The 57,671-nt window shown below is 40.1% G+C and carries 48 protein-coding genes and 5 pseudogenes (1 of these 53 running past the window's edge); 42 read left to right on the top strand and 11 right to left on the bottom strand.

Annotated elements, in window-relative coordinates; translation table 11 throughout:
* Positions 1 to 968 carry the final stretch of an FUSC family protein gene (locus G6W41_RS05230; protein ID WP_194170845.1) on the top strand. It extends 982 nt beyond the left edge of the window, so only the last 968 of its 1,950 coding nucleotides appear in the window; its start codon lies beyond the left edge, outside the window; the stop codon is at positions 966 to 968.
* On the opposite strand, the gene G6W41_RS05225 is transcribed toward G6W41_RS05230, so the two are convergent.
* Positions 947 to 1,453, bottom strand: coding sequence for a hypothetical protein (locus G6W41_RS05225; protein WP_087581839.1), 507 nt, complete (start codon positions 1,451 to 1,453; stop codon positions 947 to 949). The genes G6W41_RS05230 and G6W41_RS05225 overlap by 22 nt on opposite strands.
* Positions 1,454 to 1,556: 103 nt before the next feature.
* Here G6W41_RS05225 and G6W41_RS05220 point away from each other — a divergent pair, with 103 nt between their 5' ends.
* From G6W41_RS05220 to G6W41_RS05195, 6 genes are read left to right on the top strand one after another with little or no spacing between them, the layout of a single operon-like run.
* Positions 1,557 to 2,423 (top strand): D-amino acid aminotransferase, encoded by an 867-nt coding sequence (locus G6W41_RS05220; protein ID WP_194170844.1) that lies wholly within the window; start codon positions 1,557 to 1,559, stop codon positions 2,421 to 2,423.
* On the top strand, positions 2,420 to 2,863 hold the full coding sequence (locus tag G6W41_RS05215; protein ID WP_194170843.1) for a DUF523 domain-containing protein: 444 nt from the start codon (positions 2,420 to 2,422) through the stop codon (positions 2,861 to 2,863). The genes G6W41_RS05220 and G6W41_RS05215 overlap by 4 nt, the downstream gene beginning before the upstream one ends.
* The gene (locus G6W41_RS05210; RefSeq protein WP_103603381.1) at positions 2,856 to 3,350 is read left to right on the top strand and encodes a chemotaxis protein; all 495 of its coding nucleotides are present in this window, start codon (positions 2,856 to 2,858) and stop codon (positions 3,348 to 3,350) included. The genes G6W41_RS05215 and G6W41_RS05210 overlap by 8 nt, the downstream gene beginning before the upstream one ends.
* Positions 3,347 to 5,362 (top strand): SH3 domain-containing protein, encoded by a 2,016-nt coding sequence (locus tag G6W41_RS05205; RefSeq protein ID WP_194170842.1) that lies wholly within the window; start codon positions 3,347 to 3,349, stop codon positions 5,360 to 5,362. The genes G6W41_RS05210 and G6W41_RS05205 overlap by 4 nt, the downstream gene beginning before the upstream one ends.
* Positions 5,363 to 6,682, top strand: coding sequence for an ATP-dependent DNA helicase (locus G6W41_RS05200; RefSeq protein WP_194170841.1), 1,320 nt, complete (start codon positions 5,363 to 5,365; stop codon positions 6,680 to 6,682).
* Positions 6,679 to 7,218 (top strand): hypothetical protein, encoded by a 540-nt coding sequence (locus G6W41_RS05195; RefSeq protein ID WP_009293697.1) that lies wholly within the window; start codon positions 6,679 to 6,681, stop codon positions 7,216 to 7,218. Before G6W41_RS05200 ends, G6W41_RS05195 begins: the two co-directional genes overlap by 4 nt.
* Before the next feature lie 27 nt (positions 7,219 to 7,245).
* Here G6W41_RS05195 and lolA read toward each other — a convergent pair whose 3' ends face one another.
* A complete protein-coding gene (lolA, locus tag G6W41_RS05190) occupies positions 7,246 to 7,758 on the bottom strand; it encodes a LolA-like outer membrane lipoprotein chaperone (protein WP_002940204.1) in 513 nt (170 codons plus the stop codon).
* A gap of 97 nt (positions 7,759 to 7,855) precedes the next feature.
* Here lolA and secA point away from each other — a divergent pair.
* The 3 genes and pseudogenes from secA to G6W41_RS05180 all read left to right on the top strand — a co-directional run.
* A pseudogene (gene secA / locus G6W41_RS05185) lies at positions 7,856 to 10,252 on the top strand (preprotein translocase subunit SecA); the annotation flags it as partial.
* Positions 10,253 to 10,360: 108 nt separating this feature from the next.
* A pseudogene (locus tag G6W41_RS10470) lies at positions 10,361 to 10,462 on the top strand (SEC-C metal-binding domain-containing protein); the annotation flags it as partial.
* 51 nt (positions 10,463 to 10,513) lie between these two features.
* Entirely contained in the window at positions 10,514 to 11,713 is a 1,200-nt protein-coding gene (locus tag G6W41_RS05180) for an ABC transporter permease (protein WP_194170839.1), read from the top strand.
* Between the two features lie 275 nt (positions 11,714 to 11,988).
* Here G6W41_RS05180 and G6W41_RS05175 read toward each other — a convergent pair whose 3' ends face one another.
* Genes G6W41_RS05175 through G6W41_RS05165 form a run of 3 tightly spaced genes read right to left on the bottom strand, consistent with a single transcriptional unit; the run spans position 11,989 to position 14,892 of the window.
* A complete protein-coding gene (locus G6W41_RS05175) occupies positions 11,989 to 13,614 on the bottom strand; it encodes a cation:proton antiporter (protein WP_194170838.1) in 1,626 nt (541 codons plus the stop codon).
* 3 nt (positions 13,615 to 13,617) lie between these two features.
* On the bottom strand, positions 13,618 to 13,992 hold the full coding sequence (locus tag G6W41_RS05170; protein ID WP_194170837.1) for a heat shock protein transcriptional repressor HspR: 375 nt from the start codon (positions 13,990 to 13,992) through the stop codon (positions 13,618 to 13,620).
* 3 nt (positions 13,993 to 13,995) lie between these two features.
* Entirely contained in the window at positions 13,996 to 14,892 is an 897-nt protein-coding gene (locus G6W41_RS05165) for a DnaJ family protein (RefSeq protein ID WP_009293707.1), read from the bottom strand.
* 155 nt (positions 14,893 to 15,047) lie between these two features.
* Between G6W41_RS05165 and G6W41_RS05160 the strand changes: the two genes are divergently transcribed.
* The 5 genes from G6W41_RS05160 to G6W41_RS05140 all read left to right on the top strand — a co-directional run bounded on the left by G6W41_RS05160 (position 15,048) and on the right by G6W41_RS05140 (position 20,398).
* Entirely contained in the window at positions 15,048 to 16,451 is a 1,404-nt protein-coding gene (locus tag G6W41_RS05160; RefSeq protein ID WP_194170836.1) for a Do family serine endopeptidase, read from the top strand.
* A 97-nt stretch (positions 16,452 to 16,548) separates the two neighbouring features.
* A complete protein-coding gene (locus G6W41_RS05155; protein ID WP_002940190.1) occupies positions 16,549 to 17,226 on the top strand; it encodes a response regulator transcription factor in 678 nt (225 codons plus the stop codon).
* On the top strand, positions 17,226 to 18,467 hold the full coding sequence (locus G6W41_RS05150) for an ArsS family sensor histidine kinase (protein WP_103620974.1): 1,242 nt from the start codon (positions 17,226 to 17,228) through the stop codon (positions 18,465 to 18,467). Before G6W41_RS05155 ends, G6W41_RS05150 begins: the two co-directional genes overlap by 1 nt.
* A 30-nt stretch (positions 18,468 to 18,497) precedes the next feature.
* Positions 18,498 to 18,935 carry a pyridoxal-5'-phosphate-dependent protein gene (locus tag G6W41_RS05145; RefSeq protein ID WP_002940300.1) on the top strand — a complete coding sequence of 146 codons (438 nt, stop codon included), beginning with the start codon at positions 18,498 to 18,500 and terminating at the stop codon, positions 18,933 to 18,935.
* A 20-nt stretch (positions 18,936 to 18,955) separates the two neighbouring features.
* Complete coding sequence (locus tag G6W41_RS05140; RefSeq protein WP_194170835.1) at positions 18,956 to 20,398, top strand: potassium/proton antiporter; 1,443 nt, start codon at positions 18,956 to 18,958, stop codon at positions 20,396 to 20,398.
* A gap of 174 nt (positions 20,399 to 20,572) precedes the next feature.
* Here the strand turns inward: G6W41_RS05140 and G6W41_RS05135 are convergent, their stop codons facing one another.
* Entirely contained in the window at positions 20,573 to 21,031 is a 459-nt protein-coding gene (locus G6W41_RS05135) for a methylated-DNA--[protein]-cysteine S-methyltransferase (RefSeq protein WP_194170834.1), read from the bottom strand.
* A gap of 121 nt (positions 21,032 to 21,152) precedes the next feature.
* On the opposite strand from G6W41_RS05135, the gene G6W41_RS05130 reads away from it, so the two are divergent.
* The 14 genes and pseudogenes from G6W41_RS05130 to G6W41_RS10460 all read left to right on the top strand — a co-directional run bounded on the left by G6W41_RS05130 (position 21,153) and on the right by G6W41_RS10460 (position 38,440).
* Positions 21,153 to 23,738, top strand: a complete 2,586-nt coding sequence (locus G6W41_RS05130) for a bifunctional aconitate hydratase 2/2-methylisocitrate dehydratase (RefSeq protein WP_194170833.1) — start codon at positions 21,153 to 21,155, stop codon at positions 23,736 to 23,738.
* Positions 23,739 to 23,774: 36 nt separating this feature from the next.
* Positions 23,775 to 24,986, top strand: coding sequence for an ankyrin repeat domain-containing protein (locus G6W41_RS05125; protein ID WP_194170832.1), 1,212 nt, complete (start codon positions 23,775 to 23,777; stop codon positions 24,984 to 24,986).
* Positions 24,987 to 24,994: 8 nt separating this feature from the next.
* Positions 24,995 to 25,741, top strand: coding sequence for an SDR family NAD(P)-dependent oxidoreductase (locus tag G6W41_RS05120; RefSeq protein WP_103601109.1), 747 nt, complete (start codon positions 24,995 to 24,997; stop codon positions 25,739 to 25,741).
* Between the two features lie 9 nt (positions 25,742 to 25,750).
* Positions 25,751 to 27,454: a Na+/H+ antiporter NhaC family protein gene (locus G6W41_RS05115; protein ID WP_194170831.1), complete on the top strand. Its 1,704-nt coding sequence runs from the start codon at positions 25,751 to 25,753 to the stop codon at positions 27,452 to 27,454.
* Positions 27,455 to 27,456: 2 nt separating this feature from the next.
* Positions 27,457 to 28,560: a tRNA (uridine(54)-C5)-methyltransferase TrmA gene (trmA, locus tag G6W41_RS05110; RefSeq protein ID WP_194170830.1), complete on the top strand. Its 1,104-nt coding sequence runs from the start codon at positions 27,457 to 27,459 to the stop codon at positions 28,558 to 28,560.
* 24 nt (positions 28,561 to 28,584) lie between these two features.
* Positions 28,585 to 29,796, top strand: a complete 1,212-nt coding sequence (ilvA, locus tag G6W41_RS05105) for a threonine ammonia-lyase (protein WP_107965799.1) — start codon at positions 28,585 to 28,587, stop codon at positions 29,794 to 29,796.
* A 92-nt stretch (positions 29,797 to 29,888) separates the two neighbouring features.
* On the top strand, positions 29,889 to 30,722 hold the full coding sequence (locus G6W41_RS05100) for an MBL fold metallo-hydrolase (protein WP_194170829.1): 834 nt from the start codon (positions 29,889 to 29,891) through the stop codon (positions 30,720 to 30,722).
* A gap of 56 nt (positions 30,723 to 30,778) precedes the next feature.
* On the top strand, positions 30,779 to 31,474 hold the full coding sequence (locus G6W41_RS05095) for a DUF4230 domain-containing protein (RefSeq protein WP_107965801.1): 696 nt from the start codon (positions 30,779 to 30,781) through the stop codon (positions 31,472 to 31,474).
* Positions 31,475 to 31,497: 23 nt separating this feature from the next.
* Positions 31,498 to 32,421, top strand: a complete 924-nt coding sequence (locus G6W41_RS05090; protein ID WP_194170828.1) for a Dyp-type peroxidase — start codon at positions 31,498 to 31,500, stop codon at positions 32,419 to 32,421.
* A gap of 51 nt (positions 32,422 to 32,472) precedes the next feature.
* On the top strand, positions 32,473 to 32,895 hold the full coding sequence (locus G6W41_RS05085) for an EamA family transporter (RefSeq protein ID WP_194170827.1): 423 nt from the start codon (positions 32,473 to 32,475) through the stop codon (positions 32,893 to 32,895).
* Between the two features lie 98 nt (positions 32,896 to 32,993).
* Positions 32,994 to 33,569, top strand: a complete 576-nt coding sequence (locus G6W41_RS05080) for a cytochrome C (protein ID WP_194170826.1) — start codon at positions 32,994 to 32,996, stop codon at positions 33,567 to 33,569.
* Positions 33,570 to 33,579: 10 nt separating this feature from the next.
* Positions 33,580 to 36,147 carry a molybdopterin-dependent oxidoreductase gene (locus tag G6W41_RS05075; protein WP_194170825.1) on the top strand — a complete coding sequence of 856 codons (2,568 nt, stop codon included), beginning with the start codon at positions 33,580 to 33,582 and terminating at the stop codon, positions 36,145 to 36,147.
* A gap of 322 nt (positions 36,148 to 36,469) precedes the next feature.
* Positions 36,470 to 37,270 (top strand): annotated as a pseudogene (locus tag G6W41_RS10465) (nitrate- and nitrite sensing domain-containing protein); the annotation flags it as partial.
* A gap of 9 nt (positions 37,271 to 37,279) precedes the next feature.
* Positions 37,280 to 38,440, top strand: coding sequence for a methyl-accepting chemotaxis protein (locus G6W41_RS10460; RefSeq protein WP_430733017.1), 1,161 nt, complete (start codon positions 37,280 to 37,282; stop codon positions 38,438 to 38,440).
* Between the two features lie 344 nt (positions 38,441 to 38,784).
* Here the strand turns inward: G6W41_RS10460 and G6W41_RS05065 are convergent, their stop codons facing one another.
* Positions 38,785 to 40,056 (bottom strand): O-acetylhomoserine aminocarboxypropyltransferase/cysteine synthase family protein, encoded by a 1,272-nt coding sequence (locus tag G6W41_RS05065; RefSeq protein WP_194170823.1) that lies wholly within the window; start codon positions 40,054 to 40,056, stop codon positions 38,785 to 38,787.
* A gap of 107 nt (positions 40,057 to 40,163) precedes the next feature.
* Here G6W41_RS05065 and G6W41_RS05060 point away from each other — a divergent pair, with 107 nt between their 5' ends.
* The 11 genes from G6W41_RS05060 (at position 40,164) to G6W41_RS05010 (ending at position 49,423) form a co-directional block, all read left to right on the top strand.
* Entirely contained in the window at positions 40,164 to 40,496 is a 333-nt protein-coding gene (locus tag G6W41_RS05060; RefSeq protein WP_194170822.1) for a hypothetical protein, read from the top strand.
* A complete protein-coding gene (locus G6W41_RS05055) occupies positions 40,493 to 41,116 on the top strand; it encodes an HAD family hydrolase (RefSeq protein WP_194170821.1) in 624 nt (207 codons plus the stop codon). Before G6W41_RS05060 ends, G6W41_RS05055 begins: the two co-directional genes overlap by 4 nt.
* Positions 41,117 to 41,164: 48 nt before the next feature.
* Positions 41,165 to 41,419, top strand: coding sequence for a DUF2018 family protein (locus tag G6W41_RS05050; protein ID WP_194170820.1), 255 nt, complete (start codon positions 41,165 to 41,167; stop codon positions 41,417 to 41,419).
* Positions 41,412 to 41,843, top strand: coding sequence for a hypothetical protein (locus G6W41_RS05045; protein WP_194170819.1), 432 nt, complete (start codon positions 41,412 to 41,414; stop codon positions 41,841 to 41,843). The genes G6W41_RS05050 and G6W41_RS05045 overlap by 8 nt, the downstream gene beginning before the upstream one ends.
* A gap of 10 nt (positions 41,844 to 41,853) precedes the next feature.
* Positions 41,854 to 42,747 (top strand): polyprenyl synthetase family protein, encoded by an 894-nt coding sequence (locus G6W41_RS05040; RefSeq protein ID WP_194170818.1) that lies wholly within the window; start codon positions 41,854 to 41,856, stop codon positions 42,745 to 42,747.
* A complete protein-coding gene (gene hemA, locus G6W41_RS05035) occupies positions 42,747 to 44,030 on the top strand; it encodes a glutamyl-tRNA reductase (RefSeq protein WP_103631231.1) in 1,284 nt (427 codons plus the stop codon). Before G6W41_RS05040 ends, hemA begins: the two co-directional genes overlap by 1 nt.
* A complete protein-coding gene (locus G6W41_RS05030) occupies positions 44,020 to 45,720 on the top strand; it encodes a proline--tRNA ligase (protein ID WP_194170817.1) in 1,701 nt (566 codons plus the stop codon). The genes hemA and G6W41_RS05030 overlap by 11 nt, the downstream gene beginning before the upstream one ends.
* A complete protein-coding gene (locus G6W41_RS05025; RefSeq protein WP_194170816.1) occupies positions 45,717 to 46,148 on the top strand; it encodes an FxsA family protein in 432 nt (143 codons plus the stop codon). The genes G6W41_RS05030 and G6W41_RS05025 overlap by 4 nt, the downstream gene beginning before the upstream one ends.
* 8 nt (positions 46,149 to 46,156) lie before the next feature.
* Positions 46,157 to 47,086 (top strand): hydroxymethylbilane synthase, encoded by a 930-nt coding sequence (gene hemC / locus G6W41_RS05020; RefSeq protein ID WP_194170815.1) that lies wholly within the window; start codon positions 46,157 to 46,159, stop codon positions 47,084 to 47,086.
* Positions 47,087 to 47,154: 68 nt separating this feature from the next.
* Positions 47,155 to 47,439: an Imm10 family immunity protein gene (locus tag G6W41_RS05015; protein WP_242039914.1), complete on the top strand. Its 285-nt coding sequence runs from the start codon at positions 47,155 to 47,157 to the stop codon at positions 47,437 to 47,439.
* Between the two features lie 175 nt (positions 47,440 to 47,614).
* Positions 47,615 to 49,423 (top strand): menaquinone biosynthesis decarboxylase, encoded by a 1,809-nt coding sequence (locus G6W41_RS05010; RefSeq protein ID WP_194170814.1) that lies wholly within the window; start codon positions 47,615 to 47,617, stop codon positions 49,421 to 49,423.
* A gap of 1,641 nt (positions 49,424 to 51,064) precedes the next feature.
* Here G6W41_RS05010 and G6W41_RS05005 read toward each other — a convergent pair.
* The gene (locus G6W41_RS05005) at positions 51,065 to 52,084 is read right to left on the bottom strand and encodes a hypothetical protein (protein WP_194170813.1); all 1,020 of its coding nucleotides are present in this window, start codon (positions 52,082 to 52,084) and stop codon (positions 51,065 to 51,067) included.
* Between the two features lie 63 nt (positions 52,085 to 52,147).
* Here G6W41_RS05005 and G6W41_RS05000 point away from each other — a divergent pair, with 63 nt between their 5' ends.
* Together G6W41_RS05000 and truD are read left to right on the top strand one after the other, a co-directional pair.
* Positions 52,148 to 52,969, top strand: a complete 822-nt coding sequence (locus G6W41_RS05000; RefSeq protein WP_194170812.1) for a thiamine-phosphate kinase — start codon at positions 52,148 to 52,150, stop codon at positions 52,967 to 52,969.
* On the top strand, positions 52,947 to 54,071 hold the full coding sequence (gene truD / locus G6W41_RS04995; RefSeq protein ID WP_194170811.1) for a tRNA pseudouridine(13) synthase TruD: 1,125 nt from the start codon (positions 52,947 to 52,949) through the stop codon (positions 54,069 to 54,071). The genes G6W41_RS05000 and truD overlap by 23 nt, the downstream gene beginning before the upstream one ends.
* Before the next feature lie 233 nt (positions 54,072 to 54,304).
* Here the strand turns inward: truD and G6W41_RS04990 are convergent, their stop codons facing one another.
* From G6W41_RS04990 to G6W41_RS10450, 3 genes and pseudogenes are all read right to left on the bottom strand, one after another.
* The gene (locus G6W41_RS04990) at positions 54,305 to 54,925 is read right to left on the bottom strand and encodes a Type 1 glutamine amidotransferase-like domain-containing protein (protein WP_103608609.1); all 621 of its coding nucleotides are present in this window, start codon (positions 54,923 to 54,925) and stop codon (positions 54,305 to 54,307) included.
* A 449-nt stretch (positions 54,926 to 55,374) separates the two neighbouring features.
* Positions 55,375 to 56,430: pseudogene (locus G6W41_RS10455) on the bottom strand (methyl-accepting chemotaxis protein); the annotation flags it as partial.
* A gap of 24 nt (positions 56,431 to 56,454) precedes the next feature.
* Positions 56,455 to 57,282, bottom strand: a pseudogene (locus G6W41_RS10450) (Cache 3/Cache 2 fusion domain-containing protein); the annotation flags it as partial.
* Positions 57,283 to 57,671: the final 389 nt, after the last annotated feature.

Below are 57,671 nucleotides of genomic sequence, written 5' to 3'. Positions count from 1 at the left end.
TTAACAACACAAAAAAGATCACGCTAAAAGAGGCGTTTAAAAAGCTAAATTTAAAAAATGAAGTATTAAAAGAGTCTTTAAGGCTTGCCATTTGCATGTCGCTAGCCGTTTTTATAGCGCAGGCCACGCATATCAATCACGGAATTTGGATAGCCATAGCAGTGATGAGCCTAAACAAAAGCGACGAAGACGCTTTGAAAAATGCAGGCAGAGATAGCCTTCTTGGCGGAGTTATCGGCTTTTTTATCGCGCTTGCTTTTGTGAAATTTATGGGTGAATCATACGCATTTTACGTGGTTGTCTTTATCGGTATGTTTTTGGTTTATTATCTAAAATCTTACAAACAAATCGTCTTTGCAACGGCTTTTATGTTTGAATTTACAGCTATTTTTTCGCTTATAAAAAGAGATTTTTTAGCCCTTATGGTCGATAGACTGCTTGACGTGGCGGCTGGCTTTTTGATAGTTTTTGCTACCTATCTGCTAACTAAGAAAAATGACTATACAGCGATAAAAAATAGCTTAAGCAGTGCCTTGATAGGTTTTAGAAATTTAGTGCAAATTTCTCTAAATGAGTCAAATAAAGATGCTTTTAGCACGGATGAAAAAAGGGTTTTAGGCTCGCTAAATGAGCTAAACTACGCTATAAAAGTTAGTAAAAATTTAGACGATGATAATATGAAAAATGCAAAATTTATAGCTAGCAAGCTTGATGATATAAATAGCGATCTAGTTAAGCTTAGAAATTATCTGAATTTAGATGAGTTAAAAGAGAAAAACGCCTTGCAAAATGATATAAAAATCATCTCAGATAGGTTTTTGATGTTAGATAAAAAGATCAAAAAACTTCCATATTATTTCATAAACGAGATAGAAGCGAAGCTGCTTTGCAAAGACGAAAACGTTAAAAAGCTAATTTTACGAGTTGCTTTAAAACAAAATGAAATTTACTCAGCGCTCTCTTTTTGAGAGATTAGCTTTTCATATATATATTGTTCTAAATCTTTTTTTGAAACGTCATTTTTAAGAGCGGTGTTGTAAATTTCTTCAACCTTGCTTGAGTATTTTTCATATCCAAAATATGGAAAATGCACGCTCCAAGCCTTTTTTATGAGCTCCAAACTTATCTCTCTTCTTGCCCAAACCTTAAACATGTCAAAGCCGATAAAAACAGCTGAAGTGACGATGGTAGTTGCGATTATCGAGATGTGCGCGTCGGCCTTTGCTAAAAAGTGGTGCGTGATGATGAGAAGCGGAAACAAGACTACAAAGCAGATAAGTGCATAAATTTGATAGAGCTTCACGTGGTTAAATCTAAAATTTAACTTTGCGCCATCAACTAGCATACCTTCGTTAAAAAGGGCATTTGCTTCAAGTAAATCTCTAAATAAAACTGGCTGTTTTGAGACGAAAAAAATATTTTTAATGATAGTGTTTCTTAGATTTTCTTTCATTTTTTATAGACTTTTTACCTTAAAAATTTCGTCTCATTATATCTAAGAATCTATAAATTCAAACAAAATTAGATACAATTTGCACAAACTTAAGGAGCTAAAAATGGCAGATAAAGCTTTAGAAACGGTCTTTTTAAATGGCGAGTTTTTGCCAAAAGATGAGGCAAAAGTTAGCGCATTTGATAGAGGATTTATATTTGGCGATGGGATTTATGAAGTGGTGCCTGTGATAAATTCAAAAATGGTTGATAAAGAGGGCTTTTGGGCGAGATTTGAGAGAAGCTTAAATGAGATAGATATAAGCCTGCCTTACGAAAAAGATAAATTTGAAGCGATCTTAAATGAGATGATCGCCAAAAACGCCTTAAAAGAGGGCGGAATTTACATGCAAGTAACAAGAGGTGTGGCGTTTAGAAATTTCTATTTTATGGAAAATTTAACCCCAAGCGTCTTTATCTTTTGCTACGAGAGTGAAATTTTAAACAACCCAGCTGCAAAAACTGGCATAAAAGTGGTAAGCGTCGAGGACATCAGGTGGAAAAGACGCGATATCAAATCAATCTCGCTTCTAGCTCAGTGTTACGCCAAAAACGAGGCTCACAAAAAGGGCGCGGACGAGGGCTTTATGGTCGAAAATGGCTTTGTCACTGAGGGCTGTAGCTCGAGCGCTTTTATCATCAAAGATAAAACCCTCATCACCAAGCCACTTTCAAATGAAATTTTACCAGGGATCCGCCGTATGAGACTTTTAAGGATCGCTAAAGATATCGGCCTAAAGATAGAGGAGTGTAAATTTAGCATGGACGAGGTTTACGCGGCTGATGAAGTCTTTATCTCGGCTGCTACGCTCATACTTTTGCCAGTCATCTATGCTGACGGCAAGGCGATAAACGGCGCAAAAGTGGGCAAAATCTCAAGCAAACTTCGTGAAATTTATGCTAGCGAGCTTTTAAAAGAAGCCGGACTTTGAGAGAAAAGGTCTTAATAAGCGCTTGTCTGGCTGGCATAAACTGCAAATTTAACGGCAAAAATAACCTTTTGGATAGTGGCGTTTTAGATGAAATTTCAAAAAAATATCATCTGCTTTTTGTCTGTCCAGAGGTTTTTGGCGGACTTAGCACGCCAAGAGAGCCAGCTGAGATAAAAGGTGGCTTAGTCGTCACAAAAACCGCTAAAGATGTGAGCGAAAATTTTAAATCTGGGGCTGAAATTTGTCTAAAGATAGCTAAGCTAAATGGCTGCAAAAAGGCGATCCTAAAAGCTAGAAGTCCAAGCTGCGGAAGTGGGCAAATTTATGATGGAAGCTTTAGTAAAAAGCTAATCTTTGGCGACGGCGTAGCGGCAAAACTGCTAAAAGAAAATGGTATTTTAGTTTTTAGCGAAGATGAGATAGGGCGGCTTGATGTTTGAGAGGCTAAAAGATAACGTCATGCTCGAGGTGATCTTTAAATACATCATCTTGCTGCTACTTTTTGCCTGTGTGGTGGGACTTTTTGCAAGCGGTGTGCTCTTTTTAAAGGGAGAGATGAGCGAAAATTCGCTAAATTTGCACATTTTCTTTGGCTTTAGCTTGGTTGTCCTTACCATAATCCACAGCTACGTCAAGAAGAAAAAGCTAAAAAAGCTAAGCCTTGAGTTTAAAAATATCTTAAAGCATAAGCCAGTTCAGATGGACTGCAACACGACAAGGTTTTTAAACGCACTAAATGATGTCAAAGTGGGCGAGCTTTCAAAGAAATTTGGCTCAGATATTGCAGAAATTTTAAGATCAAACGATATAAAGGTCAAGGATCAAAACGAGACGATGAAGCAAATTTGCAAAAACAACGATGAAAAGATGTTTTATATCTTTGTTTTGATCGTCGAAGCTATATTTAAGGATAAGGAAGAAATTTGAAAAAAGGTATATTTTTAGCACTTAGTGTTGCTTTGTTTTTGGGTTGTTCGCAGACAACAAAACCAGAGCCAAACAAGCAGCAAAATGCCCTGCCAGACGAAAATGTCTATAAGCCAAATGAGCGCATCAGCCTGCTTGAATTTGAAGTAAAACAAGACGCCTCGTCGCTACCTCAAAATATGCAAAGTGCGAGCTTTGCTCAAGATGAAATTTTAAAAAGAAGATTTAAAGTTTTTACTTTAAGAGGCGTGAAATTTAACCCAAACGACGCTTTTTGGGCGTTTAATGTATATAAACCAAGCGAGAAGAGAAAGTATTTTGGCTCAAATTTTAGGCAGATACCTCAAAGCTGGTTTGACGCACAAAAGGACAATGCAAATTTCGCTGGCTTTTTGCAAATTTCAGCTTACGCTCTAACTTCAGCAAACACAGCTGTAAGAAATTTTCCAACCGACGAGCCGATATTTTTAAACCCGCAAACTCCAGGCGAGGGCTATCCGTTTGACTATCTGCAAGAATCCACCCTAAGCATCGCTCATCCGCTTTTTGTATCGCACCTCTCAAAAGATAGGGCGTGGGCGTTTGTGAGTGATGATGCGGTTTGGGGCTGGGTGAAGGTTGAAGATATCAAATTTATAAGCGATGAAGAGGCGCTTGCCTATCAAAAGTCAAGCTTTGTCACGATAAAAACCGACAAGATGCCAGTTTATGACAAGGGCGGAAACTTTTTATTTTACTCGCGTGTCGGCGCAATACTGCCAGTTTTGGCACAAGATGACAAAAACTACTACGGCAAAATTTATGTAAGAAATATGCTTAGGGAGTTTGTTCTCCCAAAGTCTTTTAGCGCCCTTTTTCCACTTAAATTTAACGACTCAAATTTAAAAACACTTCTTAGCTCGCTTCTTACTCAGCCTTATGGCTGGGGCGGGGTGGATAAGCTAAGAGACTGCTCGCTTTTTACAAAAGACCTGCTAGCAAGCTTTGGCGTGTGGTTACCTAGGAACTCAAGGGCGCAGGCAAATATGGGAGAAAAGATCAATCTAAAAGGCCTTAGTAACGCCGCAAAGAGCAAAGAGATAAAAGAAAAAGGCGTGCCATATCTCACGCTCGTGCATCTACCAGGTCACATCATGCTCTATGCTGGATACAAGGGCGATGATATCTACGTCGTGCATGATGCTTGGGGGCTAAAGACTGCAAATAATGGCCGCGCGCTAATCGGAGCGACTGCGATAACTACGCTAAACATAGGGCAAAACAGAAGCGACATACAAAGTGCAAATTTGCTTATCTCAAAGGTTGATTCTATAAATGTGATGAGGCCTGAGCAAGGGATGCTGGATAAGGCTAGAAAGATCTCGGCTTTGCAGCGAGCTTACGGCGTGAAGATCGAAGAAAATTTGGTTAAATTTAGTGATGGCACGAGTTTGGTCTATGATGATTTTAAACAAAAAGATGAAGAGTGCAGCACTGGCGCTGACATAGAGGATATGAACGCGCTTGATTACGCTGCGTTTTCGCCACTTAGCGCGGCACTAAGCGATGCTGGTAGATGCAGAAACTACGAGCTTTTAGGCAAAATTTATGGCTCAAGTGAGAGCGCGGTAAAGGCAAATTTGGTTGATGTTATCTGGTTAAAGGATTTTTTAAATTTGCCTTTGAAATTTAACTCTAAAAATGGTGCTGTAGCTGCCTTGCAGGATGTGAGCAACGAGCTAAATGAAATGGCAAAGAGCGATCCAAATTTACTTGAGTACCTAAAAGATCCAGGCGGGACATTTAAGTGGCGCATCATCGCTGGCACAAACCGCCTAAGCGCGCACAGCTACGGCATCGCGATCGATATAAATGTAAAAAAGAGCCACTACTGGCAGTGGAGTAAGGGCTATGAGAATTTGATCCCTGAAAAAATCGTGCGAGTATTTGAAAAGCATAAATTTATCTGGGGCGGACGCTGGAAGCACTTTGATACGATGCATTTTGAGTATCGCCCAGAGATGTTTGAGTAGATGAAAGATCAAATTTTAGAAATTTTATCTCGATCAAACGTCTTTTTAACAGGCGGCGGCGGTGTTGGCAAGAGCTATCTGACCGCCTCCATCATCAGACACTACAAAGAAAATTTTAAAAATGTCGTCATCCTTGGCTCAACTGGCATAAGCGCTGTTAGCCTTGGAGGCGTGAGCTTGCATAGCTTTTTTAAATTTGGCTACTGCAAGGACTACGAGGAGCTAAGACGGCTTGACTACCGCCAAAAAGATAAGCTAAGCAAACTCCGAAATATGCTAGATGCCTGCGATCTGCTTGTAATTGATGAAATTTCGATGGTTAGCTCAAACGTGATGGAGATGATAAGATACCGCTTGCTCACCTCTAAATTTAAGGGCAGGGTGCTCATAGTGGGTGACTTTTATCAGCTGCCACCCGTGCAAAAAGAGCAAAATGAGAGTAAACTTTTTAACTTTTTATACGCCTTTAACTCCAGTGCGTGGGAGGATATGAAATTTACAAATGTCGAGCTTTTGCTCTCAAAACGCACAAATGATCTTAAATTTTATGAAATTCTCTCTCGTCTTAGAGTTGGCGAGCTAGATGATGAGATGATGGCCTACATCGAGAGCTTGCGAGTGGATGCTATCGAACCAGATAGCGAAACTAGCGTGCTTTTTGGCAGAAACGCTGAGGCTGAGATGCTAAATCAAAAAAGACTTCTTGCACTTAGTGCGCCACTTGAAATTTCAAACTCAGACGTGCTTGTGGTGGATGAAAATTTAGATAAAAAAGAGTTTGAAAAGTGGGCAAATACGCTAAATATCTCACGAAATTTGGAGATGAAGATAGGTGCAAAAATCATCTTTACTTCAAATAAATGGGGCGAGTACTACAACGGCGAGCAGGGCAAGATCATGCAAATTTTAAAAGAAAATGGCGCCATATCAAGTGTGATCGTGCAAAAAGATAGCGGCGAGATCTGCGAGATAGAAAAGTGCGCTTATAACTTTTGCGCGCTAAATTTAAACGAAGACGAGATCGAGGAGAACGTGCAGGCATCGCTTTATCAGTTTCCATTTAAACTTGCCTATGCGCTAACTATCCACAAGTCTCAAGGCATGAGCATAAATTCGCTCATTTGCAACATCAACCACATCTTTGCCAAAGGACAGCTCTACGTCGCACTTTCTCGCGCGGTAAATCCTAAAAATTTAAAACTTTTTTATGATAAGAAAAGTGATTTTAGGCAGCATTTAAGAAAAGTGGTTAAAATTGACGACGAAGTTAAGAAATTTTACCAAGAAAACGTATTTTTGCATATTAAGGAGAGTTTATGAAAAAGTTATTTCTAAGCCTTGTTTTTGGCGTTTTTGCATTTGCAGACGTGCTAAAAGTGAGTGACTTTCAGACAGATATCTACTCAAAAGCTGGACAAAATTTAACAAAAAAGATAAGCATGAACCTTGAAGTTGTCGGACGTGACGTGGAGGAGAACGAAGCATACGTGCTTGATGCGCTAAACGTCGTTGTTGGCAGCTTTTACGTGGAGGATATCCTAACCTCAATGGGAAAAGAGAAATTTAAAGAGCTCTTTATGAAATACGCAGCCAAAAAGCACTCGCTTGACATCGATGACGTGCTTATTTTAAATATTAAAGTGATAAATAATCTAGAGCTAAGCGAGATCATAAAGGCGATAAAAAGTCAAAATTTATGCTCTGATCCAAGCGTAAATGAAGATGTGATGACAAAGCCAGAAAAGAAGAAAAAAGGCAACGAGATCATCGTCGCACCTGATCCAAATGACGTGGTGCAAAAGCCGATCGATCTAAATAATGTGCAAGAATTTGGAAAAGACTTCGGAGAGAAGTGAGTAAATTTGGCTAAAAGCTAGCCAAATTTATTGATTTACGATGTCGTAACCTTGTGGGATGACTGGAGTTAGCGTCTCTTTTGGGATGAGCGCGTCTTTTACAGGGTTGCTTAAGGTTATCTTTATCTTATTTGAGAGCTTGTCTTTATAGTCAATCGTCGTTGGAAGCGTGTTTTTGATCGTTATAAAATACTCAACTCCGTCATATATCGCCTTATAAAGTGTCGGCTGAATTTGCTCTGCGTGAGCTAAGACCTGCGTCAAATTTGGCGTGTCATCTAGTCTTGAGATGATGGCTTGCTCAAGCTCATCTTCGATCACGACCACCTTGTCTTTGTCAAAGTAAATCCTCTTTGGTGTTGGACTTTCATATATCCAAAGTGCGGTGTTGTCGCTTTTAGCGTAAAATCTACCCTTATAATTTACACTCTTACCCTCGCTAAAAACAGTTTGAGTAAAGTCACTTTGCAGGCTTTTAAAATTTAAGCCAGCGCCAAATGAGCAAACTGCAACGAGAGAAGCTATCAAAAATTTTCTCATTTTTTATCCTTTTTTGGCGTATTCTAGCCCAGTTTAATTAAATAAATAGTTAAACTATGCTAAGATCCAAAGTTTAAAAATTTAGGAAGGTAAAGTAATGATTTCATCGGTATTTAGAAAGATTTTTGGCACGAAAAACGATAGAGAAGTCAAAAAATATATAAAACGTGTGGCGCAGATAAATGCGCTAGAGCCTACTTATGAGAAGATGAGCGACGATGAGCTTAAGATCAAATTTAACGAGCTAAAAGCCCAAGTCATCGAAGAGAAAGTCACTTTAGATCAAATTTTAAATGATGTCTTTGCGATCGTTAGAGAGGCCAGTAAAAGGGTGCTTAAGATGCGCCATTTTGACGTGCAGCTAATCGGCGGTATGGTGCTAAACGAGGGCAGGATCGCTGAGATGAAGACAGGCGAGGGTAAGACCTTGGTTGCGACTTTGCCAGTTATATTAAACGCGATGAGCGGCAAGGGCGTGCATGTAGTAACAGTAAATGACTACCTTGCAAAGCGTGACGCGACGCAAATGGGCGAGCTTTATAACTTTTTAGGCTTAAGCGTCGATGTGATACTAAGTGGCGGATATGACGATGAGGTAAGACAAGCTGCGTATAATGCCAACATAACATACGGCACAAACTCAGAATTTGGCTTTGACTACCTTCGTGATAATATGAAATTTGAAGCTGGTCAAAAGGTGCAAAGAGGCCATAACTTCGTTATCGTCGATGAGGTCGATAGTATCTTGATAGATGAGGCTAGAACGCCACTTATAATCTCTGGTCCAACAAACCGCACGCTCGATGGCTACATAAGAGCTGATCAAGTCGCAAAACAGCTTACCAGAGGCACTCCGGCCGATCCAAACGTGCCAGGCTCAAAGCCAACGGGGGATTTTATAGTAGATGAAAAAAATAGAACGATAATGATCACAGAGGCTGGCATAAGCAAGGCTGAAAAGCTCTTTGGAGTTGAAAATTTATATAACCTTGAAAACGCTGTGCTAAGCCACCACCTAGATCAAGCTCTAAAGGCACACAATCTCTTTGAAAAAGACGTTCATTATGTCGTAAAAGATGGCGAGGTTGTCATCGTTGATGAATTTACAGGACGTCTAAGCGAGGGCAGACGCTTTAGCGAGGGGCTTCACCAAGCGCTTGAGGCAAAAGAGGGTGTGAAAATTCAAGAAGAGAGTCAAACGCTAGCCGATACAACATATCAAAACTACTTTAGAATGTATAAAAAGCTTGCAGGTATGACTGGTACAGCTCAGACTGAGGCTACTGAGTTTTCTCAAATTTATAATCTTGAAGTTATCTCAATCCCGACAAACGTGCCAGTTAAGAGGATCGATCAAAACGATCTTATCTATAAAACTCAAAACGAGAAATTTAAAGCGGTCATCGACGAAGTTAAAAAAGCTCACGAAAAGGGTCAGCCAGTGCTTGTAGGAACTGCAAGTATCGAGCGCAGTGAGGTGCTTCATGAGATGCTTAAAAAAGCTGGCATCCCACACTCTGTGCTAAATGCTAAAAACCACGAAAAAGAGGCCGAGATCATCGCTCAAGCTGGCGTAAAAGGCGCTGTAACTATCGCTACAAACATGGCTGGACGTGGTGTTGATATCAGGATAAACGACGAGGTGAGAGACCTTGGTGGCCTATACATCATCGGCACCGAAAGGCACGAAAGCAGAAGGATAGATAATCAGCTCCGTGGCCGTGCTGGACGTCAGGGCGACCCTGGTATGAGTAGATTTTATCTAAGCTTAGAGGACAATCTTTTAAGGATTTTTGGTAGCGACCGCATAAAAGCTATCATGGATAGGCTTGGTATCGACGAGGGCGAGAGTATCGAGAGCCGCATGGTGACAAGGGCTGTTGAAAACGCTCAAAAGAAAGTCGAGAGCTTGCACTTTGAGGCTAGAAAGCACTTGCTTGAGTATGACGACGTGGCAAATGAGCAAAGAAAGACTATCTATAAATACCGCGACGAACTACTTGATAAAAACTATGATATGAGCGAAAAAATAGCTCAAAATAGAGTTGAATACGCTACAAATTTACTTGATACGGCTGAAATTTTCCATGGCGGCTTAAAAGATGATTATGACATTAAAAATTTATGCTCTATCATCCTTGCAGATTGTGGCGAAGAGATCGACGAGAGCGAGCTAAAAGGGCTAGAGTATAATGAACTAGTAGAAAAAATAGCGCAAATTTTAGAGGTTAGATATAACGAAAAGATGAGCGTGCTAAATGAAGAGCAAAGAAAAGATATAGAGAAAATTTTATACCTTCAAGTGCTTGATAATGCGTGGAGAGAGCATCTTTATCAGATGGATATCCTAAAAACTGGCATCGGTCTAAGAGGGTATAATCAAAAAGATCCGCTAGTTGAGTATAAAAAAGAGAGCTACAACCTCTTTATGGAGCTAGTTGGCAGACTAAAAACTGAGAGCGTTAAAACGCTTCAAATCGTTAGATTTAAGAGCCGTGAGGAGCAAGAAGAGCAAGCTAGGATGATGCTTGAAGCTAGTCAAAATGCTGAAAATGAGACTCTAAACTACAACAATCAAGGCGAAGATGAAAATTTCACACCAGAAAAAAAGATACCAAGAAACGCTCCATGCCCTTGCGGAAGCGGTAAAAAATATAAAGATTGCCACGGCAAAAGTGGCCCTAAAAAAGGCATATTTGCTTAAAATTTCTACTTTTAAGGCGCCAAAGCGCCTTAATCTTTTAAAGGCTATTTGATGACAAGCTTACCAAAGTATCTACTTTTTAAATATTTAAGATTTGATAAAACTCAGCCATTTATCGCTCTAAGCGCCTTGCTCGCCTTTCTTGGTGTGAGCATCGGACTTATGGTTTTAATAGTTGCTATGGCTATTATGAATGGATTTGACAAAGAATTTGAGCGCAAGCTTTTTACGATGAACTACCCTATAACCGTTCAAAGCGCCTTTAAGGGATCGATCGATGATGGCTTTGTAGATGAGTTAAAAGCTAAATTTAGCGACCTTAAATTTAGTCCATATATCAGCACGCAGGTCATCTACCGCTCGGCAAACGCGCTTGAAGGCGGGCTAATTTATGGCGTAAATTTTAAAGATGAAAAGCAGATAAACTCAGTCGTAAACGAAGCTTTAAAAGACAAAGAGTTAGAGGGTTTTGAGATACTTGTGGGAAGCGGCATAACGAGTGAGTTTAGGCTAAGAGATGATGAAAAACTAACTCTTATCTTTACAAAGGCTGATCCGGCTGGCTTTTCACTAACGCCAAAGATGAAGCGCTTTGACATCGGTGGCTCATTTACATCTGGGCTAATCGCCTACGATAAGGCGTTTTCATATACTTCAGTTGATGCTTTGAGAAAAATTTTGGACTATCCAAAGGGCGTTTATGATGGAATTCACATCTTTTCAAGTAAGCCATTTGATGATATAAAAAGAGTGCGCGAGGGGCTTCCAGCAGGCACGGTTGCCATTGGCTGGTGGGAGCAAAATGGCAACTTTTTCTCAGCGCTCGCACTTGAGAAAAGAGCACTTTTCATCGTTTTGATGCTCATTATCCTTGTGGCGTCGCTAAATATCATAAGCTCGCTACTAATGACAGTGATGAACCGCAGGCAAGAAATCGCCTTGCTTCTAGCACTTGGAGCTAGCAAAGGCGAGATAAAAAGAAGCTTCTTTTATCAAGGGCTAGTTATCGGCGGAGGTGGCATTATATTTGGCTTGGTGCTTGGCTTTTTGGGGCTATTTCTACTTGGAAATTTCAACATCATAGACCTGCCAGCTGATGTCTATGGCTCAAGCAAACTACCACTTGAACTCTCACCCCTTGATCTTGTGCTTATCGTAGTTGGAGCTGTATTTATCGTGGCTATCTCGTCTTACTATCCAGCCAAAAAAGCCACAGAGGTAAATGTCCTTCAAACTTTAAGAAATGAGTAAAGCCTGGCAAAGCTAGGCTTTAATTTTAGTTTTTAAAAGCATATTATTGCCAAATATGCTTTTATTTTAATTTGCAATAAATTCTATTTTTTATCTTTTAATAGCTCATCAATTTTTAATTCTTTGCCATTTATATCTAAATGATACTGCGGCTAGACAAATTTTTAGCTTCTTATTGTCTCTATTGTTTATTATGAAATCAAAAAAGTTGCTAATAGTTTTATCAATTTATTTAAACGAACTTAAAAAATCGTGTTTTAAGAAGCTAAAATTTACTACGCTCTTACGTCGTGGTCGATCTTGCACTGAAGGGCTTCATGAACAAGGGTTTTTGCCATGACGCGCTCCTCGCTTATAAGGTGGAAATTCTCGCCTAGCTCGCCAAAGATATCTTTGTTGCCCTCGCCATTTGCTTTGATGATCGTTTGGATATTTGCTCCGTAGTCTTTGATCTTTTGCGCGATCAGCTCAACTCTTTGCTCGTTGCTAACTGTTATGATAACGGCTGCTGCGTCGTCTAAGCAAGCGTTTTCAAGAGTGTTGCTTTGAAGCACGTTTCCTAAAAATACATTTTCCCCGCGGCTTCTGCCAAGCTCAACTAGGCTGATGTCATTATCAAGCACGATGTATAAAAGTTTTGTCTCTTTTAGTCTTAAAACCACCTCTTGACCAAGCCTATCATAGCCAAAGACCACGATGTGATTTTTTAGTTTTTGTGGCTTTAAGGTCTCGTTTGACTCAACTACCACCTCACGCTCTACAAGATCAGCTAAGACATCAAGCTTTTTAAGTATAAAAGGTGTTGCAAACATCGATATAACAGAGGCTGCGATGAAAATTTGAGCTGTTTGGACATCAAGTAAATTTCTAGTAGTCATCAGCCCAAAGACAGCCAGTGCAAATTCACCGATCTGGCAGACACTAAGTGCAGTCTTAGCAGCGACCCTGCGTTTTAAGTAGATATTTAAAACGGCAAAAACGACGATGGCTTTTACGACCATTATGCTAAAGACTAGACCTAGAACTAGCCAGATGTTTGAGAGCACGACTACAAAATTTATCTGCATGCCAACGGTTATGAAAAATAGTCCAAGAAGCAGATCTCTAAAAGGTATGAGATCGACCTCGATCTGGTGCTTATACTGCGTCTCTGCCACCATCATACCAGCTAAGAATGCACCAAGAGAGTATGAAAAGCCAAAGAAGTGAGCTAGCGTGCTGGCGCCAACTACTAAAAAGAGGATAGTTGCGATAAAGACCTCTTGAGAGTTTGTCTGAACGACTTTATAAAATATCCAGTTGATGACGTATTTGCCGAGCAAAAATAGCACAACGATAAGGATAACCGCACTCGTAAATGTTTTTAGCAAAAGCTCATTTATAGAGGCATCTTGCGAGCTAAACATATCTATCATAAGCAAGATCGGGATGACGGCGATATCTTGAAATAGCAAAATTCCAAGTGCCTTTCTACCATAAATTTTACTCACATCGCCGTTGTCATTTAGCGTTTTTAGCACGATCGCAGTTGATGATAGAGCAAAGGCAAGACCTGCGATAAGCGCTGTCTCGTCCTTTAGATGAAGCGCGTAGTAGAGCATCACGCCCATCACAAAGCCGCTTAAACAAACTTGCAGACCGCCATTTAGAAAGACCTCTTTTTTCATGCTCATCAGGTGCTTAAAGCTAAACTCAAGTCCGATCGTAAACATCAAAAATGCGATACCAAATTCCGCGATATGAGAAATTTCATCGTTGCTTTTTAGGTTGAAAAATTCTGATATAAGCGTACCGGTTACGATGTAGCCGATGATGGTTGGTATCTGAAATTTCTTAAAAATGACATTTAACGCGACTGAGATCGCAGCGACAAGCAAGAAGCCTTCTAAAATTTGTTCCATATATTATTTTTTGCCTTCGTAAAATACAAGATCAAAGCTACTTTTTCTCTTCACAAGCGATTTTTTAGTGCTAGTTTGACTGGTAGCTTCGTGTAATTTTTTATTTAACTCATCAATGGTTGCTTCTAAATCGTCAATTTTCTCTTTTAACTGAAGTATCACATCAACACCTGCTAAATTTACGCCAAGTTCGCGGGTCAAATTTAGTATCGTTTTGACGCGATCAACGTCTTTTTGCGAGTAGAGCCTCATCTTGCCATCTGTTCTTGAGGGTTCAACTAGTCCCTCTCTTTCGTATTGTCTTAAAGTTTGTGGATGTATGCTTAAAACCTTTGCTACAACGCTTATTAAAAAAAGTGGTTCTTCGTAATTTTGCATTTTTTACTCCGGTAATTTTTCTTTTAACTCTTTTACTAAGCCCTCGTCAAGCTCACTGATATTTGGAAGTTTTACCCTAGCTTTTAAGTAAAGATCGCCATAAATTCCACTCTTTCTGTTTTGCACGCCGTATCCTTTCAAGCGGATCTTTGTGCCTGTTTTTGAGTTCTCAGCGATTTTGATGGTCACATCTTTTTTATATGTATGTACATTTATCTTGCCGCCAAAGAGCATAGTTTTTAGTGGAATTTCTACATCTTTATATAGATCATCTCCGACTCTTTCATACTCGTCACTTGGCTCAACACTAATGGCAAGTATAAGATCGCCAGTTTGACCGCCAGCACTCTTGCCTTTGCCTTTTATGCGAAGTTTTTCGCCGCCTTCTATACCGCTTGGGATCTTTATCTTGATGCTTTCGCCATTAAAATTTATCTTATGTTCGCCGCCAGTTACAGCTACGTCAAATGGTATAGAAATTTTGGCATTTACATCTAGATCAGCTCCGCCAAAGCCAAATCCACCTCCGCCAAAGCCTTCAAATCCTTCAAAACCTCCGCCAAATCCACCGCTAAATTTAGCGCCGCCTCCGCCAAATCCACCTGAGAAGATATTTTTCAAGATATCGTTTAGATCGCCCATATCGGCTGAACCTCTGGCAAAGTCGTGGAAATTTTGACCGCCAAACATATTATCGCCGTATTGATCATACTGGGCACGTTTTTTCTCGTCACTTAAAATTTCATAAGCAGCGTTTATCTCTTTAAATTTATCCTCTGCTCCTGGGTCTTTGTTGATGTCTGGGTGGTACTTTCTAGCAAGTTTTCTATAAGCTTTTTTTATCTCGTCGCTTGATGCGCCTTTTGAAACTCCTAAAGTTTCATATAAGCTTTCGCTCATATATTCTCCTTATGTTTTTTGACACGGATTATATCACAAAACTTTAGTCTATGCAAGTCAAGTTTATTTTTATTTACAAAGGAGAAAAAAGCGTTAAGATTTTATTTTTAAGCTCTATTTATAATTTCAAGACATTTTCAATTTAAAGGAAAAAAATGAAAAAATTTATGCTAATTTCATTAGCAGCAGCTTCTTTGCTAATGGGAGCTGATATTAAATTTAACGAAGCAAACCAAGATGTAACTAGAGTTTCGCCCTTAAGCGATAAAAATAGTGTGCTATCATACTACGATTCTATCGCTCAGGCAAAACTTTCAGTTGTAAATATCTCGACTACAAAAACAGTAAATAACGCAGGTATCGAGCAGATGTTTAATGACCCGTTTTTTAATGAATTTTTTGGATTTAACTTTGCAAAACCAAAAGAGAAAGAAAAGACAACTTCTCTTGGCTCTGGCGTCATCATCTCAAATGACGGCTACATCGTTACAAACAACCACGTCATCGAAGATAGCGACCAGATCGTTGTGACCTTGGCAAATGGTGGCAAGGAGTATAAAGCTAAGCTAATAGGCAGCGATCCAAAAACCGATCTAGCCGTTATAAAGATAGAGGCAAATGGGCTAAATGCGATAACATTTGCTGACTCGTCAAAGCTACTTGACGCGGACGTAGTCTTTGCCATAGGCAATCCTTTTGGTGTAGGCGAGAGCATCACTCAAGGCATTGTTTCAGGGCTAAATAAAGACAACATAGGACTTAATCAATATGAAAATTTCATCCAAACAGACGCCTCTATAAACCCTGGCAACTCAGGTGGTGCTTTGGTTGATAGTAGGGGCTATTTAGTCGGTATAAACTCAGCCATACTTTCAAAAAGTGGTGGCAACAACGGCATAGGCTTTGCGATCCCATCAAATATGGTAAAAGATATCGCTAAAAAGCTGATAACTGACGGCAAGATCGAGCGTGGATTTATCGGCGTTACGATAGCAAATTTAACCGATGAGCAAAAAGAGCTTTACACAAATAAAGAGGGCGCACTAATAAGCGGCGTAGAGCAGGGCATGCCAGCAGATGAAGCAGGGCTAAAAAGAGGCGACTTGGTCATTTCAGCAAACGGCAAAGCTATCAAAAATGCAAATGATCTTAAAAATTTCATCGGCTCACTAACTCCAAATAGCAGCGTTGATATAACTTACGAGCGATCAAATAAAATCATGAATACAAAAATCAAGCTTGTAAATATGGATCACAACGCAAAAACAGCCTCAAAAAGCGTCATCATAGAAGGTCTTAGCGTTAGTAATCTAAGCGATGAGATAAGATTTAAGTATAAGATCAGCCCAGATACTCAAGGCGTGCTTGTAACTGATGTAAAATCTGGCTCAAAAGCTGAAGACTTTGGCTTTGAAAGAGGTGACGTGATCGTTCAAGTTGGCGAAGAGAGCATAAAAGATATTCAAACATTTGCAAGCACTGTTAAGAATGCAAAAGGCAAAAAGACGCTAGTGTGGATAAACCGCGGTGGCATCATGCAAGGCCTTGTTATAAAATAACCACTTAAGAGCTGAGATTTCAGCTCTTAACTCTTTTAAATTTTTAAAACCTTTATCTGCTATAATCCTTAAAAATAAATTTACAACAGGAAAGATCATGACTAGAATTTTAATGATAGAAGATGATATGGAGCTTGCTGAAATTTTAACTGAATACCTAGAAAACTACGACATAAAAGTAACGACGGCCGAGGAGCCATATATCGGACTATCTACTTTAAATACAAGCGAATTTGACCTAGTTATCCTTGATCTTACGCTCCCTGGCATGGACGGACTAGAGGTTTGCAAAGAGATAAGAAAAAAGCACAATATCCCTATAATCATCTCAAGCGCAAGGCACGATATAACAGACAAAGTAAATGCCCTAGATAACGGCGCGGATGACTATCTACCAAAGCCTTATGACCCACAAGAGCTTCTTGCTCGCATAAAAAGCCATCTAAGAAGGCAGAGCATAGCTCCTGCAAATGAGGCAAGAAATTTAAACAAAGACTTAGTTTTAAAGGAATTTGAGAGGGAAATTTTATTTAAAGGAAGCGTGCTAAATTTAACCGCAGCGGAGTATGACATCTTAAAATATCTGCTTCAAAAAGAGGGTGGGGCGGTCACTAGAGAGGAGCTCATCTACAACTGCGAGAGCATAAATGAAGATAGCTCAAACAAAAGTATCGACGTCATCATCGGCAGAATTCGCCAAAAACTAAATGAAAATCCAAAAGAGCCAAAATACATTCACGCGATCCGCGGCATCGGCTACAAGTTGGTCCTTTGATGCCAAGATCTTCTATATTTATCACGATAACGTTTATCTTTGGGCTTGCACTCGTTTCGATATTTTTGGCCTTTTTGTGGCTCATGGGTTTTGATAAACAAAACTACACAAGAGAGCTAAATAACAAATACTCAAACGTCGCTAGGACAAATTTGCTCTACATGGGTGGCATCATAAATAAAGCTCAGTACGACCGCCAGCTCTCAAACATCGACATGCCAGAGATCACTGCTAAAAATGAAAAAGAAGAAATTTTAAAAAATGCAGCCGTTTTAGAAGAAATTTCAAGTGATCTAGGATCAAGTGCGATCTTGCTTTATGATAAGCACCATTACCTAAAGATCGAGCATTTAGACGAGCTAAAGCTTTTGATGGATAAAGAATTTCAGCCTTATAGATATGAGGTGATAAAGGCTGTGTTTTTGGTGGTTGCGGTCATTTTGCTTGCTGCTTATATCTTTGTCATCTATAAGATAAAGCCGCTTAGAAAGCTAAAGCGTCAGATCGTGAAATTTGCAAATGGCGAGCTTGATGGCGTACAAAATGTCGGTAATGGCAAGGATGAAATTTCTGAAGTTTCAGAGGCATTTTATGAGGCTGTTTGTCAGATCAAAGCGCTAAATGACTCAAGGCATCTTTTCTTAAGAAATATCATGCACGAGCTAAAAACGCCTATCACAAAGGGGCTGATCGCCGCTCAAATGATAGAAAAAAGCAAAAATCAAGAGAGACTCATCTCTGTCTTTCACAAGCTTGAAAATTTGATAAACGAGCTTGCAGCGATCGAGCAGATCACTTCAAAGATAGGACTTACCAATAAAACGCCTTGTCTTATGAGAGATCTCATCGATGAAGCTATCGATATAGCGATGGTTGAGAAGGAGCATGTTGGTATCAGCGAGCTTGATGAGGTTAGGGTGATGGTTGATTTTAAGCTATTTTCGGTCGCTATAAAAAATATGATAGATAATGGCATAAAGTACTCAACCGATAAGCATGTAAATATTATGGTTAGCAAGGATCATATGAAATTTATAACTCAAGGTGAGAAGCTAAAAAATGACCTTGACTTTTACATCCAGCCATTTATCAAGGGCGAGGATGCGCAAAAGAGCTTTGGTCTAGGTTTATATATAGTTAGCAACATCCTTGAGGCTCATGGACTAAAATTTGGCTATGAATACAAAAATGGAATGAATGTCTTTATTTTTGAAAATTTACAAGATATAATAGCGACGTAAAATCAAAACCGCAAAAAAAGGAGTGTAAAAATGGCGGCAAAAATCTTCTCGGCAGTTGATATTTTATCAATAATCGATCTTGAGATAGCTTTTATAAAGCGATACAAAAACGTAAAGGACTATGCGAAAAATTTATCTTTGATATATTTTTCTTTGCCAAATAGTAAAGAATATGGCGAAATTTTTGAAAAAATCCTAAGACAAACTGACGTTGTCATAAGAGAAAATGAACACTACGTAGTCGTGCTTCACGGCACAAACGAAAGAGGCGCTAGCGAGCTACTAACTGGCATACAAGAGTTTTTAAACGCTGAGCCGATCGATCTAGTAGTCACCTATCCAAAAGATGGAAAAGATGCAAAAGAGCTTGCTATAAAACTTCAAGATGAGATAAAAGACAACTACGGTGTCTTGCTCGAGATGCTTGTAAATCAAGATAAATTTGAAGTTTTTGAAAGTATAATTTAATATAATTTTGTGGAGTTTGTTTGGAGAATTTACTACTATTTTTTGCAGTTTTGCTTATAACTAGCATTCTTTTAAGTAAGATCTCTGATAAATTTGGAATTCCATCTTTAATAATATTTTTAGGTGTTGGTATGCTGGCTGGCTCAGACGGCTTGCTGGGTGTAAATTTTGATGATCAAGTAATCGCTCAAAATGTCGGTATGCTGGCACTCATATTTATACTTTATGCTGGTGGGCTAGATACTGATTTTGCAGCGATTAAGCCTATTTTTGGCAGAGGTTTAGCGCTTGCTACACTTGGTGTTTTCTTAACCGCGCTAGCTATCGCTCCAGTAGCAAAATATCTGCTTGATTTTACCTGGGCGGAAGCCTTTTTGCTAGGCTCCATTATCTCTTCGACAGACGCAGCAGCGGTATTTGCCATACTAAGAGCCAAGAAAATTTCACTTAGAAATAGCATTGCACCATTGCTTGAACTTGAATCTGGCTCAAACGATCCAATGGCGATATTTCTAACTATGACGATCGTTCAAATGATCTCACTAAATACCACGCCGACAGTATCTGAGTGGGCTATTACGCTAGTTAAGCAGTTTGGCATAGGTATTGCTATGGGCTATTTATTTGGCGTTGCTTTGCCAGCCATCTTTAATAGACTTCGCCTAAAAAGCTGGGGCCTTTATCCGGTTTTTTCTATCGCTTGGATATTACTTTTATATACGCTTTGCTTTAAAATCGGTGGCAATGGCTATTTGGCTGTTTATATTGCTGGAATTTTTATAAATAAAAAAGAGTTTTCTCACAAGAAAAATTTAGTCGGTTTTCACGATGGTATCGCTTGGACTATGCAAATAGTTGTCTTTTTGACGCTTGGTCTTTTGGTAAATCCTTCCGAGCTTCCAGCAACAGCACTAATGGCGCTTGTTTTGACCTTGTGGCTTATGTTTTTTGCAAGACCACTTGGTGTTTTTGCATCGCTTGCATTTTCAAAATTTAAGATAAATGAGCAAATTTTTATCTCTTGGGTTGGACTAAGAGGTGTTGTGCCAGTTGTGCTAGCTACCTATGTTTATGTCGATGGCGTACGTGGTGCGGATATGATTTTTAACATTATATTTTTTATGGTTTTGATTTCGATTTTGATACAGGGCATGTCGCTTGGCTTTGCAGCTGATAAATTTAAGGTCAAAGAGAGCGAGCAAGAGGATGTTAAGGCAGTGGAAAACTCTCCGATCTTAAGCTACACGCTTCACCAGCACACCATCCACCATGGCTCAAAACTAATTGGCAAAGATTTGGCTCAGCTTGAGCTTCCAACTGAGTTTTTAATAATCCTAATAAAGCGTAAAAACGAGTATCAAAAGCCAACTGGCTCAACAATCTTTGAAGAAAATGACCTATTACTGATACAATGCGAAAATCAAGTGCTTTATCAAGATACGATTAAGTATTTGACTTATTAAAATTTTGATAAAACTTGCCACATTTCATTTCTCTTTGTAAATTTTAAAACTTTACTCACTCGCCTTAGCAGGCTACTAAATTTAGGCTACACTTCGTTTAGCACTAAATTTAGAGCCGTGATATGCTCGCTCATAAATTTTAAAATTTAATGAAAACTTTTGTTAAATTTCTAACTATTTATGCTTTGCTTCGTGCTCTAGTAGCCAAATTTTAGTTGGCATACCTTCGCCGCCTGAGTAGCCACCAAGGCCGCTGTGAGAGAGCACTCTGTGGCAAGGAACGATGATGGGCACTGGGTTTTTGGCATTTGCTGAGCCTGCTGCTCGGTAAGCGTTTTTATGGCCTGCGGCAAGTGCTAGGGCTGCGTATGTGGTCGTTTCGCCGTATGGCACTTTTTGTAAAGCATTATAAATTTTGGCTCTAAATTTGGTCGTTTTTACATCAAGTCTAACACTAAATTTTTTAAGCTCGCCCTTAAAATAAGCCTTTAGCTCATCCAAACAAAGCTTTAAATTTTCATCTTTTACCGCTACTTTTTCAAATTTGTCTACAAAATTTATCTCACAAATTCCATTTTCACTAGCAACGATCTCTAAAATTCCAATGGGTGATTTTAGGTAGGCTTTTGACACATTTGCTCCTTGAAATTTGAAATTTTGGGCAAATTTTACTTTAGATTGTTTTGCTTTTTGATAAAATGCAAGCAAAATCAGCGATTTTGGACTAAAACTGGCAAAATCACAAAGGAAATTTATGAGCTTTTTTACCGACTACGAAAAACACGTGAGTGAGCGAGAAAAAGGGGGCGTGCCACCGCTTGCGCTAAATGCCAAGCAAACAAGCGAAATTTGCGAGCTGATAAAACTTGCTGGCAACTCTAACGGCGATGAAAAGGCGCAAAACGAGCTAAAATTTCTTATAAATTTACTCACTAATCGTGTAAATCCAGGCGTTGATGACGCGGCAAAGATAAAGGCAGAATTTCTTGGCGAAGTTATAGAAGGCCTTAAAATAGACGGGCTTGACGCGGTTCGTGCAATTAAAATTTTAGGCAAGATGCTTGGCGGCTACAACGTAGAAATTTTAGTGCGAGCTCTAAAAAATAGCGATGAAACTATCGCACAAGCTGCGGCAAATGAGCTAAAAAATATCATTTTGGTACATGAGCATTTTGACGAGATCGCAAAGCTAGCAAATAGCAATAAATTTGCAAAAGAGGTGCTTCTTTCTTGGGCAAACGCCGAGTGGTTTACGCATAAAAAGCCACTTAGCGAGTGCATAAAGGCAGTGGTTTTTAAGGTGCCTGGCGAGACAAATACAGATGATCTAAGCCCCGCAAGCGAGGCCTATACAAGGGCTGACATACCGCTTCACGCAAAAGCGATGCTTGTTAAAAAGATGCCTGAGGGCTTAGAAGTCCTAAAAGAGCTAAAAAGTCGCGGCAAGAGCGTGGCGTATGTTGGTGACGTGGTTGGCACTGGTAGCAGCAGAAAGAGCGGTATAAACTCTATCCAGTGGCACCTTGGCGATGAGATAGAGGGCGTGCCAAACAAAAAAACTGGCGGCATCGTGATCGGCACGACCATAGCTCCGATATTTTTTAACACCGCCGAAGATAGCGGCGCACTGCCGATAGTTGCAAACGTAAATGAGCTAGAAATGGGCGATGAGATAGAGATTTATCCATTTAAGGGCGAAATTTATAAGCTAGCAGGCAACGAAAAAAAGCTCGTGGCAAATTTTAAACTAAGCCCAAACACCCTAAGTGACGAGATAAGAGCAGGCGGCAGGATACCTTTGATGATAGGTAGGCAAGTCACCAAAAAGGCCAGAGAGGCTTTGGGACTTGGCGAGGAGCAAATTTTCATAAAGCCAGATCAGCCAAAAGAGCTAGGCGGTGGCTATACGCTCGCTCAAAAGATGGTCGGCAAGGCTTGCGGCAAGGATGGCGTGAGAGCTGGGGCATACGTGGAGCCTGAAATTTTGACCGTTGGCTCGCAAGACACCACAGGGCCGATGACTAGAGATGAGATAAAAGAGCTTGCTAGCCTTAGTTTTGGGGCTGATTTTGTCTTGCAAAGCTTTTGCCACACGGCTGCTTATCCAAAGCCAAGCGACCTTGAGATGCAAAAGAGCCTGCCTAAATTTATGACGCTTCGCGGTGGAGTTAGCCTAAAACCAGGTGACGGCGTCATCCACTCGTGGCTAAACCGCATGGTCTTGCCTGACACGGTGGGCACCGGTGGCGATAGTCACACGAGATTTCCTATTGGCATTAGCTTTCCAGCGGGCAGCGGCCTAGTTGCGTTTGCAGCGGTGCTTGGAATGATGCCGCTAAATATGCCAGAGTCAGTTTTGATCAAATTTAAAGACGAGCTAAAAGAGGGCGTGACGCTTCGTGATCTTGTCAATGCGATACCTTATTTTGCTATCAAAAAAGGGCTTTTAAGCGTTGAAAAGAAAAACAAAAAGAATATTTTTGCGGGCAAAATTTTAGAGATAGAAGGGCTTGAGAGTCTAAAAGTGGAGCAGGCGTTTGAGCTAAGTGACGCTTCGGCTGAGCGCTCGGCGGCTGCTTGTGTGGTAAATTTAAGTGAGGCTAGCGTCGCGGAGTACGTTCGCTCAAACGTTGCGCTAATAGACGCGATGATAAAAGCTGGGTATGAGAGCCATGAAACGCTTGCTAGACGAAAAGAAAAAATGCAAAAATGGTTAGAAAACCCAACTCTTTTAAGGGCCGACAAGGACGCAAGATATGCTGAAATTTTAGAGATTGATTTATCCAAGATAGATGAGCCGATCCTCGCCTGTCCAAACGACCCAGACGACGTGGCAACGCTAAGTGAAATTTTAGCTGATAGCAAAAGAGCACACGATATCGACGAGGTCTTTGTGGGTAGCTGTATGACAAATATCGGGCATTACAGGGCGCTTGCTAGAATTTTGGAGCGTGAGAGTAAGCTCACTACTAGGCTTTGGATCGCTCCGCCAACTAAGATGGATAAAAAGACGCTTGAAGATGAGGGCGTTTATGAAATTTTTAAAAGGTTAAATGCTAGGACAGAGGTGCCAGGCTGCTCGCTTTGCATGGGCAATCAAGCAAGAGTAAATGACAATGCCGTTGTTTTTTCGACCTCGACTAGAAATTTTGACAACAGAATGGGCATGGGTGCAAAGGTCTATCTAGGAAGTGCTGAGCTAGCCGCTGTATGCGCGTTACTAGGGCGTTTGCCAAGCGTTAGCGAGTATAAAAAAATAGTAAGAGATAGCCTTAGTTTAAACAAAGATCAAATTTATAAATACCTAAATTTTAATGAAATAAGCGAGTTTAGTATATAAATTTGTTACAATATCGCGAAATTTTAAGGAGCTTTGATGAAAAAAGTAGCTTTTTTTCTCTTTTTTAGCAGTTTTCTTTTTGTAAATTTACACGCATTAGAGTGCAGTGATCTTGCTAAAAAAGAGAGCTTTAAAACTACTCCAAACGAGCTTGCTTACGCGAATGAGGGGCTATTTTATTGCGATGGCTCGCTTTTAAATTTAAAAGAGGTAAAAGAGCTTTTTGATGCGAGTGTGGCTGTTAGAAGCGAGTCTCAAAGCTGTGTTGGCGAGGGCGTTTATAGAGAAAATTTAAATAAATTTAGATGGATCTTGCTAAAAGCTTCGTTTGCCCCTGATATCTATCAAAAAGAGCTTGCAAAGCCAGAAGTGGCTGAGGCTCAAAAAGACGCTCAAATGGAGTACTTTAGATACTGGGCGAATGAGAGCTTGTTTAATTTCTTAAAATATAAAAAATTCAGCGAAGCTTATAAAAATGCTCAAACTCCGCTGGTTAAATTTTATGAGGCTTTAGGCGTTGATAGCGCAAGTGCCGCTTACTACGCAACTAGCGTGATAAATGAGTTTTTAAGCTTTAGCGTTGGCAAAAATGTAAATAAAGCTAAAATTTTAACTTCTGAGCAAAAGATGATGGCTCAAAAGCTAAGTCAAGACGAGCTTGCAAATTTGCTTTATTCTAAAAATTTCACCACCGCAGAGCTTACAAATTTACTTGATATCGCACTGCTAAATGACAAAAGTAGCGAGATGATAGAAGAGATCATAAGGCGCGGGGCTGACGTAAATTTAGGCGATGAAACGCCGCTATTTTTTGCTCTTAAAAATTTAGAAAATGTGAAAATTTTGCTTAAAAATAGAGCCGATGTAAATCACAAAAATTTCTTTGGCAAAAGTGCGCTTTTTTATGCTGTGCAGTTTGAGGATGCGCCTCTTTGCGAGCTTTTGCTAAAGAGCGGAGCCAATGCAAACGAGAGCTACATCGACGAGCAGTCTAAGATGAATATGATAAATTTAGGCATGATGCAAGTAGAGGATACGTGCGGCCTAGAGCATACAAACAGAAGCGTTTTTATGCATGCAGCAGCTCACGCAACGCCTGAAATTTTAAAGCTTTTGATAGATAACGGCGCTGATATAAACGCCACTGATGATGCGGGATTTAACGCGCTTGATTATGCGATTAAAGATAAAAACGAAAAAAATATTAAATTTTTAGAAGATCTTGGCTTAAAGCCAAATTTTAATTAGGAAGAGATATGAAAAAGACAGCTTTTGTGACAGGTGCGACATCTGGCTTTGGCGAGGCGATCGCTAGAAGACTCTCAAAAGAGGGCTACAAGATAGTAGCTCTTGCAAGGCGCGAAGATAGGCTAAAAAAGCTAGCAAGTGAGCTTGGCGACACGCACATTATCGTAGCTGACATACGTGATAAAAAGGCTGTTTTTGACGCAGTTGATAGCCTGCCTGATAAATTTAAAGATATCGAAGTGCTTGTAAATAACGCTGGACTTGCCTTGGGACAAGAAAAGACGATAGACGCAAAGGTAGAGGACTTTGAGACGATGATAGACACAAACGTAAAGGGTCTCATCTACTCTACAAAGGCGGTTTTGCCACTACTTTACAAGCAAGAAAAGGGCTATATCTTTAACCTTGGCTCAACAGCTGGCTCGTGGCCGTATCCTGGTAGCAACGTTTATGGCGCTACAAAGGCCTTTGTAAAGCAGTTTAGTCTAAATTTAAGAAACGATCTAGTTGGCACAAATATCAGGGTGACAAACATCGAGCCAGGTCTTTGTAAGACTGAATTTAGCGAAGTTAGATTTAAGGGCGATAAGGCAAAGGCTGATAGCATCTATGAGCATACAAATTTCATCACAGCTGAGGATATAGCGACCATTTTGCTTAACTGCCTAAATATGCCTGAGAGTGTAAATATAAACAGGGTCGAAGTCATGGCAAATACGCAGACTTGGGCTGGGCTTGCGATAGAAAAATTTTAAGGAGTTCTTGTGAGACAAATTTTATTATTACTATTTTTTAGTGCCGCGCTTTTTGGTGTTGATCCAGAAGTGGCAAAGAGAAACGCTGAAATTTACGGCGTATTCACGCTTATACCGCCTGTTGTGGCAATAGCACTTGCTTTTATCACAAAAGACGTTATATTGTCGCTATTTATCGGTGTTTTTAGCGGAACGTTTCTCATAAATATCATCAATGAAAACGTCTTTATGGGCATCGTAAAAGGCTTTACTGGCATCGTTTCAAGGGTCGTTGACTCGATGGCTGACAAGACCGACTCAGGCATCTTGCTTCAAGTGCTTTGTATAGGCGGTGTGGTCGCACTTATCACAAAGATGGGTGGCACAAAGGCGGTTGCTCTTTGGCTTAGCAAAAAGGCAAAAACTGGCGTTTCAGCTCAAATTTCAACTTGGCTTATGGGTATCTTTGTATTTTTCGATGACTACGCAAACGCCCTAATCGTTGGTCCTATCATGAGACCAATAAGCGATAAATTTAAAATCAGCCGCGAAAAGCTAGCCTTCATCATCGACGCTACTGCAGCTCCGATCGCTGGTATCGCTATCATCTCGACATGGGTCGGTCTTGAAGTCTCACTCATCGAAAAGGGCTACGAGCTTATCGGCGAGACTGACATAAACGCTTATTCTATATTTATCGAGACCATTCCATATAGATTTTACAACCTCTTTATCTTGTTTTTCATCGTCTGCACAGCCTTGATGCAACGCGAGTATGGTCCTATGCTAGCAGCTGAAAGACGCGCTAGAAGAGGCGAGCTTCACTCAGGCAAAACTCAAATTCAAGACCTTGAAGATAAGACTCTTGAGCCAAAAGAGGGCGTAAAACTAAGCGCTTCAAATGCGATAGTGCCGCTTCTTGTGCTAGTTATCGGCGCATTTACTAGCTTTTATTTTAGCGGTCTTGCTGCACTTGAGGGCGATACTCTTAAAAATGCACTTGCAAATCCACTTTCATTTTCAACATTTAAAGATACTTTTGGCGCAGCTGACTCTGCTACATCGCTATTTCAAGCAGCATTGCTCGCTAGTATAGTAGCTATCGTCATGGGCGTTTGGCGCAAAATTTTTGATGTAAAAGAGGCCATTAGCACATGGGTAAAGGGCTGGAAAACTATGATCATCACGGTCGTCATCTTGCTTCTTGCTTGGAGCCTTAGCGCGGTTATTAAAGAGCTTGGCACTTCAAGATATTTGGTTGATCTACTAAGTGATTCAACGCCTAAATTTATCTTGCCAGTGGCTGTTTTCATTCTTGGCTCATTTATCAGCTTCTCAACTGGCACCAGCTATGGCACAATGGGCATTTTGATGCCTCTTGCTATCCCGCTAGCTTATGCAGTGGGCAAAAACTACGGCTTAGATGGCGATGCGATGCACGCTTATATGATCGTAAATATCTCAAGCGTTTTAACTGGCGCTATCTTTGGTGACCACTGCTCGCCGATATCAGACACTACGATACTTTCATCAATGGGCGCAGGATGTAGCCATATCGATCACGTCTCAACGCAGATGATCTACGCACTTAGTGTTTGTGCGGTTTGTGTGCTTGTTGGCTACTTGCCTGTAGCACTTGGTCTAAGCGTTTGGATCGCACTTCCTTGCGGATTTTTAGCGATCTGGGCTTTGGTTAGATTTGTCGGTAAAAAAGTCGAAGAGAAAGCGGCATAAATTTGGACTGCAAATACCTAAAAGAGTGCGGATCATGCACTCTTTTTACCCCTTATAGTGAGCAAATTTCATTTAAAACTGATCTTATCAAGCAAAATTTCTCCCCATTTTATGATGGCAAATTTGATGTTTTTAGCTCAAGCCCAAAGCACTACCGCACGAGGGCTGAGTTTGGCATCTGGCACGAGGGCAGCAAGCTTAGCTATACGATGCACGCAAGCGAAAAAGATAAAAAGGTCTTCATAGATGAGTGCCCAAAGGTTTGCGAGCAAATTTCACATCTCATGCCAAGGCTACTTGAGAGCTTGCAAGATGATGAAATTTTACGCACAAAGCTCTTTGGAGTGGAGTTTATCGCCTGTAAAAGCGGCACCTTAGTCACGCTTCTTTATCACAAAAAGCTTGATAGTGAGTTTGAAGCGGCGATGAAAATTCTAGCTAGCAAGCTTGATGCGATGATCCTAGCTAGATCTCGTGGTCAAAAGCTTCTTAGCGGTGAGCTAAATTTAGTTGATGAGCTAAATATTGATGGGCAAATTTATAAATTTAGCCTAAGTGAAAATGCCTTTATCCAGCCAAATAAAGCGGTAAATGAGAAGATGATAGCTTGGGCAAAAGAGTGCGTTGAGGGTGGCGCTGACTTGCTGGAGCTCTACTGCGGACATGGGAATTTTACTATCCCGCTTTCGTTTAAATTTAAAAACGTTCTTGCCACTGAAATTTCAAAAAGCTCGATCGCAAATGCCCTTAAAAACTGCGAGCTAAATGGGGCAGAAAATATCAAATTTTTGCGAATGGACGCTGATGAGCTGATGAGCGCATTTGCTGGCGTTAGGGAGTTTAACAGGCTAAAAGAGATAAAATTAAGCGACTTTAACTTCTCACACGTCCTTGTCGATCCGCCTCGCGCAGGACTAAGTGAAAGCGTCATAAATTTCATTAGAAATTTCAAAAACATCATCTACATCTCGTGCAACCCAGAGACACTAAAAGAAAATCTAAATGAGCTTACTAAAAGCCATAAAGTGATAAAATTTGCGCTCTTTGATCAGTTTGCAAACACTCATCACATCGAGTGTGGCGTGCTGCTTAGGGCAAAAGAATAAATTTAAAAAGGAAAATTTAAAAAAATGGTTTCATTAAATAAAATCATCCAAGCAAAGATAACGATCGGTCATTTCGTGACCAAGACCCCATTTGCGCAAAGCGCGAAGCTTAGTAAAATTTTGGGCGCAAATGTCTATTTGAAAGAAGAAAATTTACAAAGAACGGGCGCATATAAGATAAGAGGCGCATATAACAAAATAGCTAGCCTAAGCGACGAGGAGAGAAAACGTGGCGTCGTGGCTGCAAGCGCTGGCAACCACGCTCAAGGCGTAGCTATAAGTGCAAAAGAATTTGGCGTGCACGCTTGTATCGTCATGCCAGAGTCTACGCCACTTTTAAAGGTAGCTGGCACGAAGGACCTTGGCGCAGAGGTCATTTTAAAGGGCGATAACTTCGACGAGGCATACGCTTTTGCGGTGAACTACGCCAAAGAAAAGGATATGACCTTTGTTCATCCATTTAACGACGAGTATGTTATGGCAGGGCAGGGCACTGTGGGTCTTGAGATGCTTGATGAGATAAGCGACCTTGATATGGTTGTAGTGCCAGTTGGCGGTGGTGGCTTGGCTAGCGGCGTGGCAAGCTGTATAAAGCAAGTCAATCCAAAAACTAAAGTCGTTTGCGTCGGCGCAAAGGGCGCTCCAGCGATGTTTAACAGCTACGGCGCTAAAAAGAGCATAAACTCAAAGTCAGTTCGCACTATAGCTGATGGCATCGCTGTGCGTGATGCGAGCGAGATAACGCTTAAAAATATCGTTGAGTGCGTGGATGAGTTTGTGCAGGTCGATGATGAGGAGATCGCAACTGCGATTTTATTTTTGCTAGAGACGCAAAAGATCGTAGTTGAGGGAGCTGGTGCAGCTGGCGTGGCAGCACTTATGCATGATAAGATCAAATTTAAAAAAGGCGCAAAGATAGGCGTGGTGCTAAGTGGCGGAAATATCGATGTTCAAGTGCTTTCTATCATCATCGAAAAGGGTCTTATCAAGTCTCACCGCAAGATGACCTTGCAAATCACACTTGTAGATAAGCCAGGAGCGCTCATGAGCCTAACTGATAGCCTAAAATCAGCAAATGCAAACATAGTTAAGATCGACTATGACCGCTTTTCAACAAAGCTTGACTACGGCGATGCAAGCATCACTATCACGCTTGAGACAAAAGGGCTTGAGCATCAAGAAAAGATCAAAGATACGCTTAATAAAAATGGCTTTTCTTTCACTCAACTCTTCTAAATTTATAAGCTCGCTACCTTTTAAAGTAGTGAGCATTAACTTTCATTAAATTTACAGGACTAAAATTTCGCAAATTTATTCAAGGATGAGATATGAAAAAGTGTTTATTAAGCCTTGCGTTGTTTTGCACTTTAGCTTTTTGTGCCGATGATGAGGTGGTTAGCAAGCAAAACGATCAAGTATGGATAGGAGCTATGGGTGGATGCAAGCTTTATGTATTTTCACTAAAGACGACTGACGCGCCAGTAGATAAGCTAATAGCCAAAGATGAGGCGCAAAAAGAGCTTGTGGCAAATACTAAAAATTTACCAAACAAACACAACGTAATGTTTGCAAAGTGCGAGGACTACACGGCACTTATAGATAGCGGCTATGAAGATAGCTTGAAAATTTTAAAGTATGATCTGCAAACTTTTGGCAATATAAAGCCAGAGGATCTAACCTATGTCATCATCACGCACGCTCATCCTGATCACATAGGTGGGCTCATAGATGGAGGCAAAAAGACATTTAAAAACGCCAAGCTTCTTATAGATGAAAAGGAGTGGGGCTACTGGATGAAGGGCAAAGACGAGAGGACAAAAGAAATTTTATCGCTTTATAAAGATGATAAGAGCTTTTTTGACCATAAAAAGCCGCTATTTAACGGGGCGCTAAAGATTATGGCTATCCCAGCCTACGGCCACACTCCAGGGCACAACATGATAAGCTTTGAGACAGATAACGACAAGATCATCTTTATAGCTGATCTTCTTCACGTCCTAGCAGTGCAAGAGGTCGAGCCAAGCATATCTATCACTTATGATGTAGATCCAGCCCAAGCTGCCAAAACAAGAGAAAAGGTGCTTGATGGCTTGGAGGACGAGACTACAAAGATAGTGGGAGCTCACATGCCTTATAAGAGCCCTATCACCTTGCCAGAGTGATAAATTTCTTTTGCTTTACAAATTTAGGATAAAATGCGGGCTTTAAAGGAGAAAATATGAGCGAATACGCAAATTTGATATTAGCTATCTTGCTAGCTATTTTGGCATTTGCATTTTATAGGTCAAACAAAGCGCTAAAAAAGGCAAAAGATGATAGCGAAAATGTCTCAGTCAGCACTGAAATTTCGCAGCTAAAAAGCATCGGCGAGCTATCTGTTTTTCAGGTGTATAGCAAAGAGATCGTCACAAAGACAGATCATGCGTTTGGAAATTTTGGCAAAGAGTATCTAAGGTGGCTGGTAAGCGAGAAGAAGCTTTCGATGATATTTGAGTTTGAGATAAATTTCATCTACGACCTAACTAGCCCTAGACTTGAGATCATGCAGATCGCAAACTCTAGCTACAAGATAAAAATGCCTCCATGTAAGTATAAATTTTCAATCGCAGATATGAAATTTTACGATGAAAAAAATGGCAAATTTATACCATTTTTGTTGCCTGACTCGCTAAATGGCTTTTTTGGTAGCACTTTTACAGAAGAAGATAAAAATAGACTAATCGAAGAGGCCAGAAATGAAGTCAAAAAGATGAGCGTTCGCCTTATCTCGCAGCTTCAAAGTAAAATTCATAAATCAGCTCGCGACACGCTTGAAGCGATAGCTAAGAGCTTTGGCGCAAACAAGGTCGAGTTTGTCTTTGACGATAGCGATGATCATATCAATGAGCAATTAAATTTAGAAAATATCGCATAAAAGCAAAATTTAAAGGAGAAAAAATGAGTGTAAATTCACAAGAGGTCACACAAGCACCTGGTAACAACACAGTCTTTCAAACATGGGTTTTAAAAGGCGACAAAAAATCATGTAAAGAGGGCTTTGCTAAGCTTTGTGCTTTAGTTGTAAATTTAAACAAAACTGCTAAAGTTAGATTTGGCGCAAACGAAAATGTAAACTGCGTCCTTGGCGTGGGTCATGATGCTTGGAAAAAGCTTGAAATTTCAAAAGAATTGCCAAAAGAGCTTGTAAATTTTAAAGCTATCAAAGGCGATAAACATGAAGCTGTTAGCACAAAGGGCGATATCCACATCCACATCCGTGCGCTAAATGCGGCTGATTGCTTTGACATGGCGCAAAATATCAAAGAAGTTTTGTTTAAATTTGCAGAGCTTACAGATGAGACTCAAGGCTTTAAGTACCACGACGGCAGAGCGATAATTGGCTTTGTCGATGGCACTGAAAATCCTGATGGCGAAGATAGAGACCTTTTTGCAAAAGTAGGCAAAGAGGATGCTAAATTTAAAGGCGGAAGCTATGTTTTCGTGCAAAAATACTTCCATAAAATGCAAGAGTGGAACGCCACAAGCGTAAGCGAGCAAGAAAAGGTTATAGGCCGCTCAAAAGAGTATGACATCGAGATGGACGAGAGCGTAAAACCTACAAATTCACACTCTTCAGCTGCAAATGTCGGCGACGATAAAAAGGTCGTGCGTGGCAATATGCCATTTACTGAAGGTAGCAAAACAGGCACTTATTTCATCGCTTATGCTAGCACATTTTCAACGGTTGAGCTTATGCTTAAAAAGATGTTTATCGGCGAGCCAAAAGGCAACTCAGATAGGCTGCTTGACTTTAGTACGCCAGTGACTGGGGCTCTCTTTTTTGCTCCTACGCTTGATATGCTTGGTGATTACGAGGGATAAATTTAGATTGGGGCGAAGCAAATTTGCCCCTTTAAATTTAAGAGGATAAAGATGCCAGAGTGGTTTATCTATGCAGCTCTTTCGGCTATTTTTGCTGCACTTACCGCGATCTTTGCAAAGCTTGGCGTAAAGGATATCGATAGCGATTTTGCGACATTTATAAGAACGATCGTTGTCGTTTTTATGCTTATTTTACTTTTAAGCGTGGCTAAAAAATGGCAGCCACTAAGCTCTCTAAGCCCTAAAAACTGGCTCTTTCTCATACTAAGTGGCATAGCTACTGGGCTATCTTGGCTTATGTATTTTAAAGCGATGCAAGCGGGCAAGGTCTATCAGGTAGCGCTGGTTGATAAATTTAGCGTTGTGCTGGCTGTCATTTTGGCTGTTGTCTTTCTTGGTGAGAGGCTAAATTTAAAAGAAATTTTAGCCCTCTGCCTTATCGTATCTGGCGTATTTTTACTCATTTTTAAATAAAATTTTCTGCATTATCCTTAAAGCATATTTTTAATTTTAATTTGTAATTAATCAAAAAGCCCCTAGAATTTGAACGATTTCATTTTGAAGGGAGAAATATGAAAAAAATCATTCTTTCAGCCATCGTAGCTTGTGCTGCATTTGGTGCGGGTATGAACTACACAGATCTCGTAAAGGACGTATATGCTGACGCAAACTCAGCTAAGAGCATAGGCAGGCTGCTACCAACCAACGCAGTTGAAATTTTGCAAACTAGCGGCGACAGAGCGCAGATCAAAGTAAAAGGCTATCAAAACCCAGCCGTTAGCAACGTAGTTTATTTCGCTGATGGCGCGAGGATCATTTCAGTAGCATTTGCAAAAACTGCGCCTTTTGACATCAAAGTGATAAAAGAGGGCAAAAACGGTAAATGGAACGAGGTAGAAACGACAGTTTTTGTTCAAAAAGATGGCTTTAGCACTGACGTAAATGCAATGTTTGCAAAAGCTGATAAGATGTATAAAGAGAGCTGTGGCGTTTGCCATGCGTTGCCTCAAACTACGCACTTTAACGCAAATCAGTGGCCGTCACTTCTAAAATCAATGATCGGCAGAACCGCAATAGAGAAAAAAGACGAGTGGCTAGTTATCGAGTACCTACAAAAACACTCATCTGATGTGAATTTAGGCAAATAAGGAGAACACGATGAACGAGAACAGACGAGATTTTCTAAAAAAAGGTGCAACAGCACTTGCAGCTACACCTTTACTTTCAGGTGTAACAGCTTCAAATTTGTTTGCTGATGAGGTTAAAAAGGGCGTTTTAAAAAATGGCGAAACTCTTACAGCTGCTCACTGGGGCATGCTAAAAGTGACAACTAAAAACGGCATCGCTGTAAAGTCAGAGCCTATCCAAAAAACAAGTGAAATTTACAACCCACTTCAGCACTACACACCAGATATGATCTATAAAAGTCGTATCAAACACACAATGGTAAGAAAGAGCTACTTGCAAAATCCAGATAGCCCAAAACCAGAGCTTCGTGGCATAGACGAATGGGTCGAGGTGCCTTATGAGGACGCGATCAAGCTAGTTGCTAAAGAGCTTAAAAAAACAAGAGCGCAAAAGGGCTTACAAAGCGTTTTTGCAGGTAGCTACGGCTGGAAATCAAGCGGCAATGTGCATAACTCGAGAATTTTACTTCATAGATTTATGAACCTTAGTGGTGGTTTTGTTGGCTCACTTGGCGACTACTCAACAGGTGCTAGCCAGATCATCATGCCTCACGTTGTAGGTAGTATAGAGGTTTATGAGCAGCAAACTAGCTGGCCAGTAGTGCTTGAAAACTCAAAAGTCGTAGTCATCTGGGGTGCAAACCCACTAGCTACTCTTCGCATAGCTTGGACAGCGACTGATGAGCAGGGCTTTAAATACTTTGAGGAGCTAAAAAACAAAAAAGATATCAAGGTTATCGTGATCGATCCTATCAGGTCTGAAACAGCACAATACTTCGACAAAGCTCAGTGGATCGCTCCAGTGCCAAACACCGACACAGCGATGATGCTAGGCATGATGCACTACCTATATGAAAGTGGCAAATACGATAAAGAATTTATCGAAAACTACACTTATGGCTTTGATAAATTCCTCCCATATCTACTAGGCAAGACAGACAACACTCCTAAAAATTTAGAGTGGGCGAGCAAAATTTGTGGTATCGACAAAGATACTTTAAAAGAGCTAGCTGATACATTTGTAAGCAACCGCACGATGCTAATGAGTGGCTGGGGTATGCAGCGCGCTCACCACGGCGAGCAACCACACTGGGCGATGGTAACGCTAGCTGCGATGATCGGTCAGATAGGCCTACCAGGTGGAGGCTTTGGCTTAAGCTACCACTACTCAAACGGCGGCGCACCAACATGCAAAGGCGCAGTCATTGGCGGCGTAAATAGCGCAAGTGTGGGTAAATTTAACGAAAAAGGCGAGTTTATCGGCACTGATACAGGCGAGTTTGACAAACACGGTCGCTTCGTCGCAAAAGCAGCCGCAGTAGCAGGCACAGGTCAAAGCTGGCTACAAAAAGCAACCAACTACGCTTTCCCAGTAGCTCGTATCGCTGATGCGTTGCTTCACCCTGGCAAAGTGATAGATCATGACGGTAAAAAGATCACCTACCCAGACATCGACTTTATCTACTGGGTCGGCGGCAACCCACTAGTTCATCACCAAGATACTAATACAAATTTAAAAGCGTGGAGAAAGCCAAGAACGGTTGTCGTTCACGAAGCTTACTGGACACCGACAGCAAAGATGGCTGATATCGTCTTTCCAGTCACCACAGAGTATGAGAGAAACGACATCACGATGACTGGGGACTACTCAAACATGAACATCGTGCCAATGAAACAAGTCGTTGAAAAATACCGCGAAGCAAAAGATGACTATCAAATTTTCACTGACCTTTGCAAGGCTTATGCTAAAAATTTAGCTATCGCCTACACAGATAACGGCAAAGACGAGTTTGACTGGATCAAAGAGTACTACGACGCAGCCTACGCTCAAGTAAAAGCGGTCCCTGAGCTCGCAAGTGATATGAAGCCATTTGAAGAGTTTTGGAATGAAAACAAACCAGTCACATTTACCTCATCTCAAGATAGTGATAATTGGGTAAGGCTTGGTGAGTTTAGAGAAGATCCTGTGCTAAACGCTCTTGGAACGCCTAGCGGTCTTATCGAAATTTACTCAGATACGATCGAGAAAATGGGCTATGATGACTGCAAGGCACACCCAACTTGGTTTGAGCCGATCGAGTGGCTAGGCATGAAAGACAAACCTGCAAAATACCACATGATAAGCTCTCACCCAACTGACCGCTTGCACTCACAGCTAAGCCAAACTTCACTTCGTGAGAAGTATGCTATCGCTAACCGCGAGCCAGTGTGGATAAACGAAAATGACGCAAAAGAGCTTGGCGTAAAAACAGGCGATTTGGTGTGTGTATTTAACGCTCGCGGCGAGGTACTAGCTGGTGCTTATGTGACTAAAAACATCAAAGAGGGCGTTGTAAAACTAGCTGAGGGCGCTTGGTATGACGGCTTTGATAGTGGCATCTGCAAAAATGGCTCTGCAAACGTGCTAACCATAGATATCCCAACAAGTAAGCTAGCAAACGGCAACATCAGCCACACAGCTCTTGTAAATATCAGAAAATATCAAGGCGATGAAGCACCAAAACTTACAGCATTTTCTGAGCCAAAATTTTCTAAATAATTTCAAAGCAGGGGAGTGATCTCCTGCTTAAATTTATCTTTGCTTATAAAATATCTTTAACTACTTTTTCAAATTTATTTAATTATTGTCATAAATTTAAGAGAAAATTTGAATAATTTTTATTAATTTACATTATTTATTTGTAATTAAAATTTTCTTAAATCACCTAAAATAGGCTATTTGTTAATTAAAGTAAATTTATTGTTGCTTAAATGTAATTTATATTTTCAAGTTATATTTAATTATTAAAGTAATAAAATCCGCTTCGTTTTTTGGGAGAAACAGCCAATATATCGTATCTTGTAATGCAAAGGAATGAAAAATGAATAATCTAAGTATAAAAATAAAGATCCTACTAATTGTAATTTTAAGTCTTATTTGTTTAAGTGCAACAAGTATTTATATTTTAAATGGCGTTTTTAAGAGTAGAAGCCAAGCTGTATCAAGCCTTAATACAGCTGAAGATATCATAAAACAAAGTGAATTTATCCATGAACTTCAAAAAGAGCGTGGCTATAGCGCAGGCTTTATAGCTAATGGCAAAGATTCTGATAAAAATTTAAAAGAGCAAAGAGCTAAAGTTGATAGCGTTTTGTCTAAACTTTCTAACAAAGATGAACTTTCAAGCGAGCTTAATAGCATAAGAGCTAAAGTAGATAGCAAAGAAAGTTTTGCTCTCATAGCTCCTAAATTTCACGATATGATCGAAAATACACTTATATTTGAAAATTCCCTCGCAAGCAGTTCTGAGCCTGATATGAAAGATAACTTGGCTAGAATTTTTAGCATCTCAAAGATCAAAGAGTATTTTGGTATCACAAGGGCGGTGTTAAATGCTGCCTTTATAAAACATAACATCGATAAAAATACATACGTAAATTTGGTTTCATTTAATGCAAATATCAAAAATCTCTTAAATGACTATGTGAAATTTAACGCAGGCACATACGCAGACAGCCTGCAAAAAGAGATCTTGCAAAGTGATGAGTTTAAAAAGATAGATGATATCATCAAAAGTGCTATCGCTACTCCAGATGAGACAGCTAGCAAGTTCGAAGCGGCTAGTTGGTTTCAAAGCATTACAAATTTGATCGATGACTTTAGAAACTATGAGCTTTACTTGTTAAATGATATGAAAGATAAAGCTTTACAAGATATGAGCGAAGCTGGCAACTTAGCTGTTTCTATGGTTATTTTGCTTGCCTGTTTTATACTCTTGCTTGTTTTGGTTTCATTTTTTGTCGGTAAAAATATCATCTCGGGTATCGATAGCGTAAAGGGCGGGCTAAGCGAGTTTTTCTTATATCTAAACAACAAGACAAATTCTGCTAAACTTCTAAGTTTAAAAGGTAAAGATGAAATTTGCATCATGTCGTCGCTCATAAATGAAAATATAGAGGTTATCCAGACGGCAAAAGAGCATGAGAACACCTTCATCCAAAAAGCAAACACCTTTGTAAATGAGATAAAAGATGGCAACTATGAAGCAAACTTAGAAGCTGATACTAATAACCCAGCTCTAAATCAACTAAAAAGCACATTTAAAGATCTACAACTTGCTCTTAAAAATGCAATCTCAAGTAACGGCAAAGATGTACTTGATCTACTTAACACTTATAAAAACCAAGACTTTACAAAAAGACTTGATGATGATGGTAAGATAGCAAGTGGCATAAACTCTCTTGGCATTGAAATCTCTAAAATGCTAAATGACAATCTAAACCAAGCTCAAGTACTAGAAGAAAAAGCTAAACTTCTAGCTGAGTCAGTATCTCAAGTAACAAGCTCAGCAAACACTCAAGCAAATAGCTTACAAGAATCTGCAGCTGCAGTTGAGCAAATGTCTAGCTCAATGAATGCCATCTCTCAAAAGACAGCTGATGTTATAAGACAAAGTGATGAGATTAAAAACATCATAACTATCATTAGAGATATAGCAGATCAAACAAACCTTCTAGCTCTTAATGCTGCAATAGAAGCTGCACGTGCAGGAGAGCATGGTAGAGGCTTTGCCGTTGTTGCTGATGAAGTTAGAAAACTAGCAGAGAGAACTCAAAAATCTCTAGGTGAGATAGAAGCAAATACAAATGTCCTAGCTCAATCAATAAATGAGATGAGTGAATCTATAAAAGAGCAAAGTGAAGGTATCAATATGATAAATCAATCAGTTGCTCAAATAGATCACCTAACAAAAGAAAACGTTGTAATTGCAAACCAAGCAAACGAAGTCACATCAGAAGTAGATGAGATGGCTAAAGCTATAGTTGAAGATGTTAGGAAGAAGAGGTTTTAACTTCTTTCTTTAGAGTTTTAACAAAATCAAATTTGTTTAAATAAGACTACAAAATAAATTATAAATTTTATTGTTAAGGGGGAAGAGGCTTTAATTACGGTCTGCTTGCAGTTGCGAGCTTGCGAAGCAAAAAAGCTCCCTTCCCCCTTAACAATCCCCCAACCCCGACGACGTTAGCGGTGGCATGCAATAGCGCTAACGCACTGCATGCGATTTAAAACTCTAGCAAGTTTAAAATTTGGTGATGTGATATGATCGCTTGCAAATTTTAAAATTTAATGGAAGTTTTTGAAGGTCAAATTTAAATTTCTAGCCCAAGATGAGCTAGAAAAAAATAGAAAATTCTATTCTAAGGCTTGAGCCAGATCAGCTATCAGATCCTCGGCGTTTTCAAGACCTATGCTAACTCTTATCAGCTCTTTTGTGATGCCAGCTTTGATGAGCTCTTCACTGCTTAGCTGCTGGTGGGTCGTTGAGGCTGGGTGTGTGATGAGCGACTTTGTATCGCCGATATTTACTACGATCTTAAAGAGTTTTACGCGCTCTAGCATCTTTTTTGCACGCTCAAAGCTATCAGTCTCAAAGCAAAATAGTCCATTTGCCATGCCATCTTTAAAGTATTTTTGCGCCTTTGCGTGATCCACGTTTTCGGCAAGCCCTGGGTATGCCACACTTTTTATATGTTTGTGAGAGTTTAGAAATTTAGCCACTTTTAGCGCGTTTTGCGAGTGTCTTTCAACCCTAACAGCGAGCGTTTCAAGCCCTTGTATGAGCTGCCAAGAGTTAAACGGAGATATCACAGCGCCGATGTCGCGCACGATAGCAAGCCTCATTCTTAGCGTGTAGATGTCAAAACGATCGGTCATATCAGCATATACGATGTCGTGATAGCTCGCGTCTGGCACGTTAAAGTGCTCATATCTCTTGTTACCTTTTAGCTTTTCGTTTAGGTGATTTGCACTGACGACCACGCCCGCTAGGCTAAGGCCCTGACCGCTCATATATTTGCTAGCGCTATGCACGCAAACATCGACGCCGTGGCGAAGTGGCTGAAAGATGATAGGCGTTGGCACGGTGTTATCGGTGATGCTGATGATGCCATATTTATTTGCGATTTCTACGATCTTTTCGATATTTGGGATAGAAATTTGCGGATTTGAAAGCGTTTCAAAAAATATAGCCCTAGTTTTTTCGTCTATCAAGCTCTCTAGATCATCAGCAGTGTCGCTGTCAAAGACTCTAGCTTCTATGCCAAATCTTTTTAGCGTGTGCGTAAAAAGCACCGTCGTGCCGCCATAAATTTTCTTAGCGATGATGATATTATCGCCTGCTTGGGCTAAATTTATTATGCTGTAAAACAAAGCTGACTGACCGCTTGCAGTCGCTATCGCAGCGGCTCCGCCCTCAAGTGCAGCGACCCTTTTTTCAAAGATATCTGTCGTTGGGTTGCTAAGTCTTGTGTAGATGTAGCCGTTATCTTTTAGATCAAACCTAGCAGCTGCTGTCTCGGCACTTCCAAAGTCATAAGCTGTGCTTTGAAAAATAGGCACAGCCATCGTGCCAAAGCCCCCCTGAGTGTCGTAGCCTACGTGGATCGCAGCGGTTTCTTGCCTCATTTTTGCTCCTTGTTTAAGTAATTTTGGCGTAAATTATACATTAGCAAAGCCAAAATTTAGGGGATAAAATCAAATTTTGATATAATTTGCCAAAAAAAAGGAAAAATTTGAACCAAGTCACGGACAAATTTAAGCGTGTAAAATATCTTCGTGCGCTAGAAAAATTTGCAAAATCAGCGATAAACGGGCTAAAAAGAGATGACTTTGACGAGGCTGAATTTCGCCAAAGAGTGGAGAAAAACGCGAAAGTCATCGAAAAAATAGAGGCTGTTTATCTTGATCAGCCATACTCAAAGGCACTAGAAAATTTTATAAATTTGCTTATCAAAAATGCCTCAAAAGAGGAGCTTTTAAAGGCGGCAAATCTACTTGATAAGCTAAAAAATCAAAAGACATATAAAAAAGTGAAACATAAAAATAAATTTAAGGATGAGGATTGAAAGTAGTTATTTTTGATATGGACGGCACGGTGATCGATAGCGGCGAGGCGATATATAAAACGGTAAATGAAGTAAGAGATGAGCTAAATTTGCCGCCACTTGAAAAAGAATTTATCATAAAAGCGATCAACGAGCCAGGTAGAAATTTAGCCCTTGAGTTTTACGGCATCGACACGCCAAGCAGGAGCTTAAAAGAGGGTTTTGAAGAGAAATTTAAGAAATTTTACGATGAATGTGCGACTACCTATGAGGGCGTAAAAGAGCTTTTGCAAAAGTGTAGAGATGCTCACTATAAGGTCGTTTTGGCAAGCAACGCACCGCATGATACGCTAGAGAAAATTTTAAAGAAAAATGAAATTTATGAGCTATTTGACGAGGTTATCGGCGCTAGCAAGGAGATACCGCAAAAGCCAGATCCTGCGATGCTTCACCTAGCTGTTAGTAAAACAGGAGCCGATAAAGTGATCTTTATAGGAGATAGCCTAAAAGACGAACTGGCGGCCAAAAATGCAAATATGCCTTATGTGCAAGTTTGCTGGGGATTTGGCGAGGAGAGCAAAACTGCGACTTATAATGCTAAAAATGTCAGCGAAGCGTGGGAGATAATATTAAATTTTTAACTTAGTTTTAATTGGCTATAATCTTAAGAAATTTTCAAAGAAACAACGATGATAGATATATTTGAGGGCAGTGCGAGGGATAAATTTTATGACATTTTGTTTAACGCAAATGCCGTTTTGGTTAAAAACGAGATAGATAAAATTTTTGAGAAATTTGTAGCTATGAGCGAGCTTTGCGAAAAACATGGCGTTAGTGAAGATGAGATCAGAAATTTTATTTTCAGCGAACAAGATAAAATTTATAACGGATTAAATGACCTATATATCGAGCTTAGCGGAGAAATTTTAAGCCAAAATGAGTAGAATTTTTGCGCTCATTGCTTTGCTGGTCGCTCTTGTCTTTGCAAAAGAGCCAAATTTTGACCCAAATTCGGTGCATACATTTGAGCTTAAAAAAGATGATTGGGCGCGGGTTTTTATAACTGAAAAGCGAACTCAAAGAGTTGAGACGTTTGACTTTCGCTGGACGCTGTTTGATAGCACAAATATCACTGTGCAGAGCTTTTTTAGGCGCTATCCAAGGCAGATGGTCTTTTCGCTAAGACAAGGACAAAACACCTACATGCAGCGAGTTTTGCCTGATTTTATGATGCCGCCAAACGAGAGCGTGAGTCTTTATATATCATTTATTGATTTTAAGGACAAAAAGGCGCATTTTAGGGTGGCGCTGCTAGATGAGAGCAAGCGTGTGGATGTGGGTTTTAGAGATCCGCACGAGGATAAATAGAAGGATAAAAATGGATAAAATCGATGAAATAATGAGCAAAATTATAAGCGAGCTTGGCTATAAAGAGGCGTTTGAGATGTTTTTAAAGATAAGCTCAGGCAAAAAGCTTCGCTCAAAACTTCTTTTAAAGATCGCAGGCGAGAGTGAAATTTCGCTTAAGCTTTGCGCTATCATCGAGCTCATTCACCTTGCAAGCTTGCTACACGATGACGTCATAGACGAGGCAAATATAAGACGCGGCAAACCAAGCATAAACGCACTTTTTGGTAGTAAAAACTCGGTTATGTTGGGCGACATTCTCTACTCAAAGGCTTATTTTGAGCTTACAAAATTTGATCCAAGCATCGCAGCTGTCATCTCAGATGCGGTCAGTAAGCTAAGCATCGGCGAGATGATGGATGTGAAAATGGCTGAAAATTTTAATGAAAACGAGCAAGAATATTTAAAAATGATCTATTATAAAACAGCTGTTTTGATAGAAGCTACGGCTATTTGTGGGGCAAAGCTAGCTGGCAAAGATAGCGAGAAATTTGGCATTTATGGCAAAAATTTAGGTCTTGCATTTCAGATCGTTGATGATATCTTAGACATCACTCAAGATGAAAAAACGCTTGGCAAACCAGCGCTTAACGACTTTGTCGAGGGCAAAACAACGCTTCCTTACATTTATCTTTATAAGAGCCTAGACGAGGCTGGCAGGGCAAAGCTTAGATCGCTTTGGGCAAAGAAGTTAAATGCGGATGAAATTTCATGGCTAAAAGAAAATTTCGATAAAACTAGCTCACTTAGCAAGGCTGTAAGCGAGGCAAAAAGGCTTGGAGCTGAAGCAATAGAAGCGATAAAAGAGTATAAAAACGCCGAGCTTGAAGGGATCATAAAAAGCATGATAGATAGGGAATTTTGATGCACTATTTAGACATAAGTTTTACATATAAAAATACTGATATTTCGGTCAGAGAAAAGCTTGCATTTGATAGTGACGAGAAAAAAGAGCAAATTTTAAAGCTGATAAATTCAAACAAAAACATAAAAGAGAGCATGGTGCTAAACACCTGCAACCGCGTCGAGATCATAGCAAGTGTAGAGGATGTAAAGGCCGCTACTGCTCATATCATCAGGTGTATGTCCATATTTTCAGGCGTTTTTGAAGATGAGCTTTATGAGAGAGCTGACATCTACGAGAACAGCGGTGCCGCCCACCACCTATTTGCTGTGGCAAGCTCGCTTGATAGCCTAGTCGTTGGCGAAACGCAGATAGTTGGCCAGCTAAAAAATGCCTTTAAATTTGCTTATGACAACAACTCATGTGGCGAAGATATCAGTAAGATCATCCACTACGCATGTAAGTGCGCTGCCAAGGTTAGAAACGAAACTCAAATTTCTAAAAACCCGATCTCAGTCTCAAGCGTCGCCGTAGCAAAAGCAAAAGAAATTTTTGGCACGCTTGAAGGTAAAACAGCTATCGTCGTGGGTGCTGGTGAGATGGGCGAGCTAGCAGCAAAGCACCTCATATCAAGCGGCGCAGAGGTGATCATTATAAACAGAAGCTCCGAGCGCGTCGAGCAGTTAGTTGATAGCTTAGGAGATAGCGCGAGCTGGGATAGTATATTAAAACTAAAAGAATACGTAAATAGCTACGATCTCATCTTCTCAAGCACCGCAGCCCCACACGCCATCATCACAGGCGAGATCATCGAGCCAAGAGAATTTCATAGATATTTTTTTGATATCGCCGTGCCAAGAGACATCGATCTTTTAAACACGGAGCTTATCAGCGTCTATACGGTCGATAGCTTAGAGGAGATCGTGCGTAAAAATTTAGCCCTAAGAGAGGAGCAGGCGCAAAAGGCCTACTCAATCGTCGGTCAAGACACGAGCGAGTTTTTAAAGACTTTAAAAGAAGATATGAGCGTGCCTCTTATAAAATCAATCCGCAAGCAGGCTGAAATTTGCGCGAAAAATGAGCTAGAAAAGGCGATGAAAAAGGGCTATTTAAAGCATAGCGATTATGATGAGGCGCAAAAGCTCATTCATCAAGTCTTTAAAGCCTTTTTGCACCAGCCAACGATGAAGCTAAAAGGGCTTGCAGACGAGGAGAGAGCGAGCGAGCTTTCAAACGGAGTTAAATTTTTATTTGACATAAAAGATGAACAAAATTTTCAAGCAGGAGATATAGATGAAATTTAGTAAATTTTACGCCCCAACGACCAAGGAAGCGCCAAAAGACGCATCTTTGCCAAGCCATCAGTTTTTGATAAGAGGCGGCTTTGTCGAGCAGATCGGCTCTGGGCTTTACAACTATCTGCCGCTTGGAAAGATCATGCACGATAAAATTTCACGCGTTGTAAAAGAGGAGATGGACGAGGCTGGCGCGCAGGAGGTGAGCTTTAGCGTGGTCACTTCAGGTGAGCTTTGGAAGCAAAGTGGCCGCTACAACGTCTTTGGCAAGGAACTTTTGCGCTTTAAAGATAGAAAAGAAAATGACTTTGTGCTAAGCCCTACAAACGAAGAGGCAGCCGTTGCTTTGGTGCGTGGCAAGGTGACTAGCTACAAGCAGCTGCCGCTAAATCTATACCAGATAAACACTAAATTTCGTGATGAGGCAAGACCACGCTTTGGCTTGCTAAGAGGGCGCGAATTTACGATGAAAGATGGTTATAGCTTTCACTCTAGCAAAGAGGATCTAAAACGTGAGTTTGACCTTATGGAGGCAACTTATAGTAAGATTTTTACTCGTCTAGGGCTAAATTTTAGAGCTGTTGAGGCTGATAGCGGAGCCATAGGAGGAAGTGGCAGTAAAGAGTTTATGGTGCTTGCAAGTAACGGAGAGGACGACATACTTTGCTGTGAGGCTTGCAGATACGCTGCAAACGTTGAGGCGGCAAGACGAAAACCAAGAGTTAGCGAGGCTGAGGCACCAGAGGCGGACGCGGCTAAATTTCTAACGCCAAATGCAAAAACTATAAAAGATGTCGCTGAGTTTTTCAAAGTTAGCGAGTTTTACTGCATAAAAGCTGTTATGAAAAAGGCGATCTACGAGGATAAAGAAGAGGTCGTGGTCTTTTTTGTAAGGGGCGACGATGAGCTTCAAGAGACAAAGGCGCAAAACGCTTGCAAGGCGCTAGAGCTTGTAGATGCTAGCGAGACTGACGTGGCTAAAGCTGGACTATCTGCTGGATTTTGCGGGCCAGTTGGGCTAAAAGATGTGAAATTTTTTATAGATAACGAGCTAAGGGGCGCAAACAACATGATATGTGGCGCTAACGAGAAGGACTATCACTTTGTTGGCGTTAGTGTTAGCGGATTTAACGAAGAGAGATTTAAAGACCTTGTAAAGGTAAAAGAGGGCGATAAATGCCCAGTTTGCGGCGGAAATTTAAAACTTAGCAAAGGCATAGAGGTCGGTCATATCTTTCAGCTAGGCGATAAATATTCAGCTGCGATGAATGCGACATATCTTGATGAAAACGGCAAAGCAAAGCCATTTTTGATGGGCTGCTATGGCATCGGTATCAGCAGGCTGATCGCTGTGATGATAGAGGCTAGCCATGACGAGAAGGGCTGCATCTGGAAAAAAGAGTGCGCGCCGTTTGATGTGGAGATCATCATTTCAAATTTAAGAGATGAGGCGGGCGTGAAATTTGCATTTGAGCTTTATGAGAGCCTTAAAAAAGCCGGCGTTAGCGTCATCATCGACGATAGAAACGAGAGATTTGGCGTTAAGATGAATGATTTTGAACTTATTGGCTTTCCTTATGCGCTACTTGTTGGTAAAGAATTTGCAAATGGCAAGGTCGAGTTTATCACAAGAGATGGGCTAAGCAAAGAGGCTATAGGCGCAGATGACGCCTTTAGAAAGATAAAAGAAAGCTTATGAGATTTTTCGCATTTTTGTTTTTCATCATAGAGGCGGTCTTTATCTATCTTTTTGTGGATAAATTTGGCTTTTTGAACTACTTTCTTGAGGTGCTGGTCTCTGGATTTGTGGGTATCGCACTTCTTTTTAATGCTGGATTTTCTAGTTTAAATTCGCCTCAAGCGGCATTTAAAAGCTTTCTTGGCGGAAATTTATTTAGCCAGTTAGGACTTAGCTTTGGCGGAGCGTTGCTGTTTTTGCCAGGAATTTTAACGGATATTTTTGGCATAGCCGTGGTCGTTTTTTCTTTAGTGTTTAAGAAAAATGCAGCGAAAAATGAAAGCTATCAGGAGTTTAAATTTCAAAACTTTAGCGAGCAGGGCAGTAAAAAAGATGATGGCGAGATCATCGACGTTGAGGTCATCGAAGAGCCAAAAAGAGTAAATTAGGAGAGATGATGAAAGAGATAAAAATAGCAACTAGAAAGAGCATCTTAGCGCTTTGGCAAAGCGAACATATCAAGGCTAGGATCGAGGCGCAGCACAAGGGCGTGAAGGTCGTGCTTGAGGGCATGAAGACAAAGGGCGACGTGATACTTGACACGCCACTTGCAAAGATCGGCGGCAAAGGGCTTTTTACAAAAGAGCTTGAAGATAGCATGCTAAAAGGCGAGACCGATATCGCGGTGCATAGCCTAAAAGACGTGCCAGTAGTCTTTCCAAAAGGGCTTAGACTAGCTGCCATTTGCTCACGTGAGGATACAAGAGATGCGATGATAAGTGAGAAATTTGCTAAATTTAGCGACCTACCGCACGGCGCAAAAGTTGGCACAACGAGCCTGCGCCGCAAGATGCAGCTACTTATCATGAGGCCTGATCTTGAGATCATCTCGCTTCGTGGAAACGTGCAAACTAGACTTAGAAAGCTAAAAGAGGGCGAATTTGACGCGATCATTTTGGCGATGGCTGGCATAAACCGCCTAAATATCAAGGCTGAAGTGGCACACATCTACACATTTGGCTTTGACGAGATGATACCTGCGATGGGTCAGGGCGCTCTTGGGATAGAGGCCAGAGATGAGAAGCAAATTTTAGAGCAGATTGACTTTTTAAACGACGAAAATGCAGTTATAGAAACGACCATAGAGCGTGATTTCGTAAGCGTTTTGGAAGGTGGCTGCCAAGTGCCAATAGGCATAAGCGCAAGGCTACAAGGAGATGAAATTTCTATCGATGCGATCGTTGGTCTGCCTGATGGAAGCGAGTTTATAAAAGATAGCTTAAAGACTAACAAAGATAAATTTCAAAGCGTCGGCAAGGAGCTAGCGCATAAATTTATAGAAAAAGGGGCGAAAGAGCTGCTAAAACGCGCTGAAGAGATGGCGTAAGCGTGTTTTAGCTAAAATTTAAAGCAAAAGCCCTAAGTGCTACCAAAAATAGCAAAGACAACTACTATATGATCGGTCTTGCAGACGACAAATATGACTACAAAAACTACATAATCTTTCAAAGACCGATCAAACTAAAAAAGGGCGACGACGAAAACGCCGAGATAAACGGCCTATATGCCGAGTGTAATGGCGACATTTGCTACAACGCTTGCAAACGAGTAAAGATCACTGATAAGAGCATCATTTTTGAGGTGCAAGATAGTCTCATTTGCGTAGATACCGAGGATGTTAAGCTTAATGAGCGCTTTATGAAATATAGCAAAGAGATATTTGGCGAGCTGCTAGAGTAGTCCTAAATTTAATCATTCGCCTGTTTTGCCGCCATTTTTTAGCCGAGATGATAGAGTTGCCTTTGCGATAAAAAAACAGACACGCACAAACTGCCTTTGCGTGCAATAACAAAATATTAGCATCGCCTTTTTTATCAAATTTTAGCTATCATCTTTAAAAATTTAAGGGAAAAATATGGACTACATCAAGCTTTTAAAAGATAATGGCCTACTTAGGGTGATCGATGAGCCAGTGGATATTGACCTAGAGATCGCGCACGCTAGCTACATCGAGGTCAAACGCGCGGGCTCACAAGCGCTACTTTTTACAAATCCAGTCTGCAAAAAAACTGGGCGTAAATTTGCCCCAGTGCTTACAAATATCTACGGCTCAAAAAGGGCGCTTGAGCTGATATTTGGCGTACAGCCTGATGAGATCGCAGCTGAGATAGAGAAGCTCTTAAAGCCCAAAAAACCTGAGAATTTCAAAGAAAAGCTTGACTTTTTAGCCTATCTTTTTAGCATGAGAAAGATTTTTACCAAAAGGCTAAATGGCGAGGGCGAGTGCCAGCAGGTTAAATTTATAGGCGAGGCGGCTGATCTTTTGAGCTTACCTGCGCTAAAGACTTGGCCGCATGACGGAGGTGCTTTTATCACGATGGGGCAGGTCTATACGCAAAGTCTTGACGGCACGCTGCAAAATTTAGGTATGTATAGACTGCAAATTTATGATAAAAATCGCCTTGGCATGCACTGGCAGATCCACAAAGACGGCGCAAATTTCTTTCACGAGTATAAGCGCGCAGGCCGTAAGATGCCAGTCTCTGTGGCGATCGGCGGCGATCCACTCTACATCTGGTGCGCTCAGGCGCCACTGCCAAAGGGCGTCTTTGAGCTGCTACTTTACGGCTTCATCCGCAAAGAGCCAGCTAGGCTTGTAAAGTCGCTCACTAATGAAATTTACGTCCCGCACGACGCCGACTACGTGATCGAGGGCTTTGTCAATACTGTTAAGAGCGAGCTTGAGGGGCCATTTGGCGATCACACTGGCTTTTACACGCCAGTTGAGCCGTTTCCGGTGATGGAGGTCACGGCGATAACGAGCAAGCAAGACCCTGTCTTTCACGCGACCGTGGTTGGCAAGCCGCCGCTTGAAGATAAGTATATGGGCTGGGCGACCGAGCGCATTTTCTTGCCACTTTTGCGAACGACCGTGCCAGAGCTACTAGACTACAATATGCCTGAAAATGGCGTCTTTCACAATCTTATCCTGGCCAAGATCAACGCCCTTTATCCAGCCCATGCAAAGCAGGCTATGCACGCGTTTTGGGGAGTTGGACAGATGAGCTTTGTAAAGCATGCGATCTTTGTGGGCAACGATGCACCAGAGCTAGCAGAATACGACAAATTTGCAAGCTTTGTGCTTGATAGATTTGGCAGTGAGAGTGTGCTGATAAGCCAAGGCGTGTGCGACCAGCTCGATCACGCTAGTCCTAACTCGTGCTTTGGCGGCAAGCTTGGCATCGACGCGACGCAGGACTTTTGTAAATTTAGCCCTGCGGTATTAAGTGATGATGAGCTTTTGGCTAAATTTCAAAGCGTTGCGCCAAATGTTAGAGAGCTTAGGCAGTTTAAAAAGCAGAGTAAAACGCCTATTTGCGTGATTAAATTTGAAAAAGATCGCCCTGTAAAAGAGCTATTTTTTAAGCTTTTGGAATTTAGGGAGTTTTTCAAGCTTCTAGTCGTCGTGGATATGCAAAACTACCTAGAAAATCCATATATGCTGCTTTGGCGCGTGACAAATAACATAGATGCTTTGCGTGATATCTACATAGATGGTGAAAATTTCTGCGTGGATGCGACGAGCAAGGACGAGCTGGAGGGCTACACGCGTGGCTGGCCTATGCAAACTGACTGCGACCGCGAAGTGGTGGCTGAGCTTGTGAGGCGTGGCGTAGTAAAAGATGAGCCAGAGCTTTTTAGTAAATTTGAGATATTTGGATAGGGTTGTAGCCTAGTGGCTTTGGCACGCTCGTGCGCAAAAGTGGAAAGAAAATGCGCTCCGTAGCCCAGCCCATGTACTTATACTCAGGTGGCGACTTGTCGGTCGTAGTCGTGCGAAATATTGACCCCTTTGTTTGCTGGCCGTCTGCATTGATAAGAATGGCTCTATCGGCGCATAAAGCTAACGTGATCGCTCAAGTTCGCTCTTGGCCGTATAGGCAAAGCCCTTGATCATTAAGCTTTAAATTTGATTTAGCATTTTGGCTTGATAAAATTGCTTTTAAATTTAAAATAAAAATGGCTTAATTTAAGGCTATTTTTATATTGTAGCATAAAATTTCTAGTTAAATTTATCTGTTTTTCTCGGTTTTTGGCTTGGCTGGCTTGAAAACTACCAAAATTTACACCAGAAAACACAAATTTTTAAATTTAGCATATCAAATTTCTAAAAATACTAAAAATAATATGTAAAAATTTACGTAAAATAATATGATTTTGCTTTATTGGAGGTAAAATTTAGAGTTGTGCGCTAGAAAAATTTAAATTTGATCTATTGCGATGAGCGCAAAAACTTTTAAATTTAAAAGCTAGAAGTGTAAAAACATTTAAGCTTAACAAAATTAGCAGATTACAGGCGTATTTTTTATAAAGCTGCGTTGTGCCAGTTTTGGTAAATTTGCATGTAAATATAAAGCCTACTTGCCTGACTTTTGCTAATAATTTTTTTAGTTTTTATGTGATTAAAGTTAGCCTATTGGATCAAATTTAAAATAGTGAGCTTGTGGAATTTAAAATAAACTAGCAAATTATAGATTGTTTTTTAAGTCAGGCTGTGCGTTTGTTTTGTGTTGAACTATAAAAGCTTGCTGCTGGTCTTTTACTTTAAAACAAATTTAGAAGAAAACCTGACAAAATTTAAAATAAAGCCAGTAAATTTCACCTATAAATTTGCTAGATATGGGCATTAAATAGCGATCTGCTTGGTTGTTTTGGCTCGCGCTATTTTTTGTATCGATAGGCTGCGGTACTATAAATTTATATGCAGCCATTAAATTTTTACTAGATCAAGTTTTAAATGATTGTTTGTTAGTTTGAGTAAATTTCGCCATTTTGTACTGCAAGGCAAATGTAAGCATAAATTTTAGAAGTGGCTAGTAAAAATGGATCATAAATTTGACAAGTCTAGCTTGAAATTTACCTTTGGCTACTGCCGTTTTGTCTTTTAGATGTTATAGCCTTGCTAAAAGCCTAAATTTACAAGTTTTACTAGTGTTTCAAATGTATATAGATCGCATGAGAGGTCAAAATATAGAACAAGACATTTGAAAATTTAATAGGCTTGAAGTGGGTTTTAAAACTCTTAAATTTTAGATTTATCTAAAATTAGGTTGTAAATTTGCTATCTGACCTTTAAAAACACTTTCTGATTTAAGTACTTTGGTTTTTGTTGTTGGCTTTGGCGGCAATCAAACCATGGCGTATTTTTGCTAGCGACTAAAGCATTATCTAAACTTGCAAGAGCTTAAAATGGCTTATTTTTAATAATGTTTTTTATTTTTTTAGAAAAATTATAAACCCTAAATACAAGATTTAAAATCGCACGAGTGCCATAATGCTTTAAATTTGACGTAGTAAATTTAGCTTATAAATTTACCAAACCGACCTTCAAAACATGCTCTTTTAGCCCGCTTGGTATCTCGCCATTTTCAAGCGCCATTAGCTCACTAACTTTTAAGACATAAAACTCTTGCAAGCTTCTGTTAGCACTTTTTTCAAGCTTTCTTGCTAGCGTGTCAAAGATATAAAACTCAGCCTCGTTGCTAGCTAGTAAAAAATCAGCCCCACTATCAAATGCAGCAAAAACTATCTTATTAGCAAGCTTGCAAGCTAGCTCTTCATCAATCTTTAAAAGCTCATATACGCAAGGTGTTTTGGCGTTTAGCTCTATAAAATTTGCCTTGTATGCGCTTAAATTTTCAGGCAGTCTATCTTTTATGGCTATCTTAAATTCTTTAAATTTGCTAAGTTTTTCTATCTTTTTAAGCTCGTTTTCATATTTTGGCGCAGCTTTTACGCCTAAAATTTCTTTGAAAAAATTAATCGCCTCGCTATAAATTTCGCTTCCTTCAAAGAGTAGATCATCAAGCTCGCAGGCTATCAAAATGCCGTTTTTAGCACTCACTAGCTTTAAAATTTCATCATTTTTCTCATTTTTATAAAGATGATGAGTTAGCATTATCGCGGCAGCTCCTATAAAATTTGGCTCGTAGTCTTTCACAAAATCAGCGTAAAAATAAGGCTTAAAGCTAGCGTAAAGCTCTTTGTCAGCTCTTTTGCAAAAGCTAGCAAATGGCTCAAATTTCGCCCAAAAGTCATCATCATTTATAGCAAGGTCTATAACCGCTCTTTTTTCATCAAGCGGGGCGATGCAAAGCTCGTCTCCAAATTTTTGAGCTAAATTTGCAAGTGGTTGGGCGGTGCTAACTACGACGTCATTTACCTTGACAAAGCCTTCAAATGGGCTAAAGTAGGGGTCTATGCTCTTTACGTGGGCAAAAAGCTCGTTTAAGTTTGCAAAGTCTGAAATCTCTAAAAAATAGGGCTTGAAATATGCCAAAACATCTCTTTTCGCGTCAAATCTAAAAATCTCAACTCTTTGCATCTGTATCCTTTTTTTGGGCTTATTTTATCCTAAATTTAAAAGGAGTTTCATTATAATAGCTCAATGGATAAAGAAAATTTCACGATTGAACGCTTTAGTAACGCATATATCGGCGATGACGCGGCGGTTGCTGGCAAAATGGTCTTTAGTAAGGACATTTTTGCGCAAAATTCGCACTTTAAACTTGGCTGGCTAAGCCTTGAAGAGACCGGCTACAAGGCTATGATCGTAAATTTTTCAGATACGATCGTGATGAACGCTAAGCCAAAGTTTGCCCTTCTAGGGCTTAGTCTGCCAAAGAGCTTCACGCCGCGCCAGATCAGCGAGCTAAGTAGGGGCATAAATAGGGCGTGCGAGGAGTTTGGCGTAAAGATAATAGGCGGCGACACGATAAGTAGCCCCATTTTAAACATAAGCGTTAGTGTGATCGGCGAGCTAAGGAGCAGGGCAGTGCTTAGAAAAAATGCTAAATTTGGCGATCTTGTTGCATTTACAGGCAAGCTTGGAGGCAGCCAAAAGGGGCTAAACTCGCTTCTAAGACTGGCTCAAATTTCTAAAAACTCACGCTTTAAAAGGCCTATCTTAAGAGATAAGTTTTTTTACAAAGCAGCTCATCTTATAAACTCCGCCATGGATATCTCAGACGGGCTTAATACCGACATTGGTAAGCTTTTAAAGGCTAGCAAAAAGGGCGCTAAATTTACAAAAAAACTAAGCAAATTTGAGCTTAGTAGCGGCGAGGAGTACGAGGTTTTATTTACCTTTAGCCCTAAAAATTTAAGCGCCATAAAAAGGATCGCCGCAAAAACTAGGACAAAGATCAACATCTTTGCAAAAATTTCACACAAAAGGTTAAGACAAAATGCAAGAAGCCACCACTTTTAAGCCGCTCTATGCGCTCACTCATGCGCCCATCGAGGCATATTTTTCTAAAAATTCAGATGATTTTGTCGTGCGCGAGATACCGCTTTATGAATTTAGTGGCGACGGCGAGCACTTGATCGTTGAAATTTCTAAAAAAGATATGACGACAAGCGACGCTTTGCACGCCTTAAGCGAGGTTACAGGGGCTAAGATGCGTGACTTTGGCTATGCTGGGCTAAAAGACAAGCAAGGTATGACGACGCAGTTTATCTCGATGCCTCGTAAATTTGAGGGCGCGCTTGCAAACTTTAGCCATGAAAAGATGAAAATTTTAAATTTAAACGTCCATAAAAATAAGCTTCGCATCGGACATCTAAAGGGCAATAGCTTTTTCATCCGTCTAAAAAAGGTGCTGCCAAGTAGCGCTAAAAAGCTAGAGCAGGCCTTTGTCAGCATCGATAAAATGGGCTATGCAAACTACTTTGGCTACCAGCGCTTTGGTAAATTTGGCGACAATGCTGTAACTGGCCTTGAGCTACTTAAAAACGGCACTATAAATGGTAAAAAGAGCAAAAATGTAAAGCTAAATGACTTTTTGATCTCAGCCTATCAAAGCGATCTTTTTAACCGCTATCTTAGCAAAAGGGTTGAGATTTCAAGGTTTGTAAGCGACTTTAGCTTAAGTGAGCTAGGCGAAATTTATAAAAACTTTAGCAAAGATGAACTAAAAGCGATGAAGACGCAGGAGAGCTTTTTTAAGCTGCTTCCTGGAGAGGTTTTAGGGCACTATCCGTTTGGCAAGCTCTTTTTGTGTGAAAATTTAGATCAAGAGGCGCAAAGATTTGTTAAGCGCGATATCACAAGCCTTGGACTTATAGTCGGTGCAAAGGCCTATGAGGCAAGCGGCGTGGCAAAAGAGCTTGAGGATGAAATTTTCGCTGAGGCATTTTCGCTTACTTCAAAGATCGCTGGCTCAAGGCGCTTTAACTGGGCGTATCTTGAAAATACAAGCTACAAATACAACGAAGAAAACGCTCATTTTAGCTTAAATTTCACACTTCAAAAGGGCTCATACGCCACAGTTGTGCTAGAAGAAATTTTGCATAAAAATATATTTGAGTAGGGTAAATTTTCGGACTTTCCTCTTTTGCGTAGTGCAAAAGCGACCGCTTACCGTGTCAGAGCGAAATTATAGCGGTTTTTGCTTAATTTTCTAGCCTTAAAAATTAAACTTTGCGTTTTAATTATTTTCTTTATTTATAAGTAAGATTTGCAGACAAAAAGTGATTTTATAGGGAAAATGCTCTGAGTAAATATTTGGCGTATGTTTTATCAGAGATCGCATAAATTTTTATCTCAAAGCGCAATAAATTCAGCATTATTTATAGGTCGCAAATCGTACAAGTCCCCAAATTTCTCCATTATCTCGTGAGTAGCCTCCACAAAAGGCTCACAGCCAAAGTGTGGCACTACGCAAAAATCAACCAAATTTAATCCTGTAAAATCACTCATGTTTACACTACTTTTATCCATAAGCGTAGCATATCTCGTGTCTGGTGCGGCCACGATCGCCCCTGCTGACTCACCGACGTAAATTTTACCAGCTTTAACCGCGTTTTTTATAGCTTGTTCGGCGCACGATTTTCGCAGCTCATTAAGCAGATAAAATGTATTTCCGCCGCTTACATAAATGATGTCGCACTTATTAATAGTAGCTAAAATTTTATCATCTGCAACACAAAACTCATCACATTCAGAAATCTGCGTAACCAAGTTTTTAACACAAGAAATATCAATACGAGTCAGCTTCGCACCAAATTTTTCCAAAATTTTCACCGCTTCATCTACGTAAAAATTCACCTCTTCAAATTTTGCTGCCGTATCGATAAAAGCAACATGCTTACCTTGAAAATCTACCACTTCATTGATCTTGCTCGCAATCTCCGCGAAGTAGGAGCAAAGAAAAATATTTGCCATTCCTTTATTCCTTTTAAAAGATATTTAAATTTAAGAGCCAATTATATCCGAAAATAAGCTTAAAAGATCCGCATTTTGCAATCGTCATGTCGCTCACAAGCTTCCCATATCTTGCACTACAGCTTAGGATTTAGAGATTTATATGGTTTGTATTTTTAGTATACATGGTCGAGTAAGTAAAATTTAAAAATTTAATTATGAATTTGAATGCAAAAATTTAAGGCAAAGTATCGCAATATTTTTTAAGAGTTTTTTCTCTTGTGATCGCAACTTCAAGTAGAAACAACGTAAAAATTTAGCGAAGATAAGAGATATAATCTATCAAGCCAAATTTTTACTAGTTTTATAAAGATAGGTTTAAAAGTGTGGCTGGCTAAATTTAGCTGGTTTAAATTTAAAAAGGTCTAGCCAAAGCTAGACCTAAAACATTAAATTTAAGAGGTAAAAACTTAAGTTCTAAAGACACTTAGTTTAGAATTTAGCGCGTCTGTCATCTTATTTAGATGCTCAGCTGCAGAAGCTATCTCTTCGACACTTCTAGCATTTTCAGATGAAATTTGATTGATCTCTGAGATGCCATCCATGATCTCATTTACGTTCTTGCCAGTTGCGATGTAGTCTTGCATAGTCTTATCAGACATCGCTATGGCATTATTCATCGTTGCGCTCATATCATTTATCGTCTTTTCAACGTCGCTTGCAACGTGGGTTAGCTCTTGAATTTGCTTAGAGTTGATGCCCATTTGCTCACTGCTATCATTTATCGCTTGAACGATAACGTTAATGGTTGCATTTATCTCTGTTAGAGATTTTTGAGTTCTCTCAGCTAGCTGTCTAACCTCGTCAGCAACGACTGCAAAGCCACGTCCATGCTCACCTGCACGAGCTGCTTCGATAGCTGCGTTAAGAGCAAGTAGGTTTGTCTGATCTGCGATATCATTGATAACCACAAGCACTGATTTAACCTGCTCTGCGTCACGGCTAAGCTGCTCGATCTTACCTGCCATTTGATTTTCTACATTAGCAGAATCAACTATCTGAGATGATAGGGCTCTGATAGCGTCAGTTGCTGTTTTTATATGAGTGCTTGCCTTTTGAAGGTCATCTTTACCAGCTTGAGCTATTGAAAGTGACTCTTTCATGCTTTCTTGCATAGACTTACATCTTTGATTTGTCTCTTCAACGATCTGGGTTGATTCTTCTACGCGTTTGCCTGTTTGAAGAGAGGTAGAGCTTAGTTCGTTTGCAACTGAGCTGTTTTCACTTGAAAGGTTTTTAGTGTCGCTTATAAGCACTCTAATGCGCTCTATGAAGTTATTTATATCATTGCTTATTTTAGCTATCTCATCTTTGCCGTAGATTGGGATTTTAAGAGTAAAGTCAGATGTTATAGCATTTAAATTTGCTCCTAGTCTATCGATAGGATTTGCAACTAGCTTTTTAAGCAAGAAGATAGATACTATAATAAGAAGCAATGTAACTATAATGCTTGCTATGATGAAGTTTTTACTAACTACTTTTAGAGGTGTTAAAAAGTCATCAGTAACAGCTGAGCCAAGCACTATCCAGTTTAGCTTATCAAATGGCTCAAACGCAACTATACGCTCAACACCACCAGTATTAGCGAATTCAACACCTTCTTTTTGTTTCGCTATTTTTTCCATAGCAGCTTTAACATCGCTGCTTAGCTCTTTACCAGCTTGAGTTGGGTGGATCTCAAATTTATTAGTTTTTGTGTTGTAGATAGAGAAATACCCATGCTCGCCTAGCTTCATTTGTGCCATTGTCTTTTGAAGATCTTCTAAGCCTTCAGTAAAGTCGTAACCTATAAATAAAACTGCTACAACCTCTCCGTTTTGAACGACTGGCTCATAAACACACATGTAGTTTCTACCAAAAATATTTAGAGCACCCACATATGTCTCTTTATTCATCATCTTTGGATAGATCGTTTTATTTAGCATACCAAGCGCTCTACTGCCATCATCTAGTAAAAGTGAAGTAGATACAGCAGCAAATTCATTGCCTGATTTTGCAAAGATGGTTGGGATACCGCCGTTTGTTAGCTTTTTGATCTTATCAGAAATTTCATGGTTGTTATTTAACACGCCCATTTTGTCTGAGATAAGCTCTAAAGCGTCGTCGTTTTCTGTTTTTATGGTTTGGCTAGTGGCTCTTATGTTGCCTAAAGCCTCTTTTAAGACATGCATATATAGTTTTGCATTATCTTCGTTATCTTCATCAAATAGCTCAACTGTGTCCATCGCAAGCGCAACGTTTTGCTGGATAGTTGTTTCTACTCCCTCCTTGATCTCACGCTCTAAGACATGTGATATAAAAAATACAAAGCAAGCCATACAAATGGCAAGAACTAAAGCGATGATCGCTGAGACCTTGACTAAGATGCTACGCAAATTCATCTATATCCTCCTTGGTTTAGATTTTAAGGGTTTATTATACAAATTTTTTCTCGTAAAACATATAGAATTTTGGGGAAAAATAACAAATTTTAAATTTTTGTTTGCTTTATATTTATAACTATAACTTTTATGAAACTGGAGTAAAAATTTATAAAAAATTGCTATTTAAATTTAGCTTTTTAAGCAAAATTTATAGTTTGGTAAAAGCAAGAAAATTGCGCTTTTGAGGGATTAAAATTTAAATTTGTATCGTTTTGTTGATTTGTCGTCTATTTTATTATATTTATTTAAGGTTCAAAGCAAAATAACAAAAAAGTGAAATTTGG

The organism is Campylobacter concisus, from assembly GCF_015230035.1.
Taxonomy (GTDB): domain Bacteria; phylum Campylobacterota; class Campylobacteria; order Campylobacterales; family Campylobacteraceae; genus Campylobacter_A; species Campylobacter_A concisus_BK.
This window is presented reverse-complemented; position numbering and strand designations above follow the sequence as displayed.

What these genes read in the sequence shown, in the direction of transcription:
- G6W41_RS05225 (WP_087581839.1), bottom strand. Translation starts at nt 1,453, where the DNA reads ATGAAAGAAAATCTAAGAAACACTATCATTAAAAATATTTTTTTCGTC.
- G6W41_RS05220 (WP_194170844.1), top strand. Translation starts at nt 1,557, where the DNA reads ATGGCAGATAAAGCTTTAGAAACGGTCTTTTTAAATGGCGAGTTTTTG.
- G6W41_RS05210 (WP_103603381.1), top strand. Translation starts at nt 2,856, where the DNA reads ATGTTTGAGAGGCTAAAAGATAACGTCATGCTCGAGGTGATCTTTAAA.
- G6W41_RS05200 (WP_194170841.1), top strand. Translation starts at nt 5,363, where the DNA reads ATGAAAGATCAAATTTTAGAAATTTTATCTCGATCAAACGTCTTTTTA.
- G6W41_RS05195 (WP_009293697.1), top strand. Translation starts at nt 6,679, where the DNA reads ATGAAAAAGTTATTTCTAAGCCTTGTTTTTGGCGTTTTTGCATTTGCA.
- lolA (WP_002940204.1), bottom strand. Translation starts at nt 7,758, where the DNA reads ATGAGAAAATTTTTGATAGCTTCTCTCGTTGCAGTTTGCTCATTTGGC.
- G6W41_RS05180 (WP_194170839.1), top strand. Translation starts at nt 10,514, where the DNA reads ATGACAAGCTTACCAAAGTATCTACTTTTTAAATATTTAAGATTTGAT.
- G6W41_RS05175 (WP_194170838.1), bottom strand. Translation starts at nt 13,614, where the DNA reads ATGGAACAAATTTTAGAAGGCTTCTTGCTTGTCGCTGCGATCTCAGTC.
- G6W41_RS05170 (WP_194170837.1), bottom strand. Translation starts at nt 13,992, where the DNA reads ATGCAAAATTACGAAGAACCACTTTTTTTAATAAGCGTTGTAGCAAAG.
- G6W41_RS05165 (WP_009293707.1), bottom strand. Translation starts at nt 14,892, where the DNA reads ATGAGCGAAAGCTTATATGAAACTTTAGGAGTTTCAAAAGGCGCATCA.
- G6W41_RS05160 (WP_194170836.1), top strand. Translation starts at nt 15,048, where the DNA reads ATGAAAAAATTTATGCTAATTTCATTAGCAGCAGCTTCTTTGCTAATG.
- G6W41_RS05155 (WP_002940190.1), top strand. Translation starts at nt 16,549, where the DNA reads ATGACTAGAATTTTAATGATAGAAGATGATATGGAGCTTGCTGAAATT.
- G6W41_RS05150 (WP_103620974.1), top strand. Translation starts at nt 17,226, where the DNA reads ATGCCAAGATCTTCTATATTTATCACGATAACGTTTATCTTTGGGCTT.
- G6W41_RS05145 (WP_002940300.1), top strand. Translation starts at nt 18,498, where the DNA reads ATGGCGGCAAAAATCTTCTCGGCAGTTGATATTTTATCAATAATCGAT.
- G6W41_RS05130 (WP_194170833.1), top strand. Translation starts at nt 21,153, where the DNA reads ATGAGCTTTTTTACCGACTACGAAAAACACGTGAGTGAGCGAGAAAAA.
- G6W41_RS05125 (WP_194170832.1), top strand. Translation starts at nt 23,775, where the DNA reads ATGAAAAAAGTAGCTTTTTTTCTCTTTTTTAGCAGTTTTCTTTTTGTA.
- G6W41_RS05120 (WP_103601109.1), top strand. Translation starts at nt 24,995, where the DNA reads ATGAAAAAGACAGCTTTTGTGACAGGTGCGACATCTGGCTTTGGCGAG.
- ilvA (WP_107965799.1), top strand. Translation starts at nt 28,585, where the DNA reads ATGGTTTCATTAAATAAAATCATCCAAGCAAAGATAACGATCGGTCAT.
- G6W41_RS05100 (WP_194170829.1), top strand. Translation starts at nt 29,889, where the DNA reads ATGAAAAAGTGTTTATTAAGCCTTGCGTTGTTTTGCACTTTAGCTTTT.
- G6W41_RS05095 (WP_107965801.1), top strand. Translation starts at nt 30,779, where the DNA reads ATGAGCGAATACGCAAATTTGATATTAGCTATCTTGCTAGCTATTTTG.
- G6W41_RS05090 (WP_194170828.1), top strand. Translation starts at nt 31,498, where the DNA reads ATGAGTGTAAATTCACAAGAGGTCACACAAGCACCTGGTAACAACACA.
- G6W41_RS05085 (WP_194170827.1), top strand. Translation starts at nt 32,473, where the DNA reads ATGCCAGAGTGGTTTATCTATGCAGCTCTTTCGGCTATTTTTGCTGCA.
- G6W41_RS05080 (WP_194170826.1), top strand. Translation starts at nt 32,994, where the DNA reads ATGAAAAAAATCATTCTTTCAGCCATCGTAGCTTGTGCTGCATTTGGT.
- G6W41_RS05075 (WP_194170825.1), top strand. Translation starts at nt 33,580, where the DNA reads ATGAACGAGAACAGACGAGATTTTCTAAAAAAAGGTGCAACAGCACTT.
- G6W41_RS10460 (WP_430733017.1), top strand. Translation starts at nt 37,280, where the DNA reads ATGAAAGATAAAGCTTTACAAGATATGAGCGAAGCTGGCAACTTAGCT.
- G6W41_RS05065 (WP_194170823.1), bottom strand. Translation starts at nt 40,056, where the DNA reads ATGAGGCAAGAAACCGCTGCGATCCACGTAGGCTACGACACTCAGGGG.
- G6W41_RS05050 (WP_194170820.1), top strand. Translation starts at nt 41,165, where the DNA reads ATGATAGATATATTTGAGGGCAGTGCGAGGGATAAATTTTATGACATT.
- G6W41_RS05045 (WP_194170819.1), top strand. Translation starts at nt 41,412, where the DNA reads ATGAGTAGAATTTTTGCGCTCATTGCTTTGCTGGTCGCTCTTGTCTTT.
- G6W41_RS05040 (WP_194170818.1), top strand. Translation starts at nt 41,854, where the DNA reads ATGGATAAAATCGATGAAATAATGAGCAAAATTATAAGCGAGCTTGGC.
- hemA (WP_103631231.1), top strand. Translation starts at nt 42,747, where the DNA reads ATGCACTATTTAGACATAAGTTTTACATATAAAAATACTGATATTTCG.
- G6W41_RS05030 (WP_194170817.1), top strand. Translation starts at nt 44,020, where the DNA reads ATGAAATTTAGTAAATTTTACGCCCCAACGACCAAGGAAGCGCCAAAA.
- G6W41_RS05025 (WP_194170816.1), top strand. Translation starts at nt 45,717, where the DNA reads ATGAGATTTTTCGCATTTTTGTTTTTCATCATAGAGGCGGTCTTTATC.
- hemC (WP_194170815.1), top strand. Translation starts at nt 46,157, where the DNA reads ATGAAAGAGATAAAAATAGCAACTAGAAAGAGCATCTTAGCGCTTTGG.
- G6W41_RS05015 (WP_242039914.1), top strand. Translation starts at nt 47,155, where the DNA reads ATGATCGGTCTTGCAGACGACAAATATGACTACAAAAACTACATAATC.
- G6W41_RS05010 (WP_194170814.1), top strand. Translation starts at nt 47,615, where the DNA reads ATGGACTACATCAAGCTTTTAAAAGATAATGGCCTACTTAGGGTGATC.
- G6W41_RS05005 (WP_194170813.1), bottom strand. Translation starts at nt 52,084, where the DNA reads ATGCAAAGAGTTGAGATTTTTAGATTTGACGCGAAAAGAGATGTTTTG.
- G6W41_RS05000 (WP_194170812.1), top strand. Translation starts at nt 52,148, where the DNA reads ATGGATAAAGAAAATTTCACGATTGAACGCTTTAGTAACGCATATATC.
- truD (WP_194170811.1), top strand. Translation starts at nt 52,947, where the DNA reads ATGCAAGAAGCCACCACTTTTAAGCCGCTCTATGCGCTCACTCATGCG.
- G6W41_RS04990 (WP_103608609.1), bottom strand. Translation starts at nt 54,925, where the DNA reads ATGGCAAATATTTTTCTTTGCTCCTACTTCGCGGAGATTGCGAGCAAG.